At 55.8% G+C, this 57671-nt stretch carries 58 protein-coding genes and 1 tRNA gene (1 of these 59 cut by a window edge); 29 read left to right on the top strand and 30 right to left on the bottom strand.

The features are described 5' to 3' along the window. The first annotated feature begins 244 nt into the window (after positions 1-244). Positions 245-1324: a branched-chain amino acid aminotransferase gene (locus tag GRI36_RS06860; RefSeq protein ID WP_160597783.1), complete on the top strand. Its 1080-nt coding sequence runs from the start codon at positions 245-247 to the stop codon at positions 1322-1324. Here GRI36_RS06860 and GRI36_RS14025 read toward each other — a convergent pair whose 3' ends face one another. Together GRI36_RS14025 and GRI36_RS06850 are read right to left on the bottom strand one after the other, a co-directional pair. Beyond that, on the bottom strand, positions 1325-2374 hold the full coding sequence (locus tag GRI36_RS14025; protein WP_160597782.1) for a S41 family peptidase: 1050 nt from the start codon (positions 2372-2374) through the stop codon (positions 1325-1327). It abuts the gene before it with no gap. 230 nt (positions 2375-2604) lie between these two features. Continuing rightward, complete coding sequence (locus tag GRI36_RS06850; protein WP_160597781.1) at positions 2605-3507, bottom strand: LysR family transcriptional regulator; 903 nt, start codon at positions 3505-3507, stop codon at positions 2605-2607. Positions 3508-3611: 104 nt separating this feature from the next. Here GRI36_RS06850 and GRI36_RS06845 point away from each other — a divergent pair, with 104 nt between their 5' ends. Continuing rightward, a complete protein-coding gene (locus GRI36_RS06845) occupies positions 3612-4307 on the top strand; it encodes a pirin family protein (RefSeq protein WP_160597780.1) in 696 nt (231 codons plus the stop codon). A 24-nt stretch (positions 4308-4331) separates the two neighbouring features. Next, a complete protein-coding gene (locus GRI36_RS06840) occupies positions 4332-4925 on the top strand; it encodes an FMN-dependent NADH-azoreductase (RefSeq protein ID WP_160597779.1) in 594 nt (197 codons plus the stop codon). Between the two features lie 69 nt (positions 4926-4994). Here the strand turns inward: GRI36_RS06840 and GRI36_RS06835 are convergent, their stop codons facing one another. From GRI36_RS06835 to GRI36_RS06825, 3 genes are all read right to left on the bottom strand, one after another. Further along, entirely contained in the window at positions 4995-6338 is a 1344-nt protein-coding gene (locus GRI36_RS06835) for an MFS transporter (RefSeq protein WP_160597778.1), read from the bottom strand. Positions 6339-6487: 149 nt separating this feature from the next. Next, positions 6488-8548 carry an NAD(+) synthase gene (locus GRI36_RS06830; RefSeq protein WP_160599108.1) on the bottom strand — a complete coding sequence of 687 codons (2061 nt, stop codon included), beginning with the start codon at positions 8546-8548 and terminating at the stop codon, positions 6488-6490. Between the two features lie 271 nt (positions 8549-8819). Continuing rightward, positions 8820-9827: a DNA topoisomerase IB gene (locus GRI36_RS06825; RefSeq protein WP_160597777.1), complete on the bottom strand. Its 1008-nt coding sequence runs from the start codon at positions 9825-9827 to the stop codon at positions 8820-8822. An 89-nt stretch (positions 9828-9916) separates the two neighbouring features. Here GRI36_RS06825 and yghU point away from each other — a divergent pair, with 89 nt between their 5' ends. The 3 genes from yghU to GRI36_RS06810 all read left to right on the top strand — a co-directional run bounded on the left by yghU (position 9917) and on the right by GRI36_RS06810 (position 11791). After that, a complete protein-coding gene (yghU, locus tag GRI36_RS06820; protein WP_160597776.1) occupies positions 9917-10771 on the top strand; it encodes a glutathione-dependent disulfide-bond oxidoreductase in 855 nt (284 codons plus the stop codon). Positions 10772-10889: 118 nt separating this feature from the next. Further along, positions 10890-10964, top strand: a tRNA-Gln gene (locus GRI36_RS06815). A 227-nt stretch (positions 10965-11191) separates the two neighbouring features. After that, entirely contained in the window at positions 11192-11791 is a 600-nt protein-coding gene (locus GRI36_RS06810; RefSeq protein WP_160597775.1) for an SDR family oxidoreductase, read from the top strand. A 43-nt stretch (positions 11792-11834) separates the two neighbouring features. Here GRI36_RS06810 and GRI36_RS06805 read toward each other — a convergent pair whose 3' ends face one another. The 7 genes from GRI36_RS06805 to GRI36_RS06775 form a co-directional block, all read right to left on the bottom strand. Continuing rightward, entirely contained in the window at positions 11835-12728 is an 894-nt protein-coding gene (locus GRI36_RS06805) for a DUF1499 domain-containing protein (protein ID WP_160597774.1), read from the bottom strand. Between the two features lie 54 nt (positions 12729-12782). Further along, on the bottom strand, positions 12783-13469 hold the full coding sequence (locus tag GRI36_RS06800) for a retropepsin-like aspartic protease family protein (RefSeq protein ID WP_160597773.1): 687 nt from the start codon (positions 13467-13469) through the stop codon (positions 12783-12785). A 68-nt stretch (positions 13470-13537) separates the two neighbouring features. Continuing rightward, positions 13538-14518, bottom strand: coding sequence for an NAD(P)/FAD-dependent oxidoreductase (locus GRI36_RS06795; RefSeq protein WP_328598360.1), 981 nt, complete (start codon positions 14516-14518; stop codon positions 13538-13540). After that, on the bottom strand, positions 14515-15501 hold the full coding sequence (egtD, locus tag GRI36_RS06790) for an L-histidine N(alpha)-methyltransferase (RefSeq protein ID WP_160597772.1): 987 nt from the start codon (positions 15499-15501) through the stop codon (positions 14515-14517). Before egtD ends, GRI36_RS06795 begins: the two co-directional genes overlap by 4 nt. Further along, a complete protein-coding gene (egtB, locus tag GRI36_RS06785; RefSeq protein ID WP_268893846.1) occupies positions 15501-16742 on the bottom strand; it encodes an ergothioneine biosynthesis protein EgtB in 1242 nt (413 codons plus the stop codon). Before egtB ends, egtD begins: the two co-directional genes overlap by 1 nt. Positions 16743-16826: 84 nt before the next feature. After that, the gene (locus GRI36_RS06780) at positions 16827-18200 is read right to left on the bottom strand and encodes a class II 3-deoxy-7-phosphoheptulonate synthase (RefSeq protein WP_160597770.1); all 1374 of its coding nucleotides are present in this window, start codon (positions 18198-18200) and stop codon (positions 16827-16829) included. Positions 18201-18352: 152 nt separating this feature from the next. Next, positions 18353-21343: a M16 family metallopeptidase gene (locus GRI36_RS06775; RefSeq protein ID WP_160599106.1), complete on the bottom strand. Its 2991-nt coding sequence runs from the start codon at positions 21341-21343 to the stop codon at positions 18353-18355. A 106-nt stretch (positions 21344-21449) separates the two neighbouring features. On the opposite strand from GRI36_RS06775, the gene GRI36_RS06770 reads away from it, so the two are divergent. The 13 genes from GRI36_RS06770 (at position 21450) to GRI36_RS06710 (ending at position 32427) form a co-directional block, all read left to right on the top strand. Beyond that, positions 21450-22028, top strand: coding sequence for a NifU family protein (locus GRI36_RS06770; RefSeq protein ID WP_160597769.1), 579 nt, complete (start codon positions 21450-21452; stop codon positions 22026-22028). Between the two features lie 35 nt (positions 22029-22063). Beyond that, on the top strand, positions 22064-22672 hold the full coding sequence (locus GRI36_RS06765; RefSeq protein ID WP_160597768.1) for a malonic semialdehyde reductase: 609 nt from the start codon (positions 22064-22066) through the stop codon (positions 22670-22672). Between the two features lie 53 nt (positions 22673-22725). Continuing rightward, positions 22726-23346 carry a tRNA (adenosine(37)-N6)-threonylcarbamoyltransferase complex dimerization subunit type 1 TsaB gene (gene tsaB / locus GRI36_RS06760; protein WP_160597767.1) on the top strand — a complete coding sequence of 207 codons (621 nt, stop codon included), beginning with the start codon at positions 22726-22728 and terminating at the stop codon, positions 23344-23346. A 7-nt stretch (positions 23347-23353) separates the two neighbouring features. Then, complete coding sequence (locus tag GRI36_RS06755; protein ID WP_160597766.1) at positions 23354-23809, top strand: GNAT family N-acetyltransferase; 456 nt, start codon at positions 23354-23356, stop codon at positions 23807-23809. 143 nt (positions 23810-23952) lie between these two features. Next, entirely contained in the window at positions 23953-24393 is a 441-nt protein-coding gene (locus GRI36_RS06750) for a MucR family transcriptional regulator (RefSeq protein ID WP_160597765.1), read from the top strand. A 101-nt stretch (positions 24394-24494) separates the two neighbouring features. After that, positions 24495-24929: a Fur family transcriptional regulator gene (locus tag GRI36_RS06745; RefSeq protein ID WP_160597764.1), complete on the top strand. Its 435-nt coding sequence runs from the start codon at positions 24495-24497 to the stop codon at positions 24927-24929. Then, the gene (locus GRI36_RS06740; protein WP_407985667.1) at positions 24926-25831 is read left to right on the top strand and encodes a lysophospholipid acyltransferase family protein; all 906 of its coding nucleotides are present in this window, start codon (positions 24926-24928) and stop codon (positions 25829-25831) included. Before GRI36_RS06745 ends, GRI36_RS06740 begins: the two co-directional genes overlap by 4 nt. Before the next feature lie 57 nt (positions 25832-25888). Next, positions 25889-27229, top strand: coding sequence for a tRNA (N6-isopentenyl adenosine(37)-C2)-methylthiotransferase MiaB (gene miaB, locus GRI36_RS06735; protein WP_160597763.1), 1341 nt, complete (start codon positions 25889-25891; stop codon positions 27227-27229). Between the two features lie 103 nt (positions 27230-27332). After that, entirely contained in the window at positions 27333-28364 is a 1032-nt protein-coding gene (locus GRI36_RS06730; RefSeq protein ID WP_160597762.1) for a PhoH family protein, read from the top strand. Positions 28365-28471: 107 nt separating this feature from the next. Then, on the top strand, positions 28472-29773 hold the full coding sequence (locus GRI36_RS06725) for an APC family permease (RefSeq protein ID WP_160597761.1): 1302 nt from the start codon (positions 28472-28474) through the stop codon (positions 29771-29773). Between the two features lie 269 nt (positions 29774-30042). Then, the gene (ybeY, locus tag GRI36_RS06720; protein ID WP_160599104.1) at positions 30043-30531 is read left to right on the top strand and encodes an rRNA maturation RNase YbeY; all 489 of its coding nucleotides are present in this window, start codon (positions 30043-30045) and stop codon (positions 30529-30531) included. A 17-nt stretch (positions 30532-30548) separates the two neighbouring features. Continuing rightward, positions 30549-31469 carry a hemolysin family protein gene (locus tag GRI36_RS06715; RefSeq protein ID WP_160597760.1) on the top strand — a complete coding sequence of 307 codons (921 nt, stop codon included), beginning with the start codon at positions 30549-30551 and terminating at the stop codon, positions 31467-31469. 73 nt (positions 31470-31542) lie between these two features. Beyond that, positions 31543-32427: a LysR substrate-binding domain-containing protein gene (locus GRI36_RS06710; RefSeq protein ID WP_160597759.1), complete on the top strand. Its 885-nt coding sequence runs from the start codon at positions 31543-31545 to the stop codon at positions 32425-32427. Between the two features lie 12 nt (positions 32428-32439). Here the strand turns inward: GRI36_RS06710 and GRI36_RS06705 are convergent, their stop codons facing one another. Both GRI36_RS06705 and GRI36_RS06700 read right to left on the bottom strand, forming a co-directional pair. Continuing rightward, the gene (locus GRI36_RS06705; protein ID WP_160597758.1) at positions 32440-33321 is read right to left on the bottom strand and encodes an alpha/beta hydrolase family protein; all 882 of its coding nucleotides are present in this window, start codon (positions 33319-33321) and stop codon (positions 32440-32442) included. 73 nt (positions 33322-33394) lie between these two features. Further along, positions 33395-33844 carry a peptidylprolyl isomerase gene (locus GRI36_RS06700; protein WP_160597757.1) on the bottom strand — a complete coding sequence of 150 codons (450 nt, stop codon included), beginning with the start codon at positions 33842-33844 and terminating at the stop codon, positions 33395-33397. A gap of 122 nt (positions 33845-33966) precedes the next feature. On the opposite strand from GRI36_RS06700, the gene mgtE reads away from it, so the two are divergent. Further along, positions 33967-35415: a magnesium transporter gene (mgtE, locus tag GRI36_RS06695; protein WP_160597756.1), complete on the top strand. Its 1449-nt coding sequence runs from the start codon at positions 33967-33969 to the stop codon at positions 35413-35415. After that, positions 35415-35810 (top strand): DUF1489 family protein, encoded by a 396-nt coding sequence (locus GRI36_RS06690; protein WP_160597755.1) that lies wholly within the window; start codon positions 35415-35417, stop codon positions 35808-35810. The genes mgtE and GRI36_RS06690 overlap by 1 nt, the downstream gene beginning before the upstream one ends. Here the strand turns inward: GRI36_RS06690 and GRI36_RS06685 are convergent. The 6 genes from GRI36_RS06685 to GRI36_RS06660 all read right to left on the bottom strand — a co-directional run bounded on the left by GRI36_RS06685 (position 35807) and on the right by GRI36_RS06660 (position 41872). Next, positions 35807-37693, bottom strand: coding sequence for a diguanylate cyclase domain-containing protein (locus GRI36_RS06685; RefSeq protein ID WP_160597754.1), 1887 nt, complete (start codon positions 37691-37693; stop codon positions 35807-35809). The genes GRI36_RS06690 and GRI36_RS06685 overlap by 4 nt on opposite strands. Positions 37694-37708: 15 nt before the next feature. After that, positions 37709-37978: a Flp family type IVb pilin gene (locus GRI36_RS14020; protein WP_160597753.1), complete on the bottom strand. Its 270-nt coding sequence runs from the start codon at positions 37976-37978 to the stop codon at positions 37709-37711. A 178-nt stretch (positions 37979-38156) separates the two neighbouring features. Then, complete coding sequence (locus GRI36_RS06675; protein WP_160597752.1) at positions 38157-38984, bottom strand: SDR family NAD(P)-dependent oxidoreductase; 828 nt, start codon at positions 38982-38984, stop codon at positions 38157-38159. After that, positions 38981-39670 carry a DsbA family oxidoreductase gene (locus GRI36_RS06670; RefSeq protein WP_160597751.1) on the bottom strand — a complete coding sequence of 230 codons (690 nt, stop codon included), beginning with the start codon at positions 39668-39670 and terminating at the stop codon, positions 38981-38983. Before GRI36_RS06670 ends, GRI36_RS06675 begins: the two co-directional genes overlap by 4 nt. Position 39671: 1 nt before the next feature. After that, positions 39672-40550: an NAD(+) diphosphatase gene (gene nudC / locus GRI36_RS06665; protein WP_160597750.1), complete on the bottom strand. Its 879-nt coding sequence runs from the start codon at positions 40548-40550 to the stop codon at positions 39672-39674. A gap of 5 nt (positions 40551-40555) precedes the next feature. Next, positions 40556-41872 carry a serine hydrolase domain-containing protein gene (locus tag GRI36_RS06660; protein ID WP_160597749.1) on the bottom strand — a complete coding sequence of 439 codons (1317 nt, stop codon included), beginning with the start codon at positions 41870-41872 and terminating at the stop codon, positions 40556-40558. 126 nt (positions 41873-41998) lie between these two features. Here GRI36_RS06660 and GRI36_RS06655 point away from each other — a divergent pair, with 126 nt between their 5' ends. Continuing rightward, the gene (locus GRI36_RS06655) at positions 41999-42220 is read left to right on the top strand and encodes a hypothetical protein (protein ID WP_160597748.1); all 222 of its coding nucleotides are present in this window, start codon (positions 41999-42001) and stop codon (positions 42218-42220) included. Between the two features lie 7 nt (positions 42221-42227). On the opposite strand, the gene GRI36_RS06650 is transcribed toward GRI36_RS06655, so the two are convergent. After that, the gene (locus GRI36_RS06650) at positions 42228-43265 is read right to left on the bottom strand and encodes an A/G-specific adenine glycosylase (protein WP_160597747.1); all 1038 of its coding nucleotides are present in this window, start codon (positions 43263-43265) and stop codon (positions 42228-42230) included. A gap of 14 nt (positions 43266-43279) precedes the next feature. On the opposite strand from GRI36_RS06650, the gene GRI36_RS06645 reads away from it, so the two are divergent. The 4 genes from GRI36_RS06645 to smc all read left to right on the top strand — a co-directional run bounded on the left by GRI36_RS06645 (position 43280) and on the right by smc (position 48869). Continuing rightward, positions 43280-43849, top strand: coding sequence for a DUF721 domain-containing protein (locus GRI36_RS06645; RefSeq protein WP_407985666.1), 570 nt, complete (start codon positions 43280-43282; stop codon positions 43847-43849). Positions 43850-43869: 20 nt separating this feature from the next. Further along, positions 43870-44547 (top strand): DsbA family protein, encoded by a 678-nt coding sequence (locus GRI36_RS06640; RefSeq protein WP_160597746.1) that lies wholly within the window; start codon positions 43870-43872, stop codon positions 44545-44547. Between the two features lie 101 nt (positions 44548-44648). Further along, positions 44649-45410, top strand: coding sequence for a thioredoxin domain-containing protein (locus GRI36_RS06635; protein ID WP_160597745.1), 762 nt, complete (start codon positions 44649-44651; stop codon positions 45408-45410). A 33-nt stretch (positions 45411-45443) separates the two neighbouring features. After that, a complete protein-coding gene (gene smc / locus GRI36_RS06630) occupies positions 45444-48869 on the top strand; it encodes a chromosome segregation protein SMC (RefSeq protein ID WP_160597744.1) in 3426 nt (1141 codons plus the stop codon). A gap of 3 nt (positions 48870-48872) precedes the next feature. Here smc and GRI36_RS14015 read toward each other — a convergent pair whose 3' ends face one another. The 5 genes from GRI36_RS14015 to rpmF form a co-directional block, all read right to left on the bottom strand. Beyond that, positions 48873-49457 (bottom strand): MerR family transcriptional regulator, encoded by a 585-nt coding sequence (locus GRI36_RS14015; protein ID WP_160597743.1) that lies wholly within the window; start codon positions 49455-49457, stop codon positions 48873-48875. A gap of 18 nt (positions 49458-49475) precedes the next feature. Further along, entirely contained in the window at positions 49476-49775 is a 300-nt protein-coding gene (locus GRI36_RS06620; RefSeq protein ID WP_160597742.1) for an integration host factor subunit alpha, read from the bottom strand. Between the two features lie 115 nt (positions 49776-49890). Further along, on the bottom strand, positions 49891-50856 hold the full coding sequence (locus tag GRI36_RS06615; RefSeq protein WP_160597741.1) for a beta-ketoacyl-ACP synthase III: 966 nt from the start codon (positions 50854-50856) through the stop codon (positions 49891-49893). Further along, positions 50853-51908, bottom strand: a complete 1056-nt coding sequence (gene plsX / locus GRI36_RS06610) for a phosphate acyltransferase PlsX (protein WP_160597740.1) — start codon at positions 51906-51908, stop codon at positions 50853-50855. Before plsX ends, GRI36_RS06615 begins: the two co-directional genes overlap by 4 nt. 24 nt (positions 51909-51932) lie before the next feature. Beyond that, entirely contained in the window at positions 51933-52112 is a 180-nt protein-coding gene (gene rpmF, locus GRI36_RS06605; RefSeq protein ID WP_160597739.1) for a 50S ribosomal protein L32, read from the bottom strand. 231 nt (positions 52113-52343) lie between these two features. Here rpmF and GRI36_RS06600 point away from each other — a divergent pair, with 231 nt between their 5' ends. Beyond that, a complete protein-coding gene (locus GRI36_RS06600; RefSeq protein WP_160597738.1) occupies positions 52344-52739 on the top strand; it encodes an MAPEG family protein in 396 nt (131 codons plus the stop codon). Between the two features lie 21 nt (positions 52740-52760). Here the strand turns inward: GRI36_RS06600 and GRI36_RS06595 are convergent, their stop codons facing one another. Both GRI36_RS06595 and GRI36_RS06590 read right to left on the bottom strand, forming a co-directional pair. After that, the gene (locus GRI36_RS06595) at positions 52761-53402 is read right to left on the bottom strand and encodes an MBL fold metallo-hydrolase (RefSeq protein WP_160599102.1); all 642 of its coding nucleotides are present in this window, start codon (positions 53400-53402) and stop codon (positions 52761-52763) included. A 70-nt stretch (positions 53403-53472) separates the two neighbouring features. Beyond that, positions 53473-54120, bottom strand: a complete 648-nt coding sequence (locus tag GRI36_RS06590) for a S24 family peptidase (RefSeq protein ID WP_160597737.1) — start codon at positions 54118-54120, stop codon at positions 53473-53475. Between the two features lie 141 nt (positions 54121-54261). Between GRI36_RS06590 and GRI36_RS06585 the strand changes: the two genes are divergently transcribed. After that, a complete protein-coding gene (locus tag GRI36_RS06585; RefSeq protein ID WP_160597736.1) occupies positions 54262-54453 on the top strand; it encodes a hypothetical protein in 192 nt (63 codons plus the stop codon). Then, positions 54443-54802 (top strand): hypothetical protein, encoded by a 360-nt coding sequence (locus GRI36_RS06580; RefSeq protein WP_202392133.1) that lies wholly within the window; start codon positions 54443-54445, stop codon positions 54800-54802. The genes GRI36_RS06585 and GRI36_RS06580 overlap by 11 nt, the downstream gene beginning before the upstream one ends. On the opposite strand, the gene GRI36_RS06575 is transcribed toward GRI36_RS06580, so the two are convergent. Beyond that, the gene (locus GRI36_RS06575; RefSeq protein WP_407985682.1) at positions 54799-56241 is read right to left on the bottom strand and encodes an aldehyde dehydrogenase family protein; all 1443 of its coding nucleotides are present in this window, start codon (positions 56239-56241) and stop codon (positions 54799-54801) included. The genes GRI36_RS06580 and GRI36_RS06575 overlap by 4 nt on opposite strands. A 117-nt stretch (positions 56242-56358) precedes the next feature. Further along, positions 56359-57671, bottom strand: partial view of an acetolactate synthase large subunit gene (locus GRI36_RS06570; RefSeq protein WP_160597734.1) — the 3' portion only. It continues 355 nt past the right edge of the window; only the last 1313 of its 1668 coding nucleotides appear in the window; its start codon lies beyond the right edge, outside the window; the stop codon is at positions 56359-56361.

Raw genomic sequence — 57671 nt, 5'->3', positions numbered from 1 at the left:
AACACCTGATAGAGTTTTCGTGGGCGGCACTTCCGGCCGCTGACCATGCGAAAGGCGGTACTCAGCTTAGCTGGGGCCGCCTTTCACATTTCTATCCTTAGCCCCTCTAGCGGCGGGTGGGATGTATCCGTATTTTTGCTTTCCTCACATAAGCTCTGGCGGGCGATCACGCCAGGCGTTTGAGGGATCAGCACGAAAGACTCTCTCGCTTGCGGAACACAACAACTCCCACTAATCGGCGCGCATGCAATTCAAGACTCTGCCCCACCCCACCCCTACGCCCGCCAAGACGCGTGACGCAGCGCTCGCCGATCCCGGTTTCGGAAAGCTGTTTTCCGATCATATGGTGGTAATCGACTACCTAGAAGGGAAAGGCTGGCACAATGCCACCGTCGGACCGCGCGAAGCGATCAGCCTCGATCCCGCTGCATCGGTGCTGCATTACGCGCAGGAAATCTTCGAAGGTATGAAGGCCTATAAGCAGGAAGATGGCAGCATCGCCCTGTTCCGGCCCGAAGAAAATGCTCGCCGTTTCAACGACAGTGCCGACCGGATGGCAATGCCGCGCATTCCAGAAGAGTTGTTCCTCGAAGCTGTCCGCCAGCAAGTTGCCGCCGACAGCGACTGGTTCCCGACTGTCGATGGGGGCTCGCTGTATCTGCGCCCCTTCATGTTCGCCAGCGAGGCGTTTCTGGGTGTGCGTCCAGCGAAGGAATACAAGTTCATCGTAATCGCCAGTCCGGCGGGCAATTACTTCAAATCGGGCGTGCCAGCGGTTAAAATCTGGGTTGCGCAGGATTATGTCCGCGCGGCCAAAGGTGGAACTGGTGCCGCCAAAACCGGAGGCAATTACGCTGCCAGCCTCGTCCCGCAAGCCGAAGCGATTGCCAAAGGCTGCGACCAAGTTGTGTTCCTCGACGCGGTCGAACGTAAGTGGATTGAGGAATTGGGCGGCATGAATCTGTTCTTCGTGATGGAGGACGGAAGCGTCATCACCCCGCCACTGACTGGCACAATCCTACCGGGGATTACGCGCAACAGCCTGATCCAATTGATGCGTGAAGAGGGGCTAACGGTTCGCGAAGAACTCTACAGTATCGACCAGTGGAAAGCCGACGCAGAAAGCGGTAAGCTGCTGGAAACAATGGCCTGTGGAACTGCGGCTGTGGTGACTCCGGTCGGCACTGTCGCCAGTCACGATGGAGAATTTACCATCGGCAGCGGAGGACCTGGGCAACTGACCTCAAAATTACGAAAGCGGCTCGTTGGAATACAGCGCGGTCAGGAAGCTGACACGCATGGCTGGGTTATGAAGCTCGATTGATTACTCAACCGCCCCGCTGCATTGTTCCGCTGTTAAAGCAGGGAAATAATTTTCGCGCGCTGTGCCATCAATATGGGATAGCCGCTCAGTAGGCACCTTCACCACAAGGCCTGAGTTTTTTAGACGGTAATCGTAGATTGCTCCAAGCAATCCAGCCATTGGATCGCCCCAGACGCAGGCGCCGAGGGCATCAAAACCGACCGCTAAACCCTCGCCCATACTGCACGTCCAGCGACCGACACGCACCTCAACTTGCCCGTCATGGCGTTTGCCTTCTCGCGGCAACACATATTCGGTCCACTGCCTTGCTATGCCGGTCGAACGCATTTCTCCTGGAAGCGAATGGCTTCGATCAGGAGACGGCTCGTTAACGAACCACCCCATTATTGCGCGTGCGACAATTGTGTTGCCGCCGCCGGGCGTGTTGCGCAGATCGAGCGTGACTTTCTGCTCCGCCTCAATACTTGCCATGATCGCATCGAATTCCTCAATTGCTGCGCTGTCACCCAGAGAATCTTCAATCCGGATTACGGCACCCTCGACATCGTTTTTTATGAGCTTAACCCGCTGATCGGTGCGCTCGCGGGAATAAAGCGATGCCAAACTCACTGACCGTTCGCCCATTCCGTCCCGCGCGATTGTCATGCTACGGCTGCTGTCCCGCCGTCCAGCGGCGAGTATGCGCGCAGCAAAGCCATTGCGCTGGTCATCGCCTGTTTCACCCAAATCGGTCCAGAAATTGGCAACCGCAGAGTTGATTGGTTCATCTCCAATCCGAGTGAGAATATCGCTTGCTTCAATCCCAGCCTCTTGGGCCGGAGACGCTGCCCTGACCTGAGTCACGATGTAGCGGCCCTCCTCAAACTCAATCCACATGTCGGAGAACGATGGGATGACGGCGTAGCTATCGTTCAATGACGATCCGGTAATCGCATGATGATCGGACAGCAGGAACAAAGCACGTTCTGTAAATACCAATAGCTCACGCCGGTTCGTGACCGCTTCAGCTTCCGCTTGCAACCGGGCACTAAGAACGAAACTGTCGTCCACAAGCCGTTCCCGATAGGCGTAGGCTTCATTGATCAGACCTGCCAGCGAAGCCGCATCGGCCTTGAGATCATCGGCGTTGTCTTATGCTGCCAAAGGGGCTGTTGGCACAGCTGAAAAAAGGCACCCGCAATGGCAAGTCGAGCGAATTTTGAAGCAATCATCGACTAAGCTTACATGCTCCCTATTTCATGTCCACCGGCCTTCCCGCTTATCCTTTGATTTACGTCGCCCTAATCATCGCACTCACTCAATCGCTCTCTAATCGCGTCGATCAGCCAGCTCGTGGCTGGCCCCGGCCGAGCATCACGCCGCCACATCGCGCTCAGCGTATAGGCATTGCCGGGCTTTTCGGGCAGGTCGAGCTCCACTAGTGCACCGCTTTCCAGATTGTCAGCGACCATATGGCGCGGCATATTGCCCCAGCCGATACCCTCTTTCAGCAAGATATGCTTTGCGCCCAAATCGGCCAGCCGCCAGCTCTGCGCGCTAAGTACGGAAAACTCACGCCCTTCGGTCAGCGGTGAACGGTCGGACAACACCAGCTGCAGATGCTTTCGGCTTTCACCCGCAACTACATCAGCTTGGGCAAGCGGATGATCGGGAGCAGCGACGGGTATCAATTCGATCTGTCCGATTGCTTGTCTGTCCAAATCGGGATGATCGCCAACCACTGGCCCCGCCACAGCCAACTGCGCCTCGCTAGTCAGCAAACACGCAGCGACCGCGCCCAAGGCCTCGACATTGAGGCGTATCGCCACGGTGGGGAACTTTGCCCGAAATTCGCGCAGCACATACGCGGTCACCTCGCCAGGGACCATGACATCCAACACCAGCGAAACATCGCTCTCCAGCCCCGAATGCAAGCTGCGGGTTTTGGCAAGCAAACCATCAACCTCTGATGTGATCGATCGTGCCTCTGCTAGCAGGCCTTTGCCCGCTTCGGTTAACACCGGCCTGCGTGAGCCTTCCCGCGCAAATAGCGAGACGCCCAATTGGCCCTCCATCTGGGCAATCCCGTAACTGATCGCCGATATCGCGCGGCCCATGCGCCGTGCAGCGCCGCCAAAACTACCCTCCTCCTCCACCGCAAGGAAGATACGCAATTGATCGAGCGTGGGCTCGCTAATCTTCATTGTTCTGAATATCCGAACATCTTATGCGTTTTTATCGCAGTTTTCCGAATTAAAAACAAGACCTATCTCCACCTCAACACAGCAGCATATCAAGGAGATTTCCGATGATTGAACTTCGTAAATTCGAATCCCTCGGTGCCGCCAACCACGGCTGGCTAGACGCGCATCATCATTTTTCTTTCGCAAGCTATCAAGACCCCGCGCGCGTCAATTGGGGTTCCTTGCGCGTCTGGAATGATGACAAAATCCAGGCGGGAACCGGCTTTCCCACCCACCCGCACGATAATATGGAAATCATCACCTATGTCCGTACCGGCGCGATTACCCACACTGACAGTATGGGTAATGAAGGCCGGACCGAAGCTGGTGATGTGCAAGTAATGAGCGCGGGCAGCGGTGTGCGCCATTCCGAATGGAACCGTGAGGACGTTGACACCACCCTGTTCCAATTGTGGATCATCCCTGACGAACGCGGCGGCGAACCAAGCTGGGGCGCCCGGCAATTTCCCAAGGATAATCGCAGCGGACAATTTGTCGCGCTTGCCAGCGGAAATCCCGAGGATGGAGCGCTGCCGATCCGCGCCGACGCGAAGGTTCTAGGCGCAACCATCAAAGCCGGTGAAAGCGTCACTTACACCACCGAAACCAGCCGACACCTCTATCTTGTCCCAGCAACCGGATTGATCCGGATCGAGGATGTTGAGGCGAAGGCCCGCGACGGTGTCGCGATTACGCAACAAGACAGCATCACGATCACTGCGGTCGAAGACGCCGAACTCGTCCTTGTAGAAACCGCATAAATCCGAATTTCAGGAGTAAAAATAATGAGCAATATTCTACACATCAGCGCCAGCATTCGCGGCACTGAATCCGTCTCGCGCAGCCTATCGACGAAGCTGGTCGAGGGACTCGCAGAATCGAGCGGAGCGTCGATTGTGACCCGCGATCTCAGCGTTAACGACCTTCCCTTTATCGATGCAGACCGTTTCGCCGCCAACCTTGCTCCTCATGCTGAGAGGTCGGACGAGCAACACACGCTCGCAGCAATCGCGGACGTGCTGATTGACGAATTGAAGGCCGCAGATACTATCGTCTTTGGTGTGCCGATCTACAATTTCTCGGTTCCCGCTACGGTTAAGGCATGGGCAGATCTGGTCGCCCGCGCCGGCACTACCTTCAGATATACAGAGAGCGGCCCGGTTGGTCAGCTCGAAGGTAAGAAAGCCTATATCTCGGTCGCGTCAGGCGGGACTCCGGTCGGCAGCGACATGGATTTCATGACCCCGTGGCTGAAATTCTTCCTCGGTTTCCTCGGCATCACTGATGTCGAAGTAGTCGCCGCAGATGGCATCATGGGCAAAGACGGCGACGAGAAAATCGCGGCAGCGCATGACAAGATAGAAAAACTGGCCGGCTAATGCCTGCCTTCACCTAAATTACAGACTTAATAAGCCGGAGCGCTCCACGCGGGCGCTCCGGCTTCTGGCTCATGCCGGACGTTGGGCGGACAGAACCTCGGGACGGTTCTGAATTCCGAAAAATTCAGGACGACGCGGATATTTGACGAACAGTAACAAAGCCAGCGCTACCGCAATCCCTGCACCTACGATGAGGAAGATCGACTGCAGGCCTCCCAGTTCGTCGGTCTTGCCCAGCATGAAAGCGCCGAACGAAATGCCGAAATTGCTTACTGCCATATAAATGGTGAACTGCGTCGCGGCGACCTTGGCATCGCACAGCCGCATGGAAATCGGCAGCGCCGAAACGGTTAGCAGCAGATCGAGCGAAATCCACAAATAGACGAATGCAATGAATAGCAACGGGTTGTCCCAATAGGGCTGGCCCAAATACATACAGGTGATCATCACTAGCTGGAAGATGCACCACATAATGCTGATCCGCTTGGCCCCGAACCGGTCGCCCAGCCAGCCCCCGAGGGTCATACAAAGCACGCCTGCAACCAATCCGGCAGTTGCCGTCAAAGAGGCAATTTCAGATGTGTCCCAGCCTCCATAATTGGCGCCAATCAGCGGAGTTGCACCGGTTAAGCCACCGTATAAAATCCCCCGGCCAAACAGGACAGGAAGCCAAAGCAGGCTTACAAGCTTACCCATTGAGAGCACCGTAGATTTGAGCAACGGCCACCAAGCTTCAATCTGGATTTCCAGATTGCGTGGGTGCGCGGTGCCTTCGCTCCAGGGCATAGCGCGTTCTCCTTCACGTTCGCGAAAAGCGGCGATGTAAGCGCACAGCACCAATATGATCATAGCGACGATCAAAAACGCGGCGGGCGCACCGTAATCTTCAATCACAAAGCCGCAAATAGCGGTCGCAATGGCGATACCAATGGATTGCCCGCCAAACATCATCCCGCTACCGCGAGCGCGCTCGTCTTCGCTCATGATATCAACCGCAAGACCATCGACCGCGACATCCTGAAATGTGGTGGCCATATTCACAGTAAAGCCGATCGCGCCCAGAACCGCTACATCGGTCACTGATGGATTGATCAACGCTGCCACCACCAGGCTACCGATCATCACTGTCTGTGCGCCCAGAATCCAGATCCGCCGGCGCCCCATCGCCAGATAAGTATACCGATCCATAATGAAGCCATTGACCAGTTTTAATGACCACGGGAGCGCGGTCAGCGCGGCAACAGATCCTACATCTGCAGCAGACGCGCCATTAACCGCCATCCATGCGGGTATCGCGAACCAGAACAGCCCGATTGGCATGCCTTGCCCGACATAAAGGATGAAGAGGGTAAAAAGCCTGAGAGAACTGCTGCGTTCAAGGATCAAACGTGTACCAGTGGCTGTGCCGCTCATTGATGCCCCCTAGACCCCGGCCTTTCGAGACAGGGCGTGTGTGAGCGACCACTTTTACGATCATAAGGCCAATCGATGCCTGTCTATTGGACGTATCCGACAATTTCGGACTATTCCGACAGCGCTAAGCCAGCACTTCAGCGAGCGCCCTAGACAGGCGGCAATCCGTTATTCAGTTCCTCCAACCACACATCCGCCACTGCATCGCTTGGTGCGCGCCAATCGCCGCGCGGGCTCAGCGCCCCGCCTGCCGAAACCTTTGGTCCATTGGGTAATGCGCTGCGTTTAAACTGGCTGAACTGGAAGAAGCGCCATAGGAATTTCTCGAGCCACATGCGGATGGTGGCCAGATCATATTCGTTTTTCTTAGCTTCGGGAAAATCGGCAGGCCACTGGCCGCACCCAGCGTCTTTCCACGCATGGTACGCGAGAAACGCGACCTTGCTCGGCTTCTGACCCCACCGGATAATGTGGTGAAGGAAAAAGTCGTTGAGTTCGTACGGCCCGATCTTGCTTTCGGTGCTCTGCATCGCTCCATCAGCATCCGCAGGCACCAGCTCGGGGCTGATTTCGGTGTTCAGGATCGACAGCAGGATTTCGTCGGTCGCCGAATCGAATTGTGCCGTTTGCGTGGTCCAGCGGATCAGATATTGGATCAGAGTTTTGGGCACGCCTGCATTGACGCCGTAGTGGCTCATTTGATCGCCCACACCATACGTACACCAACCGAGTGCCAATTCAGACAGATCGCCGGTGCCAATTACAAAGCCATTATGTTGGCCCGACAGGCGGAACAGATAATCGGTCCTCAGCCCCGCCTGCACATTTTCGAACGTGACATCGTGCAGTGGCTCACCGTTGGCAAAGGCGTGTCCGATATCTTCCAGCATCCGGTTTGCGGCGGGTACAATGTCGATTTCCTCCGCCGTGATGCCCATCGCCTCCATCAGCTTCCAGGCGTTGCTCTTGGTGTGATCGGAGGTCCCGAAACCGGGCATCGTATAGCCGCGAATGAAGGTACGCGGCAGGCCAAGCCGGTCGCAGGTCTTGGCCGCCACAAGCAAGGCATGGGTGCTGTCGAGCCCGCCCGAAATACCTATGACCATGCTTTTGGCCTTGGTCGCGGTCAGGCGGCGCATCAGCCCATCGACCTGGATATTGAACGCTTCGTAGCAATCCTCATCCAGCTTGTGCGCGCGCGCCGGCACGAAAGGGAAGCGGCGGATCGGGCGCTGCAGACCAATTTCGCCGCCCCCTGTCCTGTGCTCGAAAGTGATTGTACGGAACCAATTCTCAGGGCAATCCGCTGCCTCTGCCGCATCGTTAAAAGTCTGGTTTCGCATCCGTTCGGATAAGATGCGTTCGCAGTCTATATCGGCAATGCTGAGTTCGGCATTAAGGCTGAAGCGCTCACTTTCGGCAATCAGATCGCCCAGCTCGTATATCATCCCCTGCCCGTCCCACGCCAAATCGGTGGTGCTTTCGCCGTGACCACTCGCCGAATAGGCATAGGCAGCAATTGCGCGGCTGGACTGCGCGCGGGCGAGCATGTGCCGCTCATCTGATTTACCGATAGTAACGTTCGAGGCTGACAGATTAGCGAGAATAGTTGCCCCCGCCAGCGCGCCCAATGTTGATGGAGGATTGGGGCTCCAGTAATCCTCGCAAATCTCGATAAAAACTTTGAAACCGGGTAAGTTCGACGCGGCGAAGATCAGATCAGTTCCGAATGGAACTGTCTGGCCTGCAACCGCAATCTCTTGCCCTTGAACCGAGCGACCGTGCGCAAACCAGCGCTTCTCGTAATATTCGCGGTAATTTGGCAGGAAGCTCTTGGGCACCACGCCTAGCAATTTCCCGCCTGCAATCGTCAGCGCGCAATTGAAAACTTTGCCATTGCGGCGCAATGGTGCCCCGATCAGCATGACGGGCGACAGTTTTCTCGAAGCTCTAACGATCTCGCCAATCGCCGCCTCTACTGCATCTAACAAAGCCCCCTGCAAATGCAGATCGTCAATCGCATAGGAGGAGACGCATAGCTCGGGGTACACCACCAGATCTACGCGAGCATCATGTGCCCGCCTCGCTTCAGTTAGCACCGCATCACGGTTGAAGGAGACATCGGCAGTGCGGACCTGCGGTGTGCTGGTCGCAACGCGGACGAAACCGTGATTATGCGCGCTAAAAAACGGATGCGTATCACTGGTCATGGTCGCGCCTTCGGATGCCTTGGATTCTTCTGCGGGGGTAAGCCAATCAGCGGGCTGACAAATACCCAGTTCAGTAAGCCGGGTCTGTACGGCGGGACGGGCAATTTTGCCTTTTACTTCCCAACCATAGACTGTCCTGCTCGGCCACGGCCTTGGCTGTCCGTATTGCGCGCCGAACTCATCAGCGCCGAGGGGCGGATGATGGGCCTCGCGCCAATCCCGGATTTTCTGTCCTGCCAAATGCATAAACCTACGGTATCCTGAAAGGATACTAGGTTGCAAGCAGTTCCTCGGCGCTGGGGGCTTCTTCGAGCAATGCAATCAGTCCGCGCTCATGTCGGGACTGGTGTTTTGTCTTGCGCGGCAAATCCAAATCACTGCGCCATTCTCTCTGCCTGCCCACCAGCTCAATAACTGCCGGATGAATATAGCTACTACGCACCACCGCGGGCGTATTGCCCAATCGGTCGCTTACTTCTGCCAGCATATCTTTGATGGCCAGATCCTCATCAGTCGATGCAAGCATAGCATAGGCCAGCACGCTCGCATGCCAGGTGCGGAAGCTTTTGGCGGTAAAGTTCTCGCCCATTGTCTCGCGCAAATATGCATTCACATCCGAGGAGCTGATGGGGTGCCGAGTGCCGAATTCGTCGACAAACTGGAACAGGTCCTGTCCCGGTAAATCCTGCAATTCCTCAACAAGCTCGCTCAGCGCCTCGTCATTTACCGTGATGTCGCGGTCCTTACCCGACTTACCACGATAGGTCAGGTGAATGGCATCTCCATCAACCTCGGCATGGCGCTGTTTTAATGTTGTGGCTCCGAAATTCTTGTTCCGCTTTGCATAGCCCTCGTTCCCGATCCGCACAAAACCAAGATCAAGCAGGCGCACAATGCTCGCGATCACACGGTCGCGCCGAATTCCTTCTTGCGACAAATCCTGCTCGACACGTTTACGCACCAGCGGCAGCAATTTGCCAAACGCCCCGCAGCGATCAAACTTCTCACCTTCTTTCATCATTCGGAAGTCAGGGTGATAGCGGTATTGCTTGCGCGCTTTATCGTCATATCCTGTCGCCAGAATATGACCATTATGGGCTGGGCAATACCAGGCATCTCTATAGGCTGGCGGCAGGGCGACTGCGTTCAGCCGTTTTTTCTCATTGCGATCCTTTATCAGCATGCCTTTGGGGTCAAAATAGGCCCAGCCTTTACCCGCGCCCTTACGCGTAATTCCGGGCAAACTATCATCGACATAGATTAGCTTTTCGGTTGGCATGCAGACCTAACCTTCCGCAAGGCTTGCGGTTCCGTAACCTACGCGCCATTTCGTACGAATACCGAATTGAGCAAAACAGGGAATTTCCAATGGCCGATCCAACCTACACCCCGCCCGAAGTGTGGACCTATGACAGCGAGAGCGGCGGACGATTTGCTGCGATAAACCGGCCCACCGCAGGCGCGCAACGTCAGGAAGATTTGCCTAAGGGAAATCAGCCGCATCAATTGTATTCGCTCGCAACGCCAAACGGGGTGAAGGCCAATATCATCTTTGAGGAATTGCTCGAAGCTGGCCATTCGGACGCTGAATATGATGCCTGGATCATCAACATCGGTGAAGGAACACAGTTCACCAGTGGTTTTGTCGATATCAATCCGAACTCAAAAATCCCCGCAATGGTTGATTTTTCTGGCGCGGCACCGATCCGTGTATTCGAAAGCGGCGCGATATTGATGCATATGGCGGAAAAATTCGGAAAATTCCTGCCCACCGATGCTGCCACTCGCGCTGAAACACTTAGTTGGCTATTCTGGCAAGTCGGCAGCGCGCCCTTTATCGGAGGGGGCTTCGGGCATTTCTATGCCTACGCGCCGGAGAAATACGAATATCCGATCAACCGCTATGCAATGGAAACCAAGCGCCTGTTCGATGTCGCCAACAATCGGTTGAAAGAAACAAAATTCCTTGCCGGGGACGATTACACCATCGCCGATATGGCAACCTTCCCTTGGCTTGCACCTTTCGTATTCGGCTCGATTTATAATGAGGCCAAAACCTTCCTCTCGATTGATGAGTATGAATCGGTTGCCCGCTGGACCCACGAAATCGCGGCACGCCCGGCTGTTAAACGTGCACGGATGGTCAACAAAAGCTGGGGCGAGGAAAACGAACAGCTGCTCAACCGTCATTCCGCCGATGATTTCGCAGGAAAAGCGGTCTAATTTGGCGAAGCGGGGCAATTGAGTGCGATTGCCCCCTTCCCTTCCCTGATTGGCGCGCTATATGAGCCGTCCCTGACACAGTCACAGGCTATTGCAGCCGAAGACAACGTCGGGGTGCTGGGGCGTCGCCAAGTGGTAAGGCACCGCTTTTTGGTAGCGGCATTCGCAGGTTCGATCCCTGCCGCCCCAGCCATTTTTCCATTCGAAAAATTACAATGACTATAGGTCGGCGCCAGTTTCCCGTGTCGCACTGATTATTTTAGCCAATCACAATCTGGACTGGATTGCTTGGCAAGGCTTCGCAGCCCGTCCACGCTCTTGATGTTTATGAACCGCTGAAACGATTAGGCAACCCGACCGTTGAACCTGCGTGAATGCGTCAATTGGCGCCAAACCCGCACTATTCGACAGGAGCGAAATATGCAGATTCTTATCGCCGGAGCGACCGGCAATACAGGTTTACGAATTGTCAGCCAGATGACTGAGCAGGGCCACCATCCAATCGCTATGGTTCGCGAAGGCTCCGACACAGCCGGTCTACCGACCGGAACACAAACCAGAGCGGGCGATCTAACCAAGATTTCTGATGATTTGTGCGAAAATATCGATGCGGTTATTTTCGCTGCTGGTTCGGGCGGCGGGAGTGGCAAGGAAATGACCGACAAGGTTGATCGCGATGGTGCAAAGGCGCTCGTCGACAATGCAAAAAAGCACGGTGTGAATCGGTTTGTGATGCTCAGCTCTTTCGGTGCAGGCGATCCCGATCCTGAGAGCGATTTGGCCCATTACATGCAGGCCAAACACGACGCCGACCAGCATCTCAAGTCGTCAGGACTGGATTACACAATTCTGCGCCCGGTTGCTCTTACCGAAGAAGATGGTGACCGCCATTACGTTCTTGGTGATGAAGTCGACCCCAATGGCGAAGCCGCTCGCGGTGATGTTGCGGCGCTCCTTATTCGAGCAGTCGATGATCCCGACTTGCTAGGAAAAACGCTAGCGATGCAATCGGTTGAATAATCAGAACGGGCGGGCTCGAGTAATCCGGTCCGCCCTTTGATTATTACTCCGATTCCGGTTCCGTCGCTGGTGCCGGTGTCGGTGTCGGTGCAACCGCTTCCTCTTTTGGAACCGCAACCTCAATCTCCGGTGATTGACTCGCCAACCGGTCGCTAACCGCTGCGCTAAGGTCAGCGATACGCTCGGCATTTACGCCAAGGTCACTGGTGCCAACCCGCGAGGTTGATCTAAAATCAATGCTCGCCCCTGAGTCCGCCGGGCGGATACGAGCGACGATATCATCCTCGAAACCATACCAGAACACCACCGCAGTGCCTTCGACTGTGCCTGCTTTCTCATCGGCGGTCACGTTTTCGAATCCGCGCATTTCCATCGCCTCTTTTACAGCTTTCAGCGCGTTATCGGGCGATTGCGCCACAATCAGCGTCTTGAGGTCAGGGTACCCTTCAGAAATCAGTTGCGCCGCCGTTTTGGCTGCAAGTTCCTCATTCTCAGCCCACTTTTCATAGGTGCCTAGCGGACTATTAAAGTCCAGCAGAGGATTCACGTTTTCGCCGCTATCAGTCCGCGCCTTCACTAGTGCGTCCGAATACATCGGAGCGTCTGCTGTGTTGGTAGTGATGTCGTAGATAAACGGTACCGAGCCCGCTTGTTCGCGCAATTGGTTAAAACCGCCCAGCACCGCGAGCGGAATAATCAGCGCAATCAAGGCAGCCAGCCAACCCGAACGCGGTTTCACCAGCAATGCCACCAGCAGGGCAATCACCGCGATAACCGCAAGCCCCATAGCCATCATGGAACCCCAGGCGGCTGTCATCGTGCCGAAAGCAAACAGCTTGTCGATAATACCGAATTTCGCGCCGAACATCGCGACCGCGAACCACAGAACGAGGAGAATGGCGAGGACCAGCGCAAAGCGTGGCAATTTTCTAAGCATGTTCATGAACCGCTAGATGCACCAGCATTTGCGCGCTCGCAAGCTTGGAAAAATTTACTGACCTGTTTCGAGTGCAGGCTGCGGATTGTTCGGCGTGAGGATCATGACATTATCTTCGACCCGCCAGCCCTTCAGCCGCGACAGCAAATTCATCCCGATAACGCTCGTATCGCCCATATTCGGCGCAATAACTGCATCAAGCCCCCGCGCCGCAACACTGCCGAAGCGAATTTCATCAACCGTGGCGATTTCAGCCGAAATCGAGCCATTGGCGGTGTTTAGCCGAACAGGAATGCCGCCGCGTCGTGGCTCCAGTCCGACACGGTCTGCCACATCGGCGGAAACCGCAGTCAAAGTCGCGCCCGTATCGATCATGAACCTGACCGGCTCCCCGTTGACTTCCGCCTGCAACCAGAAATGGCCGTCAGAGGCCAAGGGAATGCGTGTCTCGCCGCCCTCAACAGTTTGTTCAGGCAGACCCAAATCGGGCAACGCCAGATCAATCCGCGGGTCAAACCGTGAAAGTTGCAGCACTACCGTCACCAAAACACCGACCAGCACAAACGTGCTACCTGACCGGATAAACCGGCCCATAGGCACCTTGAACCGGACCATCATCGCACCGATAAAGCCTGCGGCCAACGCGATCAGAGTCGCAAGCAACAAGCCGGAGCGCGGCACTTCGCGGATTACCCCAGCGGCTGCATCAAAGATATTGGCCAGAGCGCCTGCGTCTTCCATTCATATGATATAGGCGCCGCGTGCCTTCGCGTCCATGAACGGAGGAGATTCAATTATTGAAGGGCGAATTACCGCTGAAAAGATTCGAGGATTTGTTCAGCCAGCGCGCGACCCGAAAGCCAAGCAGCTTCCACTCTCGGCTCTATCAACCAATCGCCCGCAACGCCCAATTTGATAGCATTGTCCCATAGAGATGGTGGCCCGTCAGACTTACCCGCCTTGGCGAACCTCCAACGATGTGCCGCCAAATGTACTGGCTCAATCGGCTCAATTTCCGCTTGAGCGAAAAACTCGCGCAACAATCGAGCCGAGGCATCAGACGCCTCCTGTTCCAGAATTTCGCGCGATAATTCTGCGGATCCATGAATCACCCAGCTCTCAGGGCCGCCGCGCCCGGGCTTCGCGCTGTTGCGAGCCGCCCATGCGATGCCGCCAACGGTGCTGCGCATTACGTCACTATCAATCGGCAAGCGCGCATCAAATGACACCATGAGCGCCCAGCACGGCGAGGATTGGACCGCTACGGCCTGTTCGGCAAAAACCGGCGCGTTTCCGGCCAAGAGGTTGGCCGCTTGCTCGGCTGGTACCGCAATGACGCATTGAGCATAGTGCTCGACCGCCTCACCCAACGTCAATGCCCACAAGCCATCGTTTCGCTCGATCCTATCGACGCGTTCGCCCCAGCGCACACCCAGATCGCGCGCCATCAGTTTTAGCGGGCCGTTCATACCCGGCACCCCGACATAGGAATTGTCACCTGCCGCTGGCCAAGATGATGCAGCGCCGCGCACCAGCCATTTGCCGACAGTAGCGGTAAAGCTAGGGTCGCGCGCAGTGAAATATTGTGCGCCGTGATCGAAATGCAGCGTATTTTGACCTAATTTGGTGCCTAATTCGGTGCCCAGTTCAGCCCTGCGCGTTGCCATTCTGCCGCCCGGACCGCGACCCTTATCGAAAATTACTGGCTGAACACCATATTTTGCGAGCTCGGTTGCGCAGGAAAGTCCCGCCATACCCCCGCCGATTATCGCGATGCTGTTGCGGGTCACGGGGCGCTCCGAGGAATGCTTGCTTCAGCTAGTATGAGCGAAAACCGGCCTTGTTCATCAGTCCATCTGCTTACCGGAGCCCAACCGCCCGCCAACAACAGAATATTGCTGCTGCGCCGATCAAATTTATGGCTGTTCTCAGTATGGATCGTTTCGCCCGCTTTCATCGCGAACCTCTGCCCTGCGACCGTAAAATCGAAATCTTCGTTCGCCTGAAGATGCATTTCTATCCGGGCATAATCATCATTCCACCGCGCGATGTGAGACAGCTTCTCCAAATCAATCGAACCGTCCAACTCGCGGTTTATCCGCCGCGCCAGATTGAGATTAAAATCTGCTGTAACCTTGGCAGCATCGTCATAGGCAGCTTCCAAAATCTCAGGCGCTTTGATCAAATCCATTCCGATTAAGAGCTGCGAGCCTTCACCCAAAGTCTCTCGCATAGTACGCAACAAATCGACCGCGGTACGCGGGACCATGTTGCCAATTGTCGAACCAGGGAAAAAACCGAGCTTGGGAATCTGCTCGATATCGTTAGGCAAAATTACCCGGCGCATGAAGTCTGCTTCGACCGGATAGACCGGCAGACCTGGAAATTTGGCGGACAACTCCGCCGCTGAGACGCGCAGGAAATCACCCGCGATATCAAGCGGCACGTACGCAGCCGGTTCGATATTTTCGAGCAACAAAGGTGTCTTGACCGAACTGCCCGAACCAAATTCTACCACAGCGCGACCTGGCCCGATAGCGCTAGCAAATTCTGCGCCGCGTTCGGTCAAAATTTCCGTCTCTGCACGGGTCGGATAATATTCGGGAAGCTTTGTAATATCCTCGAACAATTGCGAGCCTGCATCATCATAGAGCCAGCGCGCAGGAATGGCCTTCTGCGTTTCGGACAAGCCGGCCAGCACAGCCTCCCGGAAATCTCGGCTAATGCCGTCTTCGTCTTTCTCGACGAGCGATAATCCTTGCGAAGAGGCCATTAGATATCCTTGGCGAGCCGCAGCCCGGTAAATTGCCACCGCTGATGCGGATAGAAGAAATTGCGATAGGAAGCGCGCGAATGGCCGCGCGCAGTGGCGCAGCTGGCCCCGCGCAACACCACCTGTCCGCTCATGAATTTGCCATTATATTCGCCGATAGCGCCCTCGGCAGGCTGGAAACGGGGATAGGGCAGATATGCGCTGCGTGTAAATTGCCAGCAATCGCCGAACAGATCAGCATGGCCTTCGGGTAGCAAATGCTCGGTTCCGTCCATCTGATTGCTTGTAGGAGCGGTATCTTGTTCCCGCGCAATCACCTCCCATTCAAATTCGGTCGGCAGACGGCCTCCGGCCCAAGTAGCGTAAGCATCTGCCTCATAAAAAGAGATATGGGTGACCGGCTGGGCCGCATGGCGTTTCACCCACCCATAATGGCTAAACTGGTCATTTTCATGCCAATAGAGCGGAGCGGAAATCGCATTTTTTTGCACCCAGGCCCATCCATCGGACAACCACAGCGCAGAATTGCGATACCCGCCATCGTCAATGAAGTCCTGCCATTGGCCATTATTGACCAGCCGACGCCCAAGCTCGAACGGAGTTAGGATGACCTGATGCGGTGGCCCTTCATTATCGTAGGCAAATCCAGCGCCATCATGGCCGATCTGCACGCTACCTCCATGGTGGATATAGGAATGGTCCTCGTCCTGATAGCTGCAGGCATAGGTGCCGGAACATTCAAACATCGCCGGGCCGAGCGGGTTTTGGAACAGAGCATGTTTAATGTCGGTCAGCATCAATTCCTGATGCTGCTGTTCATGCGCGATACCCAGTTCAATCAGATCGGTAAAACGCGGGTCATCGAGCAGCGGCTCCATCGCTTCGTCGACCGCATTGCGCCAATTCAGAATCTCCTCAACCGTAGGCCGGGAAAGCATACCGCGTGCAAACCGCCCGATCCGTTCGCCTTCCGCCTCGTAATAGGAATTGAACAGGAACGGCCAGCGGTCATTATGCAGCCGGTAATCCGGCATATGGTCGCGCAGAAGGAAAGTTTCGAAGAACCAATTGGTATGCCCCAGATGCCATTTAGCAGGCGAGGCATCCTCCATCGACTGTAAAACCGCGTCAGCTTCCGACAAAGGGGCGATCAGCAACTCCGTCATTGCCCGCGTAGATCGGAACCGGTCCGCAAGGCGCGCTCCGATTTGTCTTTTCCGGGGGGTGGCTGTCTTGAGCAAGGGATTCTTTCTTATGCAAAGCGTTTTTCACACAGTGGCGGAATAGCGTTACATTTGAAAGGCCTGCATCAGGATTATCTAAAGTCAGGCAGCGTTTGCCTGAGCTTGCCCCGCCTCCATCGTCATCATCTCAGCCAGCAAAAATGCCAATTCGAGCGATTGCGCCGCATTCAAACGCGGGTCGCAATGTGTATGATAGCGGTCTCCCAATGCTTCGTCGGTAATCGCAACAGCGCCGCCGACGCATTCTGTTACATCCTGCCCAGTCATTTCAATATGAATGCCGCCAGCATGACTGCCCTCGGCCCGGTGCACGGCATAAAAGCCCTTCACTTCGCTCAAGATGCGGTCGAAGGGACGGGTTTTATAGCCGCTTTCGGCTTTAACGACATTGCCGTGCATCGGGTCGCACGACCATACGACCGGATGGCCCTCCGCCTGCACTGCTCGGACCAGCTTGGGTAAGCCAGCCTCAACTTTATCATGGCCAAACCGGCTGATCAGCGTGATCCGGCCAGCTTCGCGATTGGGGTTGAGCGTATCGAGCAAGCGGATCAGTGCGTCAGGTTCCATCGACGGGCCAACTTTCATGCCCAGCGGGTTACCAATCCCGCGCGCAAATTCGATATGCGCACTGCCCTCAAAGCGGGTCCGGTCGCCGATCCACAGCATATGCGCGCTTGTGTCATACCAATCGCCAGTAAGCGAATCCTGCCGCGCCATGCTCTGCTCATAAGGCAGCAACAAAGCCTCGTGGCTGGTAAAGAAACTGGTACCTTGCAATTGCGGGACAGTGTTCGGGTCGACGCCGCAAGCCTCCATAAAATCAAGTGCCTCGCCAATCCGGTCTGCGGTGAGCGCGAACTTATCCGCCCACGGGCTGCGGCCCATAAAATCGAGAGTCCATTGGTGGACCTGGCGCAAGTTGGCATAACCGCCGCCGGCGAATGCGCGCAGAAGGTTGAGCGTCGAGGCCGCCTGAGAATAGGCGCGAACCATCCTCTCCGGATCATTCCGGCGCTGAACGGGATCAAACTCGATTCCGTTGACATTATCGCCGAAATAGCTCGGCAAAGTGACATCGCCTTGCGTTTCGGTATCGCTGCTGCGCGGCTTGGCAAATTGGCCTGCCATCCGACCAACTTTCACAACCGGCACTTTGCCCGCATAGGTCAGCACGACCGCCATTTGCAGCAGCACGCGGAACGTGTCGCGGATGTTGTTGGGGTGAAATTCAGCGAAGCTTTCAGCGCAGTCGCCGCCTTGCAACAGAAACGCTTTGCCCTGCGCAACGTCTGCCAGATCACGTTTCAATGCACGCGCTTCACCGGCGAAAACCAGTGGCGGATAATTGGCCAAAGTGTGTTCCGCATCCGCCAGTGCCCGCGCATCTTCATAGCGCGGCAAATGCCTAGCTTCGTGCGACTTCCAGCTATCGGGGGTCCATTTATCTGCCAATTGTCCTGCTTTCGCTTGTCTTGTTCTACCCGCAAAGGGGCAGTTGATTTATCGTCTATACTCAATAGCAAACGACAGCGCCATGCAAGCACAGCATAGATTGAGGTCGCCAAAGCCTCGCTTCGCAGACCCTAACGTATAGGTGCGGGCGACTAGCGGCCCGTCTCGCGTGGCGGAACCGCGCGAATGCGGGCGGGCGAAGCATCTTCGGCCGAAGTTGCAAGCGTCTGGCCTTCAGGGATTATTGCCATCCGCCAGCCCGGGCGCGCATTCAGATATTTTTGCGCCAAGGCCTGCATCCGCTCGGGTGTTGTCACGCTGTAATCGGTCAATATTGTCTGCAAATGGTACAGGCGGCGCGGATCGCGGCTCGACCCTTCAATCTGGTACAGCCAGAAAAGATTGCCGGTCATCGAACGGCTGACCAATTGCTTGAGCGGCTCGGTAGTGCGTGCGAGCTCGTCTGCGCTCGGTGGGTTTACAGCGAGATCCTTCGCAATTGCATCGGCTGCGGCGAAGAACACCGGCACATCTTCGGGCTTCAATTGCGCGAAGGCAGTGATGCGTCCGCCTGCATCGAGATCGACCGGCCAATTGGTGACGACTTGCGGTGAATAGCTCGCTCCTGCCCGTTCGCGCATCGCATCTATCAGCCGATTGGTGAACAAGCTGGTGAGTATTTCAAGCTGGCGCGATTCAGGCAGCCCGTTGACGCCGCCGCCGGTTGGCCAGGCCATAACCACAGCCGCCTGATTGGCATCGCCGCGATGGGTTCTGACCACGGTTGCTGTGCCCGCAGCGGGAAACTCAGGTACACGCGCAAGCACCTCGGCGGCAATTGATGTGCGCGGCGGGATCGCGCCGATCGTCCGCGACAGCATCGATATTGCATCGGTTTCATTGAAATCGCCGAATATCAGCACTTCGACCTTACCCTGCGCCAATATCGGTTCCCACACTTTGCGGAAACCTTCTGGCGTGGCAGCCGCTAGGTCCTGCGCATCAGCGGTTTTGAAACGGCCATCCTTGTTGCGAAGCAGATATTCAAGATCACGCGACAACACACCGCCGGGGCTGGTTGCGTAGCTTTCATAAGCCAATTGCTGCGCGGCCTTTGAACGGATTACCGGGTTTGGATCCCAGCGCGGCTCCGCCAGCTTATTCGCGAACAAATAGAGTTGATCTTCCAGGTCGGCCTCACGCGTCTGCGCGCTGAAAGTGAACTGCGAACTGTCGATGCCAAAGTCGAAGCCCATTACGCGGCCATTGGAAATGCGGTCTAATTCTTCTTGCCCCAAGGTTCCTTGGCCGGAGCTGATAAGCGCTGCCTCACCCAAGGCAATATAGGCTCCGTCTTCTTCGCCAAACGCGCGGTAACCGGCGCCAAAATTGAGTCGCACAGAAACCCGTCCTGGCTCAGCCTGAGTGGGCGAGAGGATCGCGGTTGTGCCATTAGCAAATTCAACTCTGGTCACGCCTTGCAAGCCAAGACTTCCCAAGGACACCAGTTCGCCGGGTCTGCCGACAGGCGCCAACTCTTCAAACGAGATCGGTTTGGACGCCAGGCGCGCGCCGGTATTTGGCTCGACACTGGTTTTGAGTGCCAATTGAATCGCGGCCTCGCTGGCCTCGCCTGCAACCGGAGTGACATATGTCGATCGGATAACATCACCTGCAAATAAGCGGCGGGTTCGTTCAAGAATTTCTTGCGGCGTGACATTATCCTTCACTCCCTTGAAGACATCAACGAAGGTTTCGGGCGCAGCAACCGCTTCACGAATATCTACCGCACCGATCAATTCATCGGCAAGGCCGGATCCGGGCATTACAGCCCGCTGTTCGACCAGACTGGCAAAGATGGTTTCGTACTGCTCGGCCTCACGGTCGATCTCGTCCTGCGATGGCGCGGTTGCCAAGGCATCGGCGATGATCGCCCGAACATCGACCAGCGCCGCTTGCCAATTATCGGTTATTGGCGCGAAGGAGATCAATGTCAGATCGGCCGAGCGGCTGACTTTATCTTGCTCCACCGAAGCATAAAGAAATGAACCGCCCGCCCTTGCCCGCGATTCAAGTCGGCGCTGGATGATCGCCAGCGCGAGCTGATCGGCCAGCCGGCCTTGATTATAGACAATGGTATCATCGACAAGCCGCCAAGGCCGCAAATAGGCATAGGTGAAACTGCGCGGCAAATCGGGCTCTACCATGACCAGAGTTTCGCCAACCGGATTGGCCGGATCAGCCCCGGCAGGCGCTACCGGATCGCCAAAATCAGGTGCGGGCGTGAGCGGTCCTTTGCCTTCCCAATCGCTGAAATATTTTTCAACCAGAGACGCAAAAATTATCGGGTCAAAATCACCCGCAACCGAGATCACGGTGTTTTCAGGACGATACCAGCGATCATGGAAGGCCTGCATCGCCTCCGCTGTGGCACCCTTCAGCGTCGCTTCGGTTCCGATCGGCAAGCGTTCTGCAAGCCTCTGCCCCGCAAACAAATTTGCCCGCGATTGTTCTGCGACGCGCATTCCGGGGCCACCGCGCTCACGCTTTTCGGCCAGCACAATGGGCACTTCAGCGGCCAAATTCTCGGTCGACAAAACCGGTTCACGCATCATCCCGGCGAGCAGTTTAAAGCTTTCTTCCAAGGCGGCGGGAGAGGCGTCGGGCAGGTCCAACTTATAGACCGTATGCGTTGGGCTGGTCTCTGCATTGGTGTCGCTGCCAAAACTCGCACCAAGCCGCTGCCAAGTCGGGATCGCCTCGCCTTGCGCCAGATATTTGCTTTCGCGGAAGCTGAGGTGTTCGAGCAAATGCGCAAAGCCGCGTTCGTTGTCCTCTTCGTGGATTGACCCGGCGTCGATCCGGATACGGATAGACACCTGACCGGGCGGAACACCGTTTTCGCGGGTTGCATAGCGCAGACCGTTGTCCATCGCGCCAAACAGCCATTCCTCGTCACGCGGAACATCGCTGCCTTCGTAGATCCACGGTGTCTTATTGCCGGTTTGCAAATCCTGCGGCGCGGGCAGCGCGGTCTCTATCGCGGGAACAGAAACGGTCTGCTGCGCCACTGCTTGCGGGGTCAGAAGCAAGAAAGGCAGAACCAGGGCGGAAGAACGCATTGCGCGCGAAAATCTGATCATACGCAGCATATAGGGGGCCAAGATATGAAGCGATAGTGAATAGCGGCGAAGAAATGCTCTCCAGACCGCCCTTGTGAGCGAGGCGCAGGGCGCCTACATCAAGAGCATGTTTATAGAGACCGAAACAACCCCGAACCCGTCCTCGCTTAAATTCCTGCCGGGACAGCATGTGATGCCCAGCGGTACACGCGAATTTGCCTCGCCCGAGGCTGCCGAAGCTTCACCGCTTGCGCAGGCAATTTTTGATACGGGCGAAGTGACCATCGTCTTCTTCGGAAGCGACTTTATTTCAGTCACTGCGGCACCGGGCGTGGATTGGTCCGCGCTGAAGCCGCAGGTAGTTTCGATCCTGCTCGATCATTATGTCTCTGAAGCCCCTTTGTTCATTGGCGGAGACGCATCGGGCATTCTGGTCCCATCGGATGATGACATGGTGGTCGAAGATGACCCAGAAAATGCGGATATCGTCGCGCAGATCAACGAACTGCTTGAAACGCGAATTCGCCCAGCGGTCGCGGGTGATGGCGGTGACATTGCCTATCGCGGGTTCAAGGACGGCATCGTCTATCTGACCATGCAAGGCGCGTGTTCAGGCTGCCCGTCGTCGACTGCGACCCTCAAACACGGAATTGAAGGTTTGTTGAAACATTATGTGCCTGAAGTCGTTGAAGTTCGTGCAGCCTGATTTTCAGGCATCCCGAACCGACTTCAGAGGATTTTATGACCAAGCAATTCCATGACAATGTTTTGACACCTGCCGCGCTCGACCAACTGTTTAATGAGGCGCGCACCTATAATGGCTGGCAAGTCAAGGAAGTTAGCGAAGAGCAAATTCGCCATATTTACGATTTGCTGAAAATGGCCCCGACATCGGCCAATATGCAACCCGGCCGGTTTGTGTGGGTTCGCTCGCAAGAAGCCAAGGACAAGCTCGCAAGCATGGCATCCGACGGCAACAAGGACAAAATCAAGGCGGCGCCAGTAACAGTCATCATTGGCTATGACGTCGATTTCCATGAAGAGTTGCCGTGGTTGTTCCCGCACACCGATGCAAAAAGCTGGTTCGAAGGTGATGAAGAGGGACGCAAAGAGGGCGCGTTCCGCAACTCGGCACTGCAGGGCGCTTATTTGATGCTTGCAGCGCGCGCCATCGGCCTCGATTGCGGCCCTATGTCGGGTGTCGATCTCGATGCAATTACCAAAGAATTTTTTGCTGATGAGCCAAAGGTTAAAGCCGATTGGGTCTGCTCGATTGGTTATGGCGATCCGTCGACAATCTTTGATCGCAGCCCTCGCCCTGACTTCGAGAAGTTCAACCGGCTCGCTTAATTTGGCGGAAACGCTTGCGGTAGCCAGGCTCTCCGTGGCAACGGGCCCACATCATGCGAACCTTGGTGATAGAAACAACGACTGAAGCCTGTTCGGTGGCTTTGTTTGAAGGAGAAAAGCACTCCTTGATCGCACATCGACATGAGATTCTGGGGCGCGGCCATGCTGAGCGGCTAGTTCCGATGATTGCCGAATTGCCCGAGAAGGGCCGGGCGGACTGCATTAGAGTCTCGCTCGGCCCTGGCAGCTTTACCGGATTAAGGATTGGGCTTGCGGCCGCACGCGCGCTGGCGATTGCATGGCAAGCAAACGTTCTCGGCTTCCCAACGCTCGCGCTAGTCGCAGCGCGAACATGGCAACCGGCAATGCGGCCCGTAACTGTGTGCATGAACGGCGGCCACGGCGAATGGTTCATTCAGAATTTCGATAAATCGTTGAGACCTGAAGACGGGGTTCGGTCGCTGGCACCAGCGCAAGCGCGAGCCGAAGCGAAGCACAGCATCATCGCAGGCAACCGGGCGACTGACTTAGCTGAATTACTTGGCGGCGAAGCGACTGCGCTCAATTTGTTGCCAGAGGCGCGGTACTTTCCTTTGCTTAATCCATTCCACCTGACAGAAATTCTAACCCCGCTTTACGGCCGCGCTCCCGACGCGAAGCTTCCCCAGAGATAGCCACCGTATGTTAGATGATACTGACCGGATTATGCAGGTGATGGAACAGGCATTCGACCCTGCCTATGGCGAGGCTTGGAACAGACGGCAATTGTCCGCCTCGTTGATACTTCCGACAACATGGTATTATCTTGTCGGAGCGGACGGAAACGCTCCATCTGGCAGTCAGGAAGCTGCAGGATTTGCGCTAACCCGTGCGGCACCGGGCGAAGAAGAATTGCTGCTCGTCGGCGTTCTGCCGCAATTTCGCGGGCAAGGCTTGGGACGCAAATTGCTAACTTTATTCGAACACGGCGCCAAATTGCGGCAGGCAGAGCGTATCTTTTTGGAGATGCGCGCAAACAATCCGGCACGAAAGCTGTACGAAGCATTCGGCTTTCAACCGATTGGTCGAAGAAAAGACTATTATCGCGCCTCAAATGGGGAGCGGATTGACGCAATTACTTACGGAAAATCCCTTTAACGAGGACTTTTTTGAGTTTGTGCAATCTCTTGGCCGATTGATTTTGGTTGACACTCTTGCCCGTTAAGAAAATCAAGTTCATAACGAATCATATCCGTAATAAGCGGAAATAATGAAGTGGTCGCACACTTGATGAGGACAACATGGACAATTTTGACGAGGATATGAAGGAAACGCTGATTACGCTGACTTCCGACATAGTTGCTGCGCATGTCAGTAACAACAATGTCGATGGCAGCGAAGTGCCTTCGCTAATCACCAGCATTTATGGCGCGCTTGCCAGTCTTGGACAGGATGAGGACCCTGTCGAAGAACTGCCCGATCCGGCGGTGTCGATCCGCTCTTCGGTTAAGAAAGATCACATTGTCTGCCTCGATTGTGGCAAGAAGATGAAGATGCTCAAGCGCCATTTGATGACCGAACACGGCTTAACGATTGACGAATATCGCAATCGCTGGAGCCTGACTGCGGATTATCCGATGGTCGCGCCCGACTATGCCGCAACTCGGCGCGATCTGGCCAAGAAAATTGGCCTTGGTCGCAAACCCGGCCAAAAACGCGGCCGCAGGAAAAAGTCCGCCTAAGGCCAATTATGCGAACTTGAGAAGATCGCCCCGTGCCTCTAAGGCGTCGGGGCGTTTTCTTTTTGGCGAACCAATCACACGCCTAAATTCAAGGACAGTTAGTGCAACAACGGATCGACCTTGAACAGCTTTGTGCAGATCGCGGCCTCCGCATTACCGAACAGCGGCGGGTAATCGCCCGCGTCCTATCGGAAAGCGACGACCACCCAGATGTGGAGCTGCTGCATGAACGCGCTTCCGCCATCGATCCTAAGATCTCCATCGCGACCGTATACCGGACCGTTCGTTTGTTTGAAGAAGCCGGCATCCTTGATCGACATGATTTCGGTGACGGACGTGCTCGTTACGAAGCCGCGCCCGAGGCGCACCATGACCATTTGATCGATGTCGAAAGCGGCGATGTCGTCGAATTTGTCGATCCCGAGCTTGAGGCTTTGCAGAAAACCATCGCTGAAAAACTCGGTTACCGATTGGTCGACCACCGGATGGAACTTTACGGTGTGAAGCTGGGCCGTGCCAAGGACCAAGAGGGTTGATTGATAGCGAACTTCGCGCCGCTGCCGAGCGCGGGGAGGAAACCCCACTTTCCTCGATGGGCTGGGTGCGATTTTTAATCCGGGTCATGTGCCTTATCGGTTTGTTGATTGTATTCGTGCCGCTGCATTATGCTTACCGGATTTTCAAATATGGTTCGCCTTTCCCGATGTTGTTTCTGCGATATGCCGGGCGCGTTGCGGGGGCCAAGACCACCAAGATCGGCACACCGCTGCGGCGCGACGTATTCTTCATCGCCAACCACGTCTCATGGCTCGACATTCTTGCGCTTTCAGGCGCGAGCGGGACAGCTTTCGTTGCCAAGTACGAGCTCAGCCAAGTCCCGGTAATCGGGTGGTTATGCAGCCTGAACCGCACCGTTCATGTAAAGCGCGAGAACCGGCTTGGCGTGGCCGAACAGATTAATTCGTTACGCGAGGCGCTTGAGGATAATTGGTCGGTCACTGTCTTTCCCGAAGGTACGACCACAGACGGGCAATCACTGCTGCCGTTCAAAACCTCAATGCTAAGTGTGCTGGAGCCGCCGCCAAAGGAAGTGCTCGTGCAGCCGGTGCTGATCGATTATGGCAAAGAAATTGGCGAGGAATTGGGCTGGGTCGGCGATGAAAGCGGTATCAATAATGCCAAGCGTGTACTCTCACGAAAGGGCACTTTCGAACTGAGATTGCACTTCCTCGAACCCTTTAGCCCCGAAGAATTCCGCGGCCGCAAGGCTGTTGGTGCTCGCGCCCGCGCCGCAATCGAAGCGGCACTGCTTACCGCGCTTGGCCAGCCACTACGCGAATTCAAGCATGATGTTGTTCCGATTCGCTATGCTGCACCCAAGAACGGTGTCTCCGCCGAAAATGCCGATCGGCCAGAAAAATACATGGAAATGGAATAAAGCGGCTTTCCGACTTGGATTGAACCCGCCGCCGCATTCGCCTAAGGGCTGCGGCTCATGAAACAGACCACTCCCCCAAAGACCTACCGGGTCAAGAGCTTCGGCTGCCAGATGAATGTCTATGATGGCGAGCGAATGGGCGAAATGCTCGCCGAAAAGGGCATGAGCCCCGCACCCGAGGGCGAAGATGCTGATCTGGTTGTCCTCAACACTTGCCACATCCGCGAAAAAGCTGCCGAAAAAGTCTATTCCGACATTGGCCGCCTGACCAAGGGCAAGACACAGAAGGTCGCGCCGATGATTGCAGTAGCTGGCTGCGTCGCGCAGGCAGAGGGCGAAGAGATAATGACGCGCTCGCCTGCCGTTTCGATGGTCGTCGGACCGCAAGCTTACCACCGGTTACCCGGGATGATCGACAAAGCCGCCAAAGGCATCCGTTCGACCGATACCGACATGCCCGCCGACGCGAAGTTTGCAGCCCTGCCCCAGCGGCGCAAATCGGCTCCTTCGGCATTTCTGACCATTCAGGAAGGCTGCGATAAATTCTGCACCTATTGCGTAGTGCCTTATACCAGAGGCGCAGAAATTTCGCGGCCCTACAGCGCGTTAGTCGATGAAGCGAAGAGGCTGACTGAGGCAGGCGCGAAAGAGATTACGTTGCTTGGCCAGAATGTCAGTGCGTGGACCGGCGAGGACGATAAAGGACGCGCCTTGGGCATGGCGGGATTGATCCGCGAAATAGCCAAAAATCCGGATCTCAAACGCATCCGGTACACCACCAGCCACCCCGCCGATATGGATGACGAGCTCATCAATACGCATGGCGAAGTTGAAAAGCTGATGCCTTACCTGCATTTGCCCGTGCAAAGTGGTAATGACCGCATTTTGAAGGCAATGAACCGCAGCCACACAGCGGAAAGCTACCTCAAATTGCTAGAACGATTCCGCACAGCGCGGCCCGATCTGGCGCTGTCGGGCGATTTCATTGTAGGCTTCCCGGGCGAAACCGAAGCCGAGTTCGAAGATACTTTGAAGATTGTCGATGCGGTCGGCTATGCACAGGCCTACAGCTTCAAATACTCGCCCCGCCCGGGTACACCTGCGGCGACGATGGACGATCAAGTCGCGCCCGAAATGATGGATGAACGTCTGCAACGGTTGCAAGCATCTATCCGCCGCGACCAACAGGCATTTAACGATGCGAGCATCGGCAAGACTTGCGAAGTTCTGGTCGAACGCAAGGGCAAGATGGACGGCCAATGGCTGGGCAAATCACCTTGGTTGCAATCCGTCCACTTTACTGGAGACGCCGCCATTGGCGATATTGTGACTGCTGAACTTATCCAAGCGGGCCAGAACTCTCTCGGTGCAGTCCTTCGCGAACCCATTAATACCTGAGGAAATCGCCCGGTCCCTATAAATTTCCACCGTTTCGCGTTCTGCGACCGCTTGCCTCGCGCCACGATGCGCCTACATTCGGAATTGAACTTGAAAGGAATACATGGGACGAAAACCCTCTAAGGCCGCTGATCCGGCCTTGTCACCAGACCCGATCCCGCAGCGCGAAGTCCGCCGGGCGCAGATAGATATGTCGTTCGAGAACCAGTCGCTGCTGGTTCCGTTATTCGGGCAATTTGATGCCAATCTGGTGCAGGTGGAAAACCGCCTTGGCGTATTCATTTCTGCACGCGGTGACACGCTGCATATCGAAGGGCCCGAAGACAGCGTTGCGCGGGCGCGCGATGTTCTCCAATCGCTGTATGACCGGCTTGCGCAGGGACAGGATCTGGATAGCGGCGCAATCGAATCGGTTATCGCGATGACCAACGAACCAACGCTGGATGGAATTGTCGATGGTGGCGACAATATTCCGCCGATCATGATCCGCACCCGCCGCAAAACAATCGTGCCGCGCAGCAAAGCGCAGGCCAGTTATATGCGGCAATTGGCGCGCGAGGATGTGATATTTGCATTGGGGCCAGCGGGCACCGGCAAGACCTATGTCGCGGTGGCGCAGGCGGTCAGCCAGCTGATCACCGGCAGCGTCCAGCGCCTTATCCTGTCACGCCCCGCCGTGGAGGCCGGCGAAAAGCTTGGCTTCCTACCCGGTGATATGAAGGAGAAAGTCGATCCCTATCTGCGGCCGCTATACGATGCGCTGTATGATTGTATGCCGCCCGAGCAGGTCGAACGGCGATTGGCGAGCGGCGAAATCGAGATCGCTCCGATTGCCTTCATGCGCGGCCGGACGCTGGCCGATAGTTTCATCATCTTGGACGAAGCACAAAACACAACCCGCGAACAGATGAAGATGTTTCTCACCCGCTTCGGCGAGAACAGCCGAATGGTCGTTTGTGGCGATCCCAAGCAAGTCGACATTCCCGGCGGTGACCGCATGAGCGGCCTGATTGATGCGGTCGGCCGGCTGGAAGGCGTTGAAGGGATCGGCGTCACCCGTTTCACCCGCGCCGATGTGGTTCGCCACCCGATCGTGGGGCGGATTGTCGAGGCATATGAGGGGCCGGATTCTTGAGGGACTTACGCTATCTCGGCTAACGGCCCACTAGTAGGCACCCAGATTAATTGAAGTGATGTTTTGCCAAGCTGACGGCATTGAGCTAGCCTCCAAATGGGGGATCAATGACAAGAAATGCAGCACCGCCTCGCGTAGTCGGGGTCTTGAGCGCGAGCCTTCTCAATTTAAATGGGATGATTGGTGCTGGCATCTTTGCGCTACCTGCCCTGCTGTATCTTGGCCTTGGAAACTATGCCCCATTTGCGATAATATTGTTTGCGATCCCAACGGCCTGTCTGGCGGCGGTCATCGCAAAGTTATCGACCCTATTTGAAAGGTCCGGCGGCGGTCAGCTCTACGTTGAAACGGCCTTAGGGAAATACACTGGCTTTCAAGTTGGCTGGTTTGTGATTTGCGCCAGCAGTACTGGCAGGGCGGCAAATTTTCACGTGCTTGTTTCCTATCTGGCGGCCCTGTTTCCTTTCTTCGGAGGCTCCATTGCTCGTCCGGTGACAATCATTGCACTGATTTCGTTCATGACATTTCTAAGCGTGATCGGCACAAAACGGTCTCTTGGCGGGGTGTGGATAGGCACGATTGCCAAACTTGCTCCGCTGGTACTTCTTTGCGTGCTTGGCATCGGTATGAATGGCATTCCCACCGGCACGGAATTGCCGAGTTTTTCAGAGCTGGAATCGGTTGCGCTGCTAATCGCGTATGCTTTTTCCGGATTTGCAACCGCAGCCACAACTGCCGGTGAAACAAAGGACCCACACACCAGCATCTATCGTTCAATCTTTATGGCGCTGGCTGGCGTGGCAATATTCTATGCCATGGTTCAGTGGGCCTATATTGTCATTGCTCCCGATATTGGCCCTGAAGACACGCCTTTGGCTGCCGCCGCGCAAAAACTGCTTGGGGATTGGGGCGCGGTGATGATCAGTGCTGCAGCGGTTTTCTCGATTGCGACCAACCAACTGACAGGGTTCATAGTATATCCCCGCATCCTCTTGGGAATGAGCGAACGGAAACTGCTGCCAGGCTTTTTTGCCCATGTTTCGCCCCGTTTTCTAACGCCAGATTATGCTATTTTGTCATTCGGCCTTTTCGTGATGTTAATCGCTATATCCGGCTCGTTCGCGACACTAGCAACCTTGCTTGTCGCTGTTGAGCAGATCATTTTCGCCTTGGTGCTGATCTCTTTCGGCGTGTTCTGGAAAAACAATTTTCGGGGATTGAGGGATGCGATAGGCCCGCGGTGGCTAGTAGTTTTCCCGGTAGCTGCTGCCATGGTCGTCTGGATGTCGATACAAGTTCCCGCGACCGCAGTTTTATCGACGGCGGGGATGATAGCGATAGGAACGATATTCTATTTTGTCTCAAGGAATAGCGTCGCACGCAAACTGCCTAAAGTTCAGCAATCATAGCATCACTCAGTGCTCGGTTCTGAAAATTCGCCGGCCCTAAATCTTCATTTGTATGCTGCGTTTGCTTTCTACCCACCTCCAGACAATCATTCCCACGCGCCCTTTCCTACTCCGGCATCGACGCGCTATACTAACAACATGATACGCACCGCCTCATTTCATTCTATGCTGCCGGACCATCCGAGCTTTGCCGCAGGGGGTTTTTCTGTTTCGGTACTGTGTTCCATGTGTTCCACATGCTCGGCTCCAGCCATGAACCGAGCGCGCTGATGGACCTCGAAATCGACATCGAAAGCTGGCCTGATTGCGATTGGGAAGCGCTTGCAATCCGCGCCTCGGATGCCGCCGGGACAGTTGCGCCAGAACTTGCCAATCCGCGCCTCAGCACCAGCCTATTGTTCACTTCGGACGAGCACGTTCATGTGCTCAATCGCGAATGGCGGGAGAAGGATAAGCCGACCAATGTGCTTTCCTTTCCGATGATGGAGCGTCAGGACTTGCTCGCACTCGCCCTCGGCGGACCACCCGAGATGCTGGGCGATCTCGCGCTCGCCTATGAGACTTGCGCGCGCGAGGCGACGGAGAAATCCGTCGCTCTGGAACATCATACGGCCCATCTGATCATCCACGGCCTGCTCCATCTTGCAGGCTATGATCACGAGACATCCCCCGAAGATGCCGATGCAATGGAAGCGTTGGAGATTATTGCACTTGCAAGTATGGGGATAGGCGACCCATATGGGGACCGAGAAAACTAGGAGTATCCAAGAGGGCCATGCCCGACATAGAATCCTCCGCCGGAGACGCGGACAGTAGGACCGGGCTGTGGCCCACCATCAAGAAATTATTCGGCGCCGATGGCGATCGCTCACTGCGCGAGCAGTTGGAAGACGCGATTGACGAACATGAGGACGAGAACCCTTCCGATGACGCGCAAAGCGGCAGCAACGGAGACTTGTCCGGTGTGGAGCGGCAGATGCTGCGCAATCTGCTCCATTTCAGCGAGCATGACGCGGATGACGTTGCCATTCCACGCGGTGAGATTATCGCGGTTTCAGCTGATGCCAGTTGGGCCGATTTGATCGAAAGCTTCTCCGAAAACGGACATTCGCGGATGCCGGTTTATCGCGGGCAACTCGATTCGGTGATCGGGATGATCCACATCAAGGATGTGTTCCCGTTTCTCGCAAAGAAGATCAAGCCGCCTAAGGACTGGACCACTCTGATGCGCCAGCCGCTCTATGTGCCGCAAGCACGTGGCGCGCTTGACGTGCTGGCCGACATGCGCGCGCGGCGGGTCCATCTGGCAATCGTGGTCGATGAATTCTCCGGAACCGACGGAATCATCACTATCGAGGATCTGGTCGAGGAAATCGTCGGCGACATCGAGGACGAGCACGATGATCTGCCCGAGGAACTGATCGTATCTATCGGTGACGGGATGTGGGATTGTGACGCCCGTGCAGAATTGGACGATGTGGCCGAAATGGTCGATCCAAGGCTCGCCGAGGTGGAAGAATCGGTGGATACGCTTGGCGGATTGGCATTCGTGCTGGCCGAACAAATTCCAGCCGTTGGCACCATCTTGACCCATCCCAGCGGCTGGCGGATCGAAATTACCGCAGCCGATGAAACCCATGTGAAGCGGATGCGTTTGCACCCGCCTGCCGTAGCGGAAGGCGCACAGGACACGTAAAATCGGCCTTGGAGGGTGCAATTTTTGCAACCTTCGCCGTGATTGTGCGTTTAATAGGCGTTAGGAGAATGTGATGCCGAGTCGCCGCCTGCCGCCATTGCGCGCATTAGAAGCCTTCATGCGAACCGTCCGCTTGGGCTCCGCGCGTGCGGCAGCCGAAGAATTGGGCCTGAGCCCTTCGGCCCTGTCGCGCCGGATTGCCAATCTCGAAGAATTTACTGGCAAGAAACTGTTCACTCGCGCCAAACAATCGATGCAGCTGACCGATGAAGGCCAGGCGTTTAACGAAGCTGTCGCCCCGCATCTGGAGGCACTTGCCCATGCGATTGAAAACCAGTCGGAGAATATGTCGGTGCTCAGGCTGCGGCTTGGGGTTTTACCCCTGTTCGGCAGCCAGCGGCTGTTCCCGCAGCTTGGTGAATTGCGCAAACGCCATCCTCTGCTCCACATCGATATCGACACCGGACCTCATCTAGATGACCGCGTTGGCGATACGCTTGATGCGGCGATAACCTTGTCTCGCGCTCCCGATACCAGCCTCCATGCTGTACGGCTTGACTACAATATGGTGCACGCAATCTGCAATTTGGAAACGGCGAAACTCTTAGGGTCAAAACCATCCCTGGAGCAACTTTCGAAGCAGACCTTCCTAATCCATAATGAACTACCCGCCAGCTTCGAAGCATGGAAACAAGCGCTGGATCTGCAAGCGATGGAACCTGCCGCAATCGATCATTATGATTCCGGTCAATTAATGCTAGAAGCCGCCGCGCAAGGCCTCGGCATTGCAATAATGCATGATGACCACATGAAACGCGCTGCCGATAGTCGGCTTGCGCAGTTGTTCGATCTCGAAGTCGAAAGCCCTTACAGCTATTGGTTCATCTGTAAGCCTCAAGCGCTTGAAAGCCGCCCTGTGCGATTGTTCCACGACTGGCTGGTCCGGGCGGGATTATAGGCCCAGAACCGCCTATTTGTCCTTGGCCATTGCCATCGGGAGGTGAACACAAGGCGCAGTTATACGCTGCTGTGCACCTGGATGGATTTTCACATCATCCCCACATTCAACTTCGGGTTTCCTGATCGCATTAGGTGCGAGCAAGTCAAACGCTGCCGGACTATCGTAAGCGGCAATCCAAGTCAGGCAGTCGGCTAATGTGCGGATACTGTGCTTCTCACCGGCGCTGGCATTGGGCGAGCAATTGAGAATAAACATATCGGCGGCAGGCGGCGCTTTATACCGGCGCAAAACGCGCAGAAACTCGCCACGTTCCGAGATGGCCAAACGGTCTATATCGTTCGCCGTAGGGTCGCCGTTGAAGAAAGGTGATGTGTTAAAGACAAAGGCTTTCACACCTGGATTGTCGACCGATAATTGGGTTGCAATTGCCCCACCTAGCGAATGTCCGGTGAGCTCAATTGGCACATCCTGATAATTCTCAGCGTCTAAATTCGCGCGTTCTGCTGCGTAGACGGCGCCTGCCCGATCCCGCTGGCTGTCACCGAGCGAACCTGAGAAGATGTCTGAAGTAGACCCAAACTCGGTTCCGCGAAATGCAATAACGCGAGCGAGCAACTTGCCCCTCTTCCCGCCAGAGACTGCATGACGGTCGAATACAGAATATGCGAGGCCGCTATTATCGTTATCCGCTGCCTCTCGTTTCAGAAAGGCCAATGGAAGCTCAGCGTAGGTATCTTCGTCCTGATAAGCGTTGGAGCTGAGCATCGCATAGGGATAGCTCTCCACCGCCGCCTTGCGGACGAAATCGCACCAGCCGCCCGGTTCCATCCGGCACGGGCTACGCGATTGGGAAATGTCGGGATAGGGCGTGATGCATCCGCTAAGCGCCAAAGCGCCAAGTAGCGCCGCGGAATTGCGAATTCGCGACCTCCACTGCCTTATCCCGACATTTGATTTTGGCAAATTAAGCAATCGATGCTTTGACGATCATGCCCGGCTCGCGTGGTGGCTCGCCTTTGGGGAGTGCGTCAACATTGTCCATGCCGCTCTCGACTTGGCCCCAAACAGTATATTGGCCGTCAAGGAAATGCGCGTCGTCAAAGCAAATGAAGAACTGGCTGTTCGCACTGTCAGGAACCTGTGTGCGGGCCATCGAGCATGTGCCGCGTGTGTGCGGCTCTGCATTGAATTCAGCTTTCAGATCAGGCTTGTCACTGCCGCCCATACCGGTTCCGTTCGGGCAGCCGCCTTGTGCCATGAAGCCAGGAATTACGCGGTGGAATTTAACACCGTCATAGAAACCTTCGCTTACCAATTCGGTGATCCGCGCAACATGGCCGGGGGCCAAGTCGGGGCGTAATTTGATGACAACTTCGCCGGTGGAAAGTTCGAGTGTAAGTTTTTGATCAGCCATTATAAGAATTCTCCTAGTGATTTGCCGCCCGATATAGTGTGCTGAGCGCCAATGTCACCCGTCCGTGTGCGCAACAGCCATCACGCGCTTGCTTTTCGGCTTCACCTGCCTAGACCGGCCCGATGGTCAGCGAAACCGATCATGATGAGGATCTGATGACCGCCGAATTGCCGGTGGACGAAGGCGCGCGTCCTGATGACAGGATCAATGATGAGCGGCTCGACGAAGAAAATACTCTAAAGGTCGATTATATCCGCGCCGTCCGCGAGGGACTGGAAGAAGGGGACAAAGGCGCGGTCTACGATCTGGTGGAGCCGCTACACCCCGCCGATATCGCCGATTTGATCGAGCTGTTGACTAGGGATGAGCGGCGCGATCTGGCCACCGCGATTACCGATCTGATGTCCAGCGACGTCATTGCCGAACTCAACGACTACGTCCGCGAAGACATGATGGAATCATTGCCGGCTGAGGCAGTGGCGCATATCGCCGAACAGCTGGAAACCGATGATGCGGTCCAGATGATTGAAGATCTGGATTATGCAGACCAGCAAGCGGTTCTGGCCGAACTGGACGATGACGACCGCGCCGCGATTGAGAGTGCGCTGGCCTATCCCGAGGAAACCGCAGGCCGGCTGATGAGCCGCGAAGTGGTTGCGGTCCCCGAGCATATGAGCGTCGGCAGCCTGATCGATTTTTTGCGCGAAAACGTCGATCTTGCGAATGATTTTTACGAGATTTTTGTGGTCGATCACAAACATCATCCGGTTGGCACTTGCCAGCTCAGCTGGATATTACGCACCCCGCGTAACATCGCGCTGAGCGATGTGATGAAGCGCGATCAAACATTGATTCCCGTAGGTATCGATCAAGAAGAAGTCGCGCTGATGTTCCAGAAATACGCGCTGATTTCAGCTGCGGTGGTTGATGAGAATGGCCGCTTGGTCGGCCAGATGACCGTTGATGACGTGGTTCACATCATTTCCGAAGAAGCCAGCGAAGATGCGCTGCTGATGTCGGGCGCGGGCGACGGTGACATTAACGAGCCGATCCGCGAGGCTTATGGGTCACGCGTTCGCTGGCTTATCGCCAATCTCGGCACTGCCTTGATCGCCAGCCTGATTATCGCTGCCTTTGGCGCTGCGATTGAGAAGTTGGTCGCACTGGCAATCCTGATGCCGATTGTCGCGAGCATTGGCGGAAATGCAGGGACGCAGACGATGGCGGTGTCAGTCCGCGCAATTGCGATGAACCAGTTAACCGAGGCCAACACTGCGAGAATTTTATGGAGGGAATTCCGCGTTGCACTGCTGAACGGTGTCACCATCGCGGTGCTGATCGGGCTTGCTACTGGTGCCATTTTCACACCGATATTGGGCGGAGTGATTGCACTCGCGATGGTCATTAATATCGTGACTGCCGGTCTTGCTGGGGTCTTGGTTCCGGTCATTTTCGAGCGACTCAAGCAGGATCCTGCCGTGGCCAGTTCGGTGTTCGTCACGATGATTACCGATTCGATGGGCTTCTTCGCGTTTCTTGGCCTCGCGGTGGCAGTAGGCCTCGGTACTTAATGCCGCTCAGCATCACCAAAATCGCCTATCGTAGCGAGAGCATTCATACGCTGCGGGCATGGTTGGAGGCTCAACCTGATGGCGCGATTATGACCACCCGCTATTTGCCAAAGCGGCATGAGGAGATGAAAGGCGGTTCGCTATATTGGATTCACGATCATTCGATTTGCGCACGCAGCCCGATCCAGGGCTTCGAGCAAGCGCAGGATGGCCGGTGGCATATCATCTTGGAGCCAAAGCTAATTCTGGTCGAGGCACGGTACAAACGTGCGCATCAGGGTTGGCGGTATTTGCCCGAAGAAAAGGCACCTCGTGATCTGGGCCCCGATGAACAAGCCGGCGATGTCTTGCCAGGCAAATTGCAGAACAAGCTGAGGAAGCTCGGGCTAGTCTAAGCCGCTTCCCGCTGGCGCTTCAGGTCAGCCTTGTTGCGATACATTGCGAGATCGGCGCGGCGCAGAATTTCGCCGACTTCCTCGCCGGGACTTTCGGGGATAGCGTGACCGATAGCGGCACCGACAGTAACAATCTCGTCGGTCGAGGTCAGCCGCAATGGTATCGATAAAGCATCTACCATCCTGCGTTCTTGCAAAGTTGCGAAACGCTCGTTCTCGGTCCCAAACATAATTACGCCAAATTCGTCCCCACCCAGCCGAGCAAGCACATCAGATTGACGCATCAGATTCTGCAAACGCCCAGCGGTCGCGACCAGCAACTCATCGCCTGCATCATGGCCATAAGTATCGTTGACCTGCTTAAACCCGTTCATGTCGATAAAGAACAAGATGAATTTTTCACCTGAGCGCCCTGCCTCGATCAGGTTCCTGTCGAAACCGCGCCGGTTAGTGCAGCCTGTCAAATCATCCTTGTATAGCTGCTCGCGCAAGTCGCGGTTGATCTCTTCGGCCGCTGTGTTGTCGCGAAGCACAGCAATAGGAACTTCGCCATAAGGCCAATCGACTTCAAAAGATTGTCCATCGGATTCTGCAAGAACCAGCGATTTGGCCCTGTCATCATAACGCGGCAGACACAATCTCGCCAAAGCGGATCCGTGCTGCCCGACCAATTGTTCAGCAGCGGCATTGTGCCGTTTGATTTTACCTCCAGCAGAGAACAGCAAAGCAGGATGGTTGGACGCTTCACAGCTCCGCCAAGCCCACGCTTCCTCAGGGCTAACATCGCCCTTTATAAAGGAGGACACCATCGGAATAATCTTCAGCCGCTGAACAACTGTCACATTCAGCATAACCAAAAAACAAGCCAATGTCTGGGTGGGTGCAATACTCGATCCAATCGACGTGGCAATCGAGAGATTGACCACCAGCAATGTGATCCCGAAACCGGCGGCAAGCAAGAACATGCGTTTGCCGGTTTCAGCCTTGAGTGCGACAAGCAAGCCGAGTGCGATGGCGATCAATTGTAGCGCTAAGCTCGCCCAGTACCCGTTTTCCTTTACCGCGGCATAATCCTGAGCCACCGACTGAGTCGCAACCGCGAGTACCGAACCGCGGCTCGCAGCATCGGCCATCGGCAAATAGGCTCTCGTCGGAGCAATATCAGGGCTGGAGCTTAGAATGATTGTCTTTCCGGTCAAATTAACGGAGCCGTTCAATACATCGTCGACCGAAAGGCTACGGTAGTCCTGATGTGCAATCCGCAGATCTAGGGCTACTTTGCCTGGCTTTTCTTCGCCGGTTGCAAGCCAAGCCGCCGGATTATTGCCGAACCGTCTTGTGTCAGAACCCAATTGCCTGTGCCAGCCATCCCCATCAGCAGTGAGCCTGGCATCGAGAATAGCGCCGTGCTGAGCGAATGTCGCCAAGGGCACATCATCCGGTCCCGGCGATGTGACCAGTCCAACCCGCTGCGGACCAAGACGGGAAAGGGCAATGGCAAGATCGCTGTCGACTTGCTCGCTCACACCTTCGCCCAAATATAAATCGATCATCAACCGCTTCGGCTTACCCTCCGCAATCCGATTGACTAGTACGGTCAAATTTTCACGGGTAAGTGCGGGGCGCCCATACTTTCGCACATCTTCGCCGCTTATCTCAATAAGCAGAATGGAGGGATCAGCTGGATTGGATTGGCCGACTAAGGCCCGGTCAGATATCCTTCGATCGGTTGAGTCAGAAGGCCTTACCACGATCACCAAGCCGCAGAGTACGATAGCAGCCAATATCGGGCGCCACCAATCGACAATCACCGCAAGCGCTGTACCACCAAAATTATTGGCTTGAGCACCGCTATCCTGCTCAGGGCTGTTCGAAATATCCAAAGGCAATTCTATTGCTTATCCAGCCACCCGGGAAGCAGCCGTAGACGGCTCATCTGCAGCCGCAACCGGCGGTTCATCAGCGGTTTCGACACGGCCCTCGGCCATAGCGCTGCGTGTTGTGTCAAATGTGTCAGTTACCGCTGCGCCCAGTGTATCCAACGCTTGCATCGAAGCGATCGCGATCAGGCTCGCCAAAAGGCCATATTCAATCGCCGCCGTGCCAGTCACATCATCGCGCAATGCGGCGAGTGCTTTGGTCACATCTGTCACAATTGAATCAAACATCTCAGCCTACTCTCCGGGAACTTCCGGTGAAAGCTGTAGCCGCCAAGTGTTTCGAGTGTCTGAGCAGATAGCGTATAGAAAAGGTTAACGCGCCATTCGTAGTTCCGCCTTCACAGCAGAAAATTGGGCCTTGCACCTGGCTGAAATCATTAACCTTCGGCCCCGGGGATGGGGTCAATCAGCCATTCGGAGGCGCAAGTTTTTCAATTACCAATCTTACATCAAATTGTTCATCTCCGTCTTTTCTCGGAGCGTTCCTTGCGAAGCTATCGGAAAGTGCATTATCGCGCTCGGCCTTGCGCACGGCATTATAAGAATGGCTTACGACAAAGCGTTCCCGAGCCAGAATTTGTGGCACAACGATCTTGGCATACTCCGATCCGTCCATACCCCATTTCATAAATTGCTCTGCCCCGATAGCCGTGTGGACCCAGCCGGGAATGATCGTGCCAACATGCACATGCGCTGGCATTTCCTCGCGAAAATTCTCGGTCAAACCAAGAACCGCGTGCTTGGCAGCAATATAGGCTGCAGATTTGGGCATGGCGCAGAACAAAGCATTTTCCGATGCTGTGTTGTAAATCGCGCAGCGGTCGCCCTGCTCTGACATGCGCGGCGCAAAACTGCGACAACCGTGCCATACGCCCCAGAAATTAACATCAAAATGGCGGCGCGCCTCTTCGATATCAATTTCGGCGAGCTTGCCATGCGGTCCGCTTACGCCAGCATTGTTGATGAGCAAATCAACCTGCGCAAACTGCGCAAAAGCGGCATCGGCAAGTGCATCCACCTGCTTCAGGTCCGATACGTCACAAGCGTGGCCCACGCATTCTGCGCCTTGCCGTGACAGTTCCGCGATCGCAGTGTCCAATCGCTCGCTGCCAAAGTCAGCCACCATGATGCGGCATCCTAAACTCGAAAGTTCACGCGCTATTGCCAGTCCGATCCCGCTCGCACCGCCAGTAATTACCGCCGACTTCGGCGACCAGTCAGCGGTTTCGCTCATGCGGGAAACTTGGCCGCAACGCGCCGCAATGCATTAGCATAGACTTCTGGAGCCTGCGCGCCTGGAATGAGCATTTTGCCATCCACGATCATTGCCGGAACGCCGGTTATGTTCATGTCGAAGGCTTGCGCCTGTTCAGAGCGGACCCGCTTGGCAATCTGCTCGTCATCCAGCGCAGCCTCTGCGCCAGCACGATCAAGCCCGACCTCCGTTGCCACTTCAAGCAGCACTGAGCGCTCGCCAATATTGCGGCGCTGGTTAAAGTGAGCCTCGAACAGGGCGAGCTTCAGACGGTTTTGCGCCTCAACCCCTTCCCTATCAAGCGACCAAGCCAGCAGCTTGTGCGCATCAAAAGTGTTCCACATCATCGCTGGAGGAGCCTCGGCTTCTCCTTCATAATCCAGAGAAACCCCGGCCTGCTGCGCCACAGTGCGCATCTGTCCGCGAACAGCCTGCGTTTCTTCGGCAGTTCGATTATACTTGCGTGAAATATGTTCGGCTTGCTCCTCACCCACGGCTGGCATATCGGGATTAAGCTCAAACGGGCGCCAACGGATTTCCGCGTCGATCTCGCCCTCCAATTGGGCTAGGCCTTTTTGCAACTGGCCGTAACCGATGATGCACCACGGGCACATTACATCGGAGTAGATATCGATGGTCATTTTGCGCGGTTGTGCTGTGGTCATTTCAAACTCTTTCAAGCCACCATTTGAGCAAATAATTGGCAATTGCGTGCGGCGGCGGGGTATTCATTGGAGCATCCACATCGCCGTCCATCGCCGCCTGCACCTCGGCGCGGGTGAACCAGCGGACATCGGCAAGCTCGGTGGTGTCGATGGTGATATCTTCGCTGGTTGCGGTAGCGTGGCAGCCTATCATCAATTGCGATGGAAATGGCCAAGGCTGGCTCGCAATGTAGCTCACGTCGCTGACGGTGATGCCTGATTCTTCCAGTACCTCACGCGCGACGGCTTCTTCAATACTTTCGCCCGGCTCTACAAATCCGGCCAAGGCTGAATAGGCCCGGTCAGGCCACCCCAAACCACGCCCCAGCAGCAATTTTCCATCATGTTCGACCAGCATTATCGTAACCGGATCGGTGCGCGGAAAATGTTCAGTGTTGCAGCTGCTGCAGGTCCGCTGCCAACCGCCTTTTGCCAATTTGGTCGGCCCGCCGCATGCTGCACAGAAACGGTGTCGTGCGTGCCAGTCGGTAACGCTTCGCGCGCCGCCGTAAATCGCCAGATCATCTGGCGAAAGTGCCTGCATTGCTGCCCATAAGGCAGGATTAGCCATTCGCGGCCGTGCATCGCCATGCTGCGGTACAGCCGCAAAACACGCCTTCCCTTCATCAAGGCCGAGGAACACCAATTCGGCATCGTCCACCGCATCGGCCAGCGTTCCCCAAGCGAGCGCGCCGTGATCGTCCATTCGCGGCATTAAACCGTCGAGTAGCAAGAGACGCGCACGCCAATTGGTCAGCGCCGCTAACGCATCAGCATCAGCGCGAATATTGTCAGCCCGGTCAAGCCTCGATCCGGTGAACGCAAGTGGTTTTGTATTCACAGACCTTAAGCGCCTTGCATCGCTGCAAGGTCAGACAGAACCGCCGCAGGAAATTCGCTGTGGATCGGATAAGCATCGGACGGCATATACTGAGTGAAAACGGACGCGCGCAGCCCTAGTTTCATATTGACCAGCGCAACCGTTCCGGCCGCCCCGCCCCAACCGAATGTGCCCGCTTGATCGCCCAGGCCAACGCGGCCGCCAGCGCCAAAACCCGCACCATCGGCAAACGTGCCGGTGGTGTCGATCGTTGACGGAAGCAGGTTGGACGTACCGACGCGAACGACCAACTCGCTCATCACGCGTTTGCCATCAATCTTGCCGTAATTCAGCAACATCCGCTGGAAGCGGTCATAATCGCGCGGACTGCAGACCAATCCTGCGCCGCCAAAGGGAAATGCAGGGTTGTCGAGATAGATCGAACTTGCACCAGGATCGATTGGTAAGGACATGCCATTCAGCACGCCGTAATTGGTCGTCAACCGGCTCTTTTCACTGTCGGGCACAGTGAACCATGTGCTGTCCATACCGGCAGGTTTAAAAATGCGCTCGGTCAGAAATTCATCGAACGGCATGCCAGAGACAACTTCAATAACCCGCCCGAGCAGATCGAGGCTGACCGAATAACTCCACATCGTGCCCGGCTGATAGACGAGCGGCATTTCCGCCAGCCCATCTGCAAAAGCTTCCAAGCTACTAACTGGCTTTCCGCGGCCAAGGCCAGGGATTGGCATCCGGCTGACTTGGCCTGGAATCAATCCGCGGTCTTCGTATTCGTCCTTGATCGCGCCCTTCTGGATAATTCCATAACCGAGACCCGCAGTATGCGTGAGCAAATGACGAATTGTGATCAAGCTCTCGGCGGGTTCAAGATTTTCTTCGCCAATGCTGCCGTCATATTCTTTCTGCACCTGCATATTGGCAAAGGCTGGTAGAATTTCGGCAAGAGGCTGGTCCAAACCCAATTTACCGTCACCGATCAACATCATTGCGGCCATGCCAGTGATCGGCTTGGTCATCGAATAAATGCGATAAAGGCTGTCAATATCGGCAACCGGCACCTTACCCAATTCCAAGGTGCCTTGCGCGATAACATCGGGATCTTTCTGCCCCCAACCCATCACTGCCACCATATTGGCGAGCTTGTTGGTTGTGGTGTATTTATCGACCAGACCTACAACAGCTGGCCAATGGCCTGCATGTGCGAAAGCCATCCGGCCCATCGGCATTGCTGAAAGTGCCGCACCCGCACCAAGCCACGCTCCGCCGCGAAGCAGCGAACGGCGGGAAAAAGCTGCATCTTCGAAAGTCCGGAAAGCCATGCACAGGTCCTCTTTTGCAATTTTGTTTGAAAACCGTTTGGGGGATTGTGGCTGACCGGTCAATTGCTGTGAGATTTGAACACTCAAAGACTTGCAAATTCTAGGTGTGCTACATATGTAAGACACATGTTCAATATCATCTCTATTATCATTGGTATCGTCGCTCTTGTTCTGGCCATACCTTCTGCAATTCCCTTGCTAGGGTGGGGCAATTGGGTTGTTCTACCCATCGCCGTTCTCGGCGCTGGTATCGGCGCTCTGTCCTCGAGCAATGGCGGACGGAATTTCTGTCTTATCGTGCTGATTATTGCGATGCTGCGCCTTTGGCTTGGTGGCGGAATTATTTAAGCTGCGTTTACTTTTGGGCGAGGACCAAACGCACGGCCTTTGCAAATAGGGTCGGCAGACCAGCATCGTCCAAGCGGTCCAGGGGCCACCATTGGCCAAATTCGGACTGGATTGCCGTCGCGCCGCGATAGACGCGCACGCTCAGTTCCAGATGGGCGTGAGTGAAAGTGTGGCGGATTACCCCTGCTTCAGCCCAATTGACGGAAATCGGTGGCGGCATTTTGCCGTCCTCCGCGGCGCTCCAACCATCATCGGGCAGGCCGCGCATCCCACCTAGCATTCCAGTGCCTTGGCGAGTTTCGAGCCAAATATGGCCGTCACTTTCGATCCAATAGGCGGTGCCTCGTCTGATAGGCTTGTCTTTCTTTGGGGCCTTCACCGGATACGTCAGCGGATCACCCCCTTGCCGCGCCTGACAGGCTTCCGCTACGGGGCAAAGCAAGCATTTGGCATCGCGCGATGTGCAAATGCTGGAGCCCAAATCCATCACCGCTTGCGCAAAATCGCCCGATTGCTTTTCCGGCGTAATTTGGTCCGCACGCACCCGTATAATTTTCCGGCTGCCCGGCAATGGCTCTGAAATCGTGAACAGGCGCGAGATGACCCGCTCGACATTTGCATCGACCACTACAGCGCGCTGGCCGAATGCAATCGCTGCAATCGCGGCAGCCGTATAAGCGCCAAGCCCCGGCAGTTTGCGCAATTCGTCCTCGGTCTCGGGAAAGCCGCCCATTGCCGCGACCTCGCTTGCGCATTTGACCAAATTGCGCGCCCGCGAATAATACCCTAACCCAGCCCAAGCTGCCATGACATCTTCTTCGGGTGCGGCTGCTAATGCGTAAACATCAGGCCAGCGCTCGATAAATTTTGCGAAATAGGGCTTCACTGCCGCGACCGTAGTCTGCTGCAGCATCACTTCGGACAACCAAACAGAGTAAGGGTCGGGTGCCGGCTGCCCCGGCTGCACGCGCCACGGCAATTGGCGTGCATGTTTGCCATACCATGCGAGCAATTGGGCAGAGATATGTTCCGGGCTGGCAGTCACGCTGCGCCTATGGCATGGCTAATGCCGCGATGGAACGGGATAGCTCAAAACCGAATGCGAAACGCACCAAGGCAGGCGCAAAGCCCGCTCGCAAGTGGGAACGTGCGCGCGGCGGCGCGGCCAAGCCAATTTCCGAATTGATGCCGCAAATCGGCCGCACAGCGTTTCGCCGTTTCGGCTTCGTCCAATCCTCCGTCGTCACGCGCTGGCCCGAGATTGTAGGCAACCATCACGCCAAAGTCTGCGCGCCCGAAGCGATCCGGTTCCCGCCAGGCGATAAGGAAAACGGCATCTTGCAACTGGTAGTGGTGCCCGCCCACGCCCCGTTGATCCAGCACGTGATCCCGGAAATTATTGAGCGGGTGAACCGATTCTTTGGCTATCAAGCCGTATCGCGGGTGAAAATCCGGCAAGGTGCGGTTCAGCCACCCGCTGATAACCGGCCGGCTAGTTCACCACCTTCGCTTAAGCCGATTCCGATGGAACTAGGCGACAGTTTACGCGATATTGGTGATCCGGAACTGCGGACCGTGCTTGAATCCTTGGCGCGCAGCATCGGCAACCAGACTGACAAAATAACATGAACGGGGCGTGTGCCGAACTTATGACACTCAAAAAATTCCTCCGAGCGGCGGCAGTTTCTGCGGTTGCGATCATAACGATCGGCGCGAGCGGTAATTGGAACACCACTGTCGTTCAGACTGACCGCGGCTATCAAATCGGAAATCAGGATGCTGAGGTGACACTGACCGAATTTGTCAGTTACACATGCTCGCATTGTGCAACCTTTACTAGGCAAGGCGAGCCTGCACTCCAGATAGCCTATATCGGCAGCGGCAAAGTAAAATTTGAAATCCGGCCAATCATTCGTAATGATTTGGATTTAACAGCGGCGCTGGCAATCCAATGCGGCGAACCCGACAAATATGTGCGCAACCACACGCTGTTTATGGTTACCCAAGACAGCTGGTTGCAGGTCGCCTCGACCTCTACCCGAGCCCAGCAGCAACGCTGGATGGTCGCCGACCGTGCTAGCGCGCGTCGATCAATCGCCAGCGACTTCGGCTTCTACCAGATGATGGAAACACGCGGATATAGCCGCACCGACCTTGACCGCTGCCTGTCGGACGAGGTTGAAGCAAAGCGGCTGGAAGCAAACACAACCGCAGATTTCGCCGAATTCGGCATCAAGGGTACCCCGAGTTTCGCCATCAATGGCGAGCTTCAAGCAGGTGTGCACAATTGGCCTGCGCTCGAACCGGTGCTAAACAGTAAATTTTAATGGATAAGTCTCGGGACAAGCTGTGGATAACGCTATCTCTTGGTTTACCGTCAACACCCATCGTCTAGCCTCACTCAATACTTAGGGATCACAAACCGATTATGACCAAATTTCGCACATTTGCCTTAGCCCTGGTGGCATCTCCGCTCACGCTTGGCGTTGCCGCTTGCGATACGGCCGAATCCGGTAATGAAATCACCTCGGCTGAACCTATTGCCCCAATCGAGGCTCCAGAAGGATCAGCTTGGACAGATGTCGTCACAATGTCGCCAGATGGCGGATTTGTTCTTGGAAATCCCGATGCGCCAATTAAACTCGTCGAATACGGCTCGCTAACTTGCGGTGCATGTGCTGCATTTGCAGCAACGGGTGCTGCCCCGCTGAAAGAGGATTATGTCAGCTCGGGCCGGGTCAGCTTTGAATTCCGCAGCATGGTTTTGCGTGGACCAGCCGATTTGACATTGAGCCGCTTGATCGGATGCGGCCAGCCAGAGGCTGCTCACCCCTTGTCAGACCAGGTTTGGGGTAACCTCGACGCAATATTTGATACGATGCAGGCCAATGGCGCAGCTCTCGAGCAGGCTCTGCAATTGCCCGAAGACCAACGCTTTGTTGCCTTCGCCGAACAAGCCGGATTTCTTGATTTCTTTGCCGCTCGCGGTTTGAGCAAGGATCAGGCGCGGCAATGTCTCGCCGATTTTTCTTCAATGGAAGCGCTTGCTGAACAATCACAAGAAATCTCTACCCGCGATAATGTCACTGCTACGCCCACATTCTTCCTCAATGGTCGCCGGGTTGAAACCGGCGTGGGTGGCCCGTGGGCTGCGATCGAACCCATGCTAAAACAAGCAGGCGCCCGCTAAGGAGACTTAGAAGGAGGGGGGACAGCACCGGCGATGCTCATAAAACGGCTCAAGCTCAGCGGATTCAAAAGCTTCGTCGAGCCAGCCGAATTGCGCATTGAGCCGGGTCTAACCGGCGTTGTCGGCCCCAACGGCTGCGGCAAATCCAACCTGCTGGAGGCGATCCGGTGGGTTATGGGTGAAAATTCACCCAAGTCCATGCGCTCGGGCGGGATGGAAGATGTCATCTTCGCTGGCACTGAAACCCGCCCCCCGCGCGATTTTGCAGAGGTTGTCCTGCATGCTGAAGATGATTTCGGTGAGGAACTGGAAGTTACCCGCCGGATCGAACGAGGCGCAGGCAGCGCCTATCGCGTCAATGGCAGCGATGTCCGTGCCAAGGATGTCTCTCTAACCTTTGCAGATGCGGCAACTGGCGCGCATTCGCCAGCATTGGTTAGCCAAGGCAAGATCGCCCAAGTCATCGCGGCTAAGCCAGCTGAGCGCCGCCAAATGCTAGAGGAAGCAGCCGGTATCGCCGGGCTCCACGTTCGACGCCGCGATGCCGAAAGCAAGCTGCGTTCAACAGAGAAGAACCTCGAGCGGCTTGAAGATTTGATGGCGGGACTGGATTCCCAAATGTCGTCGCTGCGGCGTCAGGCAAAGCAAGCCGAACGCTACACCAAGCTGACCGAACAAATCACCACTGCCGAAGCGAGACTGCTATTTGCCCGCTGGCGCGATGCCGCTGAAGCTGCGCAAGCCGCGCGTAAGCAAGCCCAAGAAGCCGAGCAGCGCGTGACAGATGCAAAAGCCGCAAGCGATGAAGCCCAGAAGGCCCAGCATCTTGCGGCAAAGACACTTTCAGAGGCACGCGAAGAGCAATCGGACCGGCGCGATGATGCCAGCGCTCACGGTCACCGGATGGCATCGCTAACCTCTCAATTGGAAGCAGCCGAGCAGAGGCTTGCCGACCTCAACAAGCAAAAGAAGCGGCTGGAGGAAGATCGTGGCGATGCCGACCGGATGACCAAGGACGCCGCAGAGGCACTTGCCCGGTTGGAGAAGGAACTGTCGAGCAATGAGGCATCGCTCGCTGCGGATGAAGAGCGCAGACCGGCGCTCGCCAACGCATTGGAAGAAGCCGAACGCGCTGGCCGTACAGCAGAACTGGCACTGGCGAAAGCCACCGCAGATCAGGCCGGCGTTGAAGCCGAATGGCGCGTTGCCGAAGCCGAAGTGTCACAAGCAAAGTCACGGATGGACCGACTTGATGCCGAAGCCGCCCGGCAAGAGCAAATTCGGGCATCCTTGGGCGAAAGAGGCAATCCCGAAGCTGAGGTGCAACAGGCGACCAAAAATTCTGAACAGGCAGCAGCCACCCTTGCCCTGCGCCGCACTGATTTGGAACAGCAACAAGCGCGCAAGCAAGAATTACAGCTCGCGCGCGATGAAACGGGCAATGCGCTCGCCAATGCCAAGGCTGAATTGGCGGGCATCGAACACGAATATAGCGCGCTGGCCCGCGACCGAGATGCCCGCGAAAAACAGCGAGCCCAGCGAAAGGGCTTGCCCACCGCACTTGATGAAGTCCGGGTAAAGCCGGGATACGAACGGGCATTAGCGGCAGCGTTGGGCAGAGACGCGAAATCTCCGCTGGGATTACCTGCGCAGGTTAATGATGGGCGCTTTTGGACGGGTAGCGACGCGCCAAGCAAGGTTTCAAACAGCCTCATCAATTATATCACCGCCTGTCCGCCACAATTGCAGGCGCGGCTAGCGTTGGTTCATGTGGCCGATGTTGATGACGGCCGCCCGCTGAAACCAGGTGAATGGCTTGTCACCACAAAGGGGCATTTGCGCCGTTGGGACGGCTTTATCGCGCGCGGAGAAGGTGCAGCGGAAGCGGCCCGGCTCGAAGCAGCGAACCGTTTGGCAGATCTGGAAAATCATCTGCCGGAAAAGCGCTCTTCAGCCGATGCGGCAGCTGCGGCCCAGGCCACAGCCCAAGAGGAACTGAGCGAACTACAACGCGAATTGGTCTCGCTGGAACGCGGCGTTAGCGAAGCAGCCGAGGCGGAGCGACAATCATTGCGGGCGCTTGATCAGGCCGAGGCGGCACGCGAACGTCTTGCTGCACGGTTGCAGGAACTTGATGCCGCCAAGCTTGATCTGGCCGACCAACGCAGCGGGGCAGAGGCAGAATTGGCTCAAGCTGCGAACAGGCGCATGGCTCTCCCGCCGCCCGAGACCGGACGGATAACGTTGGAAGCCTCCCAAGCAAAGCATGACGCGGCCCGGTCATCGCTCCAGGCGGCAACGGGTGCGCTCGCAGCACATGAGCAAGCGTTGGCGGTGGCACGTGAACGCACGGCCGCGCAGCGCAGCGATATGGCCAATTGGCAGGCCCGCTCGGGCGAGGCGGCTCAGCGCCTATCCGACATGGGACGCCGCTTCGAAGAAATCGAAGAACAACGCGCCATTTTCGCGGCCAAGCCAGAGGGGTTGATGCGCGAGATCGAGCAAGGTGACTCGGTTCGCGAAAGATTGACCAAGGAGCTCGCACAAGCTGAAGCTGCTGTCGCCAAAGCACATGACGTGGCTGAAATTGCCGACAAGAAATTTGGCGAAGTCAATGAAGCGCTGGCAACCGCACGAGAATCACGCGCCGGACTTGCTGCGCGCGCCGAGAATGAAGAGGCACGGCGCGCTGAAATGGCCCGTGTCTCAGGTGAGCGTTTTCAATGCCCCCCGCCGATGCTGGCCGGAAGATTCGATTTTGACGCCGAAGAGGTCAAGAACTCAGGGTTGGAAGGCGGGGAACTGGAGCGGCTAAATGCGAGCCGCGAACGGATTGGACCTGTGAATTTGGTGGCCGCCGAGGAATTGTCAAAGCTGGAAGAACAAGCCGGATCGAGCGCCGCCGAACAGGCAGAGCTTGCCGAAGCTGTGAACCGATTACGCGGTTCAATCGGAAGCCTAAATCGTGAGGGCCGTGAACGGCTTTCAGCCGCGTTTGAACAGGTCGACGGCCACTTTCAACGCTTGTTCACCCGCCTTTTCGAAGGCGGAAAAGCACATCTGGCGTTGATCGATAGCGACGATCCGCTTGAAGCCGGCTTGGAAATTTTCGCACAACCGCCTGGCAAACGATTGCAATCGCTAACATTGCTTTCGGGCGGCGAGCAGGCGCTTACGGCTATCGCGCTGATCTTCGCTTTGTTCCTGACCAACCCCGCCCCGATTTGCGTGCTCGACGAGGTCGACGCTCCGCTCGATGATGCCAATATTGACCGGTTTTGCGATCTACTGATTGCGATGACCAAGGAAACCGACACGCGCTACCTGATCGTCACGCATAACGCAGTCACCATGAGCCGGATGCACAGATTGTTCGGCGTAACCATGGTCGAGAAAGGTATATCGCGCCTTGTCAGCGTCGATTTGGGTGCGGCAGAAGAATTGGTAGCTGCATTATAGCGCTCAGGCTGCGAGCGCATCTGCCAGACGGATACGGATTGACTTTAGCTGCGCCAAAATTGCGGCTCGCGAGGGGCCTTCCTCATTAAGCTTAATTTCAACTTCAGCCTGTTCATCAAGATCCAACGATGATGGAACAACTTCTTCGGGCGCACTATCCGTTTTAGTATCCGCATAAGAATCCCTTCCAAAGAAGGCGTCGACTCCGCCATCGGCAGCGGAAGGCAGTTCCGCCGGAATTGCGCTTGAGTTGCCGGTTTCGCCAGCCAATGGGTCTGTTTCACCTTGACCGCCTGTATCGCCAGAAGCACCAACGCCCTTAGCCTCGCCCTTACCGCTTTCAATCACCTGTTGAGCGCCTTTCAAGGTGTATCCCTCGTCATTCACAAGCTGGTTGATACGCTCAATCAGATCGACATCTTCAGATCGGTAATACCTCCTGCCACCGCTGCGTTTCAGGGGATCAAGCATCGGGAATTGTTGTTCCCAATATCGCAGCACATGGGTCTTAATACCCAACGCACGGCTGACTTCGCCAATGGTTCGAAGCGCGCCTTCGTCTTTTCCGTCTTCGAATTGCGCACTCATTTCATTTCCTTTGGCTGGTTAGCCCTTGGCTATCCGTTCTTTCAGCAATTGGCTCGCGCGGAAGGTTACAACCCTGCGTGGTGTGATTGGCACTTCAACGCCGGTTTTCGGGTTCCTGCCAACTCGTTCTTTCTTATCGCGCAATATGAAGCTTCCGAATCCGGATATCTTCACGTTTTCACCACTGGACATCCCCTCACACATATGAGCGAGAATTGATTCCACTAGGTCGAGCGATTCCGCCCGTGAAAGACCCATCTTACGGTTTATTGTTTCCGCGAGATCGGCCCTTGTCAGGGTACTGACTGATCTTGACATTCGCTCACTCCTCTCTGGTGCGACCCAGACTCGGTGTAATCGGCTACGCGTGTAGCCGTAAATTCAAAATTGAGCAATCGCTTCCAAAAATTATCCAATTGAAACAGCGATTGGATTAAATTCTTACCAAAGAAGCGCCCCAGGTGAAGCCGCCGCCCATCGCTTCAAACATCACCAAATCACCCTTCTTAATCCGTCCGTCACGTATCCCGACATCAAACGCCAGCGGCACAGATGCCGCCGAAGTGTTGGCGTGCTGGTCCACGGTGACAATCACTTTTTCAGGCGGCAGACCAAGCTTGCGCGCGGTTGCATCCAAAATCCGTGCATTGGCCTGATGCGGCACAACCCAGTCAATATCGTTCGCTTCAAAGCCCGACGATGCAAGGGTTTCTCGCAAAACATCAGCGAGATTGACCACAGCATGGCGGAACACTTCGCGGCCTCTCATGCGCAATTTGCCAACCGTACCGGTGCTGGATGGGCCGCCATCGACATAAAGCAATTCATTGTGGGCGCCGTCTGCGTGAAGTTTTATATCGATAATACCGGGCCCGTCCTCTGCGACCTCTTGTACTTCGAGCACCAACGCGCCTGCGCCGTCACCGAACAAGACACATGTTGTTCGGTCTTCCCAGTCGAGAATGCGGCTAAATGTCTCCGCGCCGATTACCAAGGCGCGCTTTGCCATACCTGTGCGGAGCATCGAATCCGCAGTGCCGAGCGCGTAGAGAAATCCAGAGCATACCGCCGCAACATCGAATGCAATGCCGCCATTGCAGCCGAGCGCATGCTGCACTTTGGTGGCCGTGGCGGGAAAGGTCTGATCGGGCGTTGCTGTGGCAAGAATGATCAGATCGATATCTTTTGCATCGATACCGGCAGCTTCCAGCGCGCGCTGCGCTGCAAGTGTTGCGAGCGTTGAGGTGGTTTCGCCTTCTGCTGCAATGTAGCGTTGCTTGATTCCAGTGCGCTCTACAATCCATTCATCGCTGGTATCGACCCGCTGTGCCAATTCAGCATTGGTCACCGCGCGCCCGGGTAAGGCTGACCCACTGCCGCAGATGACCGAGCGGATCACTTCTCAGCGCTTCCATTGCTATCAACATCGCCCTTCAGCGCATGCAAAGCCGCCAGATCAGCTGTAATTCGCTGGGTCAAGTTTTCTTCAAGCAAGCGTGCTGCAACGGTTACCGCATTCGCCACTCCGCCAGCAGTTGCGCTGCCGTGGCTCTTCACTACGACCCCGTTAAGGCCGAGGAAAACGGCACCATTATGGTTGTTGGGATCAAGGTGGTGTTTGAGCAATTCTGTTGCCGGACGTGAAACCAGAAAGCCGATCTTCGAACGCAGCGAGCTCGTGAATGCGTTGCGGAGCAAATCGGTGACGAACCGAGCCGTCCCCTCAATCGCTTTCAAAGCGATATTGCCAGAGAAGCCATCGGTAACCACCACATCCACTTCCCCGCGATTGATCTTGTCTGATTCCACATATCCATCAAACTGCATGTCGAGGCCGGTGGCATTTTGGAGCTCAGCAGCGGCTTCTCGCAGCCGGTCAAAACCTTTATTTTCCTCGGTGCCGATATTGAGCAACCGGACACGCGGTTTACGGCCCAGAATGATGCGAGAATAGGCCGCTCCCATGATCGCAAATTGCACCAGGTTGCGCGCATCCGCTTCGGTGTTCGCGCCCAGATCGAGCATTATGACATCGTCATCTTCAAGCGTGGGCATCACAGCGGCAAGCGCAGGGCGGTCAATTCCTGGCATGGTGCGCAGGGCTAACTTGCTCATCGCCATCAGCGCGCCAGTGTTGCCCGCGCTAACTGCGGCACCAGCGTCGCCTATTTTCACCGCATTGACGGCAAGGCCCATAGATGTGGTTTTGGCACGGCGAAGCGCCTTGGTGGGAAGCTCGTCCCCGCCAACGACATCATCGCAATGCAAAATTTCGGAAGCACCCCGCATGTTGGGATGACTATCCAGCGCGGTCTTTATCCGTGCCTCATCCCCGACCAGCAGGAACTGGAATTGGTCGTGACGCCGGCGCGCTTCCGCAGCCCCGTCGATCATGACTCGCACGCCTTCGTCTCCGCCCATCGCATCGACAGCGATACGCGGAAGACTCATGGGCGTATTCTCCAGCTAACGGTCTTAGAGACCGACGGCGATGATTTCGCGACCGTTGTAGTGGCCACAGGCGTTGCACAGATTGTGCGGACGCTTGAGTTCGCCGCAATTTGAGCATTCATGGAATGCTTCGGGCTTAAGCGAATCGTGCGAACGGCGGATGCCGCGACGGTGAGGCGATACTTTTCTTTTAGGGACAGCCATTTTGGCACCTGTTCCTTGATAAACTGCAGTTTGTAAGGGCCGCTCTAGGCGAAGGCTCCCCCGCGCACAAGTGTGCGGAATCGAAGCCCCTCCATGACGGGAAGAGGGCCATATAACCGGATTCGCGCAGGTTGCAACCGGAACCGTGTCCGACCTGCGACTTTACCCTGCATTGCCAGCGCGCCCAAGACTGCGTAGCGAAGCTGTGATATATTCTTGAGGGGAAGTGATATGGAACTGCTACCGGTAACTCTATGTGCGGGCGCTGCCGCCGCGATCTTGACAATTTGGATGATGGCACGGACCGGCAAATTGCGCAATCAAAGCAAAATTTTGCACGGTGACGGCGGTAATCCAGCCTTGATCCGCCGGATGCGTGCGCAGTTGAACTTCGTCGAAAGCGCTCCATTTATCCTGCTCTTGATCGCGGTAATCGAACTTTCAGGCAAAGGCGGCCAATGGCTCGCCTATGTCGCGGCACTCTATATTCTGGGCCGAGTAGCGCACGCCTTGGGCATGGACGCAGAAGAAGTTAGCAAATTGCGGATGGCGGGTGTGATGATTACAATGCTCACTTTACTCGGCCTCGCGATTGTAGCGGTTCTGATCGCTGCCAAAATTATGTAGTTCGAAGGTGGCCTGGAGAGCTTAACCCAGTGCGTAATCGCTAACAAACTGGTTGGTCTTGCGCTCTTGGCCAAAGGTGCTGACCGGACCGTGGCCGGGAATGAAGGTCACATCGTTACCCAGCGGCCACAATTTTTGCGTAATCGCATCAAGCAAATCCTGATGATTTCCCATTGGAAAGTCCGTCCGGCCGATTGATCCCTGAAAGATCACATCGCCGACAACTGCGAACTTGCTTGGCTCGTGGTAAAACACGACGTGACCAGGTGTGTGGCCCGGGCAATGAATAACGTCGAGAACCAGATCGCCCACGGTGACAGTGTCGCCGTCGTGAAGCCAGCGGTCCGGCTCGAACACTTCGCCACGAATGCCGTATTTCGCGCCATCTTCATTAAGGCGAGAAATCCAGAAACGGTCTGCCTCGTGTGGCCCCTCGATCGGAATGCCCAATTCCTTCGCCAGAATGCCGCTTTCACCACAATGGTCGATATGGCCATGCGTGATAAGGATTTTCTCTAGCGTTACGCCCGCTTTGGCGACTCCAGCTTTCAGCTTGTCCAGATCGCCGCCCGGATCAGTCAGCGCGCCCTTCATCGTCTTAGTGCACCAGATCAGGCTGCAATTCTGCTGCAAGGGTGTCACCGGCATAATCGCGGCGCGCATCGGGGGTTGAGGCTTAGTCTGTTCGATCATGATTGCGATGTGGCGACAGTTGGCGCGGATTGCAACGCTCTCACAACCGCCCGCTCTTCCACACCACCCTGCCAACAATCTCGACGTCACCCACGAGGACTTCGATTGGTGGGTAGGCAAGGTTTTGGCTGAGCAGCGATAGCCTACCCCCCCCTTGTGCCGCCACTCGCTTCACCAGCAGAGTATCTTCCAGCCTGACTACGTGGATTCCATCACGAAATGGCTGGGGTGAGAGGTCTACCAACACTTCATCGCCTGCGCGGAGTAGCGGCTCCATCGAATCTCCCTCAACCGAAATCGCTGAAAGGCGCGCGCCATCGAGCCCGTTTTCGCGCAGCCACCGGCGCGAAAAGCGGAAATTATCAAACGGCTCTTCCCCACTGACAGTTGCACCCTGACCCGCTGAAGCGCTGACCGGCAAACGAGGCACCTCGACCCAGCCACCTTCCAAGGGCAGTTTCCTCGTCGGAATATAGGATTTTTCCTGCATCGCACCCAATTCTGATTCCGGCACTCCAAAGAACTCAGCAAGAGCGCGCCGATCTACTTCCTCGAGCTTTCGCGGACTACCTTTGCGGATAAATTGCTGCAAATACGTTGGATTCCTACCAATCATCTCTGAAAGGCGAGCAAGTGAACTGCCCTGATTTTGCGACAATTCTAATAAACGTTCACGTGGATTCGACATAGTTCGTCCTCAGAGTCGATATTATTCCTACCTACATCATGTATTTTTCCTAGACAAGTAGGATTTGAACGGCGACCAAATGTAACACGGTCGATTCGCTGACCGTGCCATTGCAGGCAAATCCAATCGCAGGGGAACCGCATGCTTATTCGTTCTATTGAGAAATTTCTACGCAACACTGGGATGCCCGCCACCAAGTTTGGCAGGCTCGCCGCCCACGACCCGCGCTTCGTATTAGACTTACGTAACGGCCGAATTCCCCGAACCGGGACGGAAAAACGCGTCGAGACATTTATGACCACCTATCAGAAGGAAGCCGCTAATGTTGGTTGAGCCTATCTCGCAGCTTCGCCCCGCTCGCAAAGCGCGGGTCAGCCATGGTGAACGGCTCCGCACTGAACTGCTCAAAATCGCGGGAGGGCAAGCGATAATCAACCGATATTCAGAACATGCATGGGCGAGCATCACGTTTTCCGGCACACGCCACTCAGTGCGACTGCTGTTCGAAGGGGCCAAGCAGACTGAAGCAGGCGAAACTTTTATCGCAAATCTGCCAGATCACGAGTTCACCCTCCCCGGACAATTGGTCGCCGATGCCACAATAGTCAGCGCCGATCACAGCTTGCTTCCTTGCCCTCGCCTAGAGGTTGAATGCGAATTGCTATTGCTGCTTGACGGCTAACCCGCGGATTCGCGGCGGATTACCAAGTTCCGGATTTCAGACATGTCTTCCATCGCAAAACGGATGCCTTCACGGCCAAGGCCGGAGTCTTTCACCCCGCCATAGGGCATATTGTCGACGCGGTAAGATGACACATCATTGACCACCACACCGCCAACATCCAGCGTATCCCACGCATCGAGCACCTTGTGGATGTCACGTGTGAATATTCCGGCCTGAAGTCCGAACTTGGAATCGTTCACCTGCTCCATCGCTTCGTTGAAGTCGGTGAATTTGGTGAGCAGCGCCATCGGACCAAACGCTTCTTCGCGGTTGGCATCGGCGGACGGATCGACATTTTCCAACAGCGTGGCCTCCAGCATATTGCCTTCGCAGCCGCCGCCGCACAGTAGATTAGCACCACCATCAACTGCGGAATCAATCCAGCCTTTCAGCCGCTTTGCTTCTCCCAGCGAGATCATCGGGCCTATAAAGGTGTCACGCTCCTTTGGATCGCCAGAGACTAATGTCTTGGTCTTTGCGACCAGCATATCGCGAAATATGTCATAAATTTCTTCGTGTATTATAATTCGCTGAACACCGATGCAGCTTTGGCCTGACTGATAGAAAGCACCAAAAATGATCCGCTCAAGCGCATGGTCAAGATCGGCATCTTTATCGACCACTACAGCCGCATTGCCGCCAAGTTCGAGGATAACGGGCTTTTTGCCCGCCTTGGCCTTTAAGTCCCAGCCCACCCCGGGCGAACCGGTAAAGCTGAGGAGTTTTAACCGCTCGTCCGTGGTGAACAGATCGGCGCCGTCGCGGCTCGCCGGAAGGATTGAAAACGCGCCCTCCGGCAAATCGGTTTCTGCCAGAACTTCGCCCATGATAATCGCGCCGAGCGGCGTTTTGCTCGCCGGTTTCATTACAAATGGACAGCCCATCGCAATGGCCGGAGCAATCTTATGCGCGGCCAGATTGAGCGGGAAATTAAACGGAGAAATGAAGCTGCATGGGCCAATTGGCACGCGCTTCCACATGCCCATATATCCCTTGGCGCGCGCCGATATATCCAGCGGTTGAACTTCGCCATAATTGCGGGTGGCCTCTTCTGCGGCGATCTTGAAAGTATCGATCAGACGGGTAACTTCCCCCTCTGCATCGTTGATCGGCTTCCCTGCTTCAACACACAGAGAATAAGCAAGCTCGTCAAACCGCTCACGAAACCGGGTGACGCAGTGTTCGAGTACCGCTTGACGTTCATAGCTGGCCATCTTCGCCATCGGCTCGGTCGCCCGAACGGCGCCTGCAATCGCCTCCTCGATGATGTCGGGCGTGGCTAAGGCAGTGCGGAATGCGACCTCATTGGTGAATTTGTCGGTCACTTCCAAATCGGTGTTTGGCTGGGAAGCCTTATTATTGAGATACAGCGGATAGGTAGATTTCAGTTCGACCATGTTCATCTCTCCCCCCTCCTGTTTGCGGGAGGGGCCGGGGGTGCGTCTGAGGGGCAGCACAGTCCAATCCCGCGCCCGCCCCAACCCCTCCCGCAGATGGGAGGGGCAACGGATATTCTATAGATTCTTCGAAAGCTCTTTGATGTCGTGATTCAGAATTTGATCGTTCTCAGTATAATCAACCGGGCAATCAATCAGGTGAACGCCCGGCGTATCACGGCAATGGGCCAGCACTTCTTTCAAGTGATCGGCGCTTTCCACTCGGTGGCCCTTGGCACCATAGCTTTCAGCATACATCACGAAATCGGGGTTACCATAGGTCAGCCCCCAATCCTTGAAGCCCATATTGGCCTGCTTCCAGCGGATCATACCATAGGCATCATCTCGCAAAATCAACACGGTCATATTGAGCCCAAGCCGTACCGCAGTTTCCATTTCCTGACTGTTCATCATGAACCCGCCATCACCGCAAATCGCCATCACTTTGCGATCAGGATAGAGCATAGCGCTCATCATGGCTGACGGCAGACCCGCGCCCATTGTGGCAAGCGCGTTATCGAGCAGTACGGTATTGGGCAGATAAGCGGTATAATTGCGCGCAAACCAGATTTTATAAACGCCATTATCCAAGCAAATAATGCCATCTTCGGGCATCGAGTTGCGCACTTCTTGCACTAGATGCGGAGGGAAGATCGGGAAACGCGGATCGTCGGCAAGCGGTTTTGTGTGTGCAACTTCTGCCGCGCGGTAAGCCAGCATATGGTCGAATTTCCATTGGCCGGAGGGTACGATGTCCTCCTTGATTTGCCAAATGGCATTGGCAATATCGCCGATCACTTCGATCTGCGGGAAATAGACCGGATCAACCTCGGCCGTTTTGGTCGAAAGATGGATTACCGTCGCCCCGTCATGTTTCATGAAAAACGGCGGCTTCTCGATCACGTCATGACCAATGTTGACGATGCAATCCGCATCCTCAATCGCTCGGTGACAGAAATCGCCAGCCGATAGCGCGGCGCAGCCCAGGAATAGCGGGTGACGCTCGTCGATAACGCCCTTGCCCATCTGTGTGGTGACGAAGGGTATGCCAGTCTTTTCGATAAATTGGCGCAGCATCCGTCCGGTCATCTTCCGGTTGGCGCCTGCCCCCACTACTAGTACCGGATTCTTGGCGCTTTCTATTGCCTTAACCGCGGACCGGACAGCTTTGACCTCAGCCGACGGGCGGCGCGCAACTGATGCCTTAAGCGGCCGCGAATCGGTCATTTCCTCGGCAATATCTTCAGGGAATTCCAGATGCGTCGCACCCGGCTTTTCCTCTTCGGCCAGACGGAAGCATTCACGCACGCGACTCGGAATGTTGTCCCCCGCAGCGAGTTGGTGCGCATATTTAGTGATCGGGCCCATCATCTGGACGACATCAAGGATCT

Source organism: Pontixanthobacter gangjinensis, assembly GCF_009827545.1.
Classification (GTDB): domain Bacteria; phylum Pseudomonadota; class Alphaproteobacteria; order Sphingomonadales; family Sphingomonadaceae; genus Pontixanthobacter; species Pontixanthobacter gangjinensis.
This window is presented reverse-complemented; position numbering and strand designations above follow the sequence as displayed.

Coding starts and splice junctions, on each gene's coding strand:
- GRI36_RS06860 (WP_160597783.1), top strand. CDS start 245: ATGCAATTCAAGACTCTGCCCCACCCCACCCCTACGCCCGCCAAGACG.
- GRI36_RS06850 (WP_160597781.1), bottom strand. CDS start 3,507: ATGAAGATTAGCGAGCCCACGCTCGATCAATTGCGTATCTTCCTTGCG.
- GRI36_RS06845 (WP_160597780.1), top strand. CDS start 3,612: ATGATTGAACTTCGTAAATTCGAATCCCTCGGTGCCGCCAACCACGGC.
- GRI36_RS06840 (WP_160597779.1), top strand. CDS start 4,332: ATGAGCAATATTCTACACATCAGCGCCAGCATTCGCGGCACTGAATCC.
- GRI36_RS06835 (WP_160597778.1), bottom strand. CDS start 6,338: ATGAGCGGCACAGCCACTGGTACACGTTTGATCCTTGAACGCAGCAGT.
- GRI36_RS06830 (WP_160599108.1), bottom strand. CDS start 8,548: ATGACCAGTGATACGCATCCGTTTTTTAGCGCGCATAATCACGGTTTC.
- GRI36_RS06825 (WP_160597777.1), bottom strand. CDS start 9,827: ATGCCAACCGAAAAGCTAATCTATGTCGATGATAGTTTGCCCGGAATT.
- yghU (WP_160597776.1), top strand. CDS start 9,917: ATGGCCGATCCAACCTACACCCCGCCCGAAGTGTGGACCTATGACAGC.
- GRI36_RS06810 (WP_160597775.1), top strand. CDS start 11,192: ATGCAGATTCTTATCGCCGGAGCGACCGGCAATACAGGTTTACGAATT.
- GRI36_RS06805 (WP_160597774.1), bottom strand. CDS start 12,728: ATGCTTAGAAAATTGCCACGCTTTGCGCTGGTCCTCGCCATTCTCCTC.
- GRI36_RS06800 (WP_160597773.1), bottom strand. CDS start 13,469: ATGGAAGACGCAGGCGCTCTGGCCAATATCTTTGATGCAGCCGCTGGG.
- egtD (WP_160597772.1), bottom strand. CDS start 15,501: ATGGCCTCTTCGCAAGGATTATCGCTCGTCGAGAAAGACGAAGACGGC.
- GRI36_RS06775 (WP_160599106.1), bottom strand. CDS start 21,343: ATGATCAGATTTTCGCGCGCAATGCGTTCTTCCGCCCTGGTTCTGCCT.
- GRI36_RS06770 (WP_160597769.1), top strand. CDS start 21,450: ATGTTTATAGAGACCGAAACAACCCCGAACCCGTCCTCGCTTAAATTC.
- GRI36_RS06765 (WP_160597768.1), top strand. CDS start 22,064: ATGACCAAGCAATTCCATGACAATGTTTTGACACCTGCCGCGCTCGAC.
- tsaB (WP_160597767.1), top strand. CDS start 22,726: ATGCGAACCTTGGTGATAGAAACAACGACTGAAGCCTGTTCGGTGGCT.
- GRI36_RS06755 (WP_160597766.1), top strand. CDS start 23,354: ATGTTAGATGATACTGACCGGATTATGCAGGTGATGGAACAGGCATTC.
- GRI36_RS06750 (WP_160597765.1), top strand. CDS start 23,953: ATGGACAATTTTGACGAGGATATGAAGGAAACGCTGATTACGCTGACT.
- miaB (WP_160597763.1), top strand. CDS start 25,889: ATGAAACAGACCACTCCCCCAAAGACCTACCGGGTCAAGAGCTTCGGC.
- GRI36_RS06730 (WP_160597762.1), top strand. CDS start 27,333: ATGGGACGAAAACCCTCTAAGGCCGCTGATCCGGCCTTGTCACCAGAC.
- GRI36_RS06725 (WP_160597761.1), top strand. CDS start 28,472: ATGACAAGAAATGCAGCACCGCCTCGCGTAGTCGGGGTCTTGAGCGCG.
- ybeY (WP_160599104.1), top strand. CDS start 30,043: ATGGACCTCGAAATCGACATCGAAAGCTGGCCTGATTGCGATTGGGAA.
- GRI36_RS06715 (WP_160597760.1), top strand. CDS start 30,549: ATGCCCGACATAGAATCCTCCGCCGGAGACGCGGACAGTAGGACCGGG.
- GRI36_RS06710 (WP_160597759.1), top strand. CDS start 31,543: ATGCCGAGTCGCCGCCTGCCGCCATTGCGCGCATTAGAAGCCTTCATG.
- GRI36_RS06700 (WP_160597757.1), bottom strand. CDS start 33,844: ATGGCTGATCAAAAACTTACACTCGAACTTTCCACCGGCGAAGTTGTC.
- mgtE (WP_160597756.1), top strand. CDS start 33,967: ATGGTCAGCGAAACCGATCATGATGAGGATCTGATGACCGCCGAATTG.
- GRI36_RS06690 (WP_160597755.1), top strand. CDS start 35,415: ATGCCGCTCAGCATCACCAAAATCGCCTATCGTAGCGAGAGCATTCAT.
- GRI36_RS14020 (WP_160597753.1), bottom strand. CDS start 37,978: ATGTTTGATTCAATTGTGACAGATGTGACCAAAGCACTCGCCGCATTG.
- GRI36_RS06675 (WP_160597752.1), bottom strand. CDS start 38,984: ATGAGCGAAACCGCTGACTGGTCGCCGAAGTCGGCGGTAATTACTGGC.
- GRI36_RS06670 (WP_160597751.1), bottom strand. CDS start 39,670: ATGACCACAGCACAACCGCGCAAAATGACCATCGATATCTACTCCGAT.
- GRI36_RS06660 (WP_160597749.1), bottom strand. CDS start 41,872: ATGGCTTTCCGGACTTTCGAAGATGCAGCTTTTTCCCGCCGTTCGCTG.
- GRI36_RS06655 (WP_160597748.1), top strand. CDS start 41,999: ATGTTCAATATCATCTCTATTATCATTGGTATCGTCGCTCTTGTTCTG.
- GRI36_RS06645 (WP_407985666.1), top strand. CDS start 43,280: ATGGCTAATGCCGCGATGGAACGGGATAGCTCAAAACCGAATGCGAAA.
- GRI36_RS06640 (WP_160597746.1), top strand. CDS start 43,870: ATGACACTCAAAAAATTCCTCCGAGCGGCGGCAGTTTCTGCGGTTGCG.
- GRI36_RS06635 (WP_160597745.1), top strand. CDS start 44,649: ATGACCAAATTTCGCACATTTGCCTTAGCCCTGGTGGCATCTCCGCTC.
- smc (WP_160597744.1), top strand. CDS start 45,444: ATGCTCATAAAACGGCTCAAGCTCAGCGGATTCAAAAGCTTCGTCGAG.
- GRI36_RS14015 (WP_160597743.1), bottom strand. CDS start 49,457: ATGAGTGCGCAATTCGAAGACGGAAAAGACGAAGGCGCGCTTCGAACC.
- GRI36_RS06620 (WP_160597742.1), bottom strand. CDS start 49,775: ATGTCAAGATCAGTCAGTACCCTGACAAGGGCCGATCTCGCGGAAACA.
- plsX (WP_160597740.1), bottom strand. CDS start 51,908: ATGAGTCTTCCGCGTATCGCTGTCGATGCGATGGGCGGAGACGAAGGC.
- rpmF (WP_160597739.1), bottom strand. CDS start 52,112: ATGGCTGTCCCTAAAAGAAAAGTATCGCCTCACCGTCGCGGCATCCGC.
- GRI36_RS06600 (WP_160597738.1), top strand. CDS start 52,344: ATGGAACTGCTACCGGTAACTCTATGTGCGGGCGCTGCCGCCGCGATC.
- GRI36_RS06595 (WP_160599102.1), bottom strand. CDS start 53,402: ATGCGCGCCGCGATTATGCCGGTGACACCCTTGCAGCAGAATTGCAGC.
- GRI36_RS06590 (WP_160597737.1), bottom strand. CDS start 54,120: ATGTCGAATCCACGTGAACGTTTATTAGAATTGTCGCAAAATCAGGGC.
- GRI36_RS06585 (WP_160597736.1), top strand. CDS start 54,262: ATGCTTATTCGTTCTATTGAGAAATTTCTACGCAACACTGGGATGCCC.
- GRI36_RS06580 (WP_202392133.1), top strand. CDS start 54,443: ATGTTGGTTGAGCCTATCTCGCAGCTTCGCCCCGCTCGCAAAGCGCGG.
- GRI36_RS06575 (WP_407985682.1), bottom strand. CDS start 56,241: ATGGTCGAACTGAAATCTACCTATCCGCTGTATCTCAATAATAAGGCT.